This window comes from Rahnella sp. ChDrAdgB13 (assembly GCF_017655185.1).
GTDB lineage: Bacteria > Pseudomonadota > Gammaproteobacteria > Enterobacterales > Enterobacteriaceae > Rahnella > Rahnella contaminans.
Genome location: NZ_JAEMGT010000001.1, coordinates 1 through 57,671 on the forward strand (window position 1 = coordinate 1; position 57,671 = coordinate 57,671).

55 protein-coding genes and 1 other RNA gene are annotated in these 57,671 nt (G+C 52.6%); 36 read left to right on the forward strand and 20 right to left on the reverse strand.

Features of this window, described 5'->3' with window-relative positions; all coding sequences use genetic code 11:
- Positions 1-56: 56 nt before the first annotated feature.
- From J8X26_RS00005 to smpB, 3 genes are all read right to left on the reverse strand, one after another.
- Positions 57-1,199, reverse strand: a complete 1,143-nt coding sequence (locus tag J8X26_RS00005; RefSeq protein WP_208949864.1) for an integrase domain-containing protein — start codon at positions 1,197-1,199, stop codon at positions 57-59.
- A 192-nt stretch (positions 1,200-1,391) separates the two neighbouring features.
- Positions 1,392-1,755, reverse strand: a transfer-messenger RNA (tmRNA) gene (ssrA, locus tag J8X26_RS00010).
- A 49-nt stretch (positions 1,756-1,804) separates the two neighbouring features.
- On the reverse strand, positions 1,805-2,287 hold the full coding sequence (gene smpB / locus J8X26_RS00015) for an SsrA-binding protein SmpB (RefSeq protein WP_101075405.1): 483 nt from the start codon (positions 2,285-2,287) through the stop codon (positions 1,805-1,807).
- A 156-nt stretch (positions 2,288-2,443) separates the two neighbouring features.
- On the opposite strand from smpB, the gene J8X26_RS00020 reads away from it, so the two are divergent.
- Positions 2,444-2,878 (forward strand): type II toxin-antitoxin system RatA family toxin, encoded by a 435-nt coding sequence (locus J8X26_RS00020; protein ID WP_152327803.1) that lies wholly within the window; start codon positions 2,444-2,446, stop codon positions 2,876-2,878.
- Entirely contained in the window at positions 2,871-3,155 is a 285-nt protein-coding gene (locus J8X26_RS00025; protein WP_165059232.1) for an RnfH family protein, read from the forward strand. The genes J8X26_RS00020 and J8X26_RS00025 overlap by 8 nt, the downstream gene beginning before the upstream one ends.
- Positions 3,156-3,232: 77 nt before the next feature.
- On the opposite strand, the gene bamE is transcribed toward J8X26_RS00025, so the two are convergent.
- The 3 genes from bamE to nadK form a co-directional block, all read right to left on the reverse strand.
- Positions 3,233-3,577: an outer membrane protein assembly factor BamE gene (bamE, locus tag J8X26_RS00030; RefSeq protein WP_152327805.1), complete on the reverse strand. Its 345-nt coding sequence runs from the start codon at positions 3,575-3,577 to the stop codon at positions 3,233-3,235.
- Positions 3,578-3,689: 112 nt separating this feature from the next.
- Positions 3,690-5,351, reverse strand: coding sequence for a DNA repair protein RecN (gene recN, locus J8X26_RS00035; protein WP_193333205.1), 1,662 nt, complete (start codon positions 5,349-5,351; stop codon positions 3,690-3,692).
- 97 nt (positions 5,352-5,448) lie between these two features.
- Positions 5,449-6,327: an NAD(+) kinase gene (gene nadK / locus J8X26_RS00040; RefSeq protein ID WP_104923140.1), complete on the reverse strand. Its 879-nt coding sequence runs from the start codon at positions 6,325-6,327 to the stop codon at positions 5,449-5,451.
- Between the two features lie 137 nt (positions 6,328-6,464).
- Here nadK and grpE point away from each other — a divergent pair, with 137 nt between their 5' ends.
- Complete coding sequence (grpE, locus tag J8X26_RS00045) at positions 6,465-7,052, forward strand: nucleotide exchange factor GrpE (protein ID WP_152327807.1); 588 nt, start codon at positions 6,465-6,467, stop codon at positions 7,050-7,052.
- Positions 7,053-7,108: 56 nt separating this feature from the next.
- On the opposite strand, the gene ung is transcribed toward grpE, so the two are convergent.
- Positions 7,109-7,795, reverse strand: coding sequence for a uracil-DNA glycosylase (ung, locus tag J8X26_RS00050; RefSeq protein ID WP_152327808.1), 687 nt, complete (start codon positions 7,793-7,795; stop codon positions 7,109-7,111).
- A 337-nt stretch (positions 7,796-8,132) separates the two neighbouring features.
- On the opposite strand from ung, the gene grcA reads away from it, so the two are divergent.
- The gene (gene grcA / locus J8X26_RS00055; protein ID WP_112288177.1) at positions 8,133-8,516 is read left to right on the forward strand and encodes an autonomous glycyl radical cofactor GrcA; all 384 of its coding nucleotides are present in this window, start codon (positions 8,133-8,135) and stop codon (positions 8,514-8,516) included.
- 87 nt (positions 8,517-8,603) lie between these two features.
- Here the strand turns inward: grcA and srmB are convergent, their stop codons facing one another.
- Positions 8,604-9,932, reverse strand: coding sequence for an ATP-dependent RNA helicase SrmB (gene srmB, locus J8X26_RS00060; protein WP_208949865.1), 1,329 nt, complete (start codon positions 9,930-9,932; stop codon positions 8,604-8,606).
- A 156-nt stretch (positions 9,933-10,088) separates the two neighbouring features.
- Between srmB and J8X26_RS00065 the strand changes: the two genes are divergently transcribed.
- Entirely contained in the window at positions 10,089-10,835 is a 747-nt protein-coding gene (locus J8X26_RS00065; RefSeq protein ID WP_374101261.1) for a tRNA1(Val) (adenine(37)-N6)-methyltransferase, read from the forward strand.
- A gap of 46 nt (positions 10,836-10,881) precedes the next feature.
- Here J8X26_RS00065 and nadB read toward each other — a convergent pair whose 3' ends face one another.
- On the reverse strand, positions 10,882-12,483 hold the full coding sequence (gene nadB / locus J8X26_RS00070) for an L-aspartate oxidase (RefSeq protein WP_206738866.1): 1,602 nt from the start codon (positions 12,481-12,483) through the stop codon (positions 10,882-10,884).
- Between the two features lie 214 nt (positions 12,484-12,697).
- Between nadB and rpoE the strand changes: the two genes are divergently transcribed.
- Genes rpoE through rseC form a run of 4 tightly spaced genes read left to right on the forward strand, consistent with a single transcriptional unit; the run spans position 12,698 to position 15,393 of the window.
- Positions 12,698-13,273: an RNA polymerase sigma factor RpoE gene (gene rpoE / locus J8X26_RS00075; RefSeq protein ID WP_101075416.1), complete on the forward strand. Its 576-nt coding sequence runs from the start codon at positions 12,698-12,700 to the stop codon at positions 13,271-13,273.
- 30 nt (positions 13,274-13,303) lie between these two features.
- Positions 13,304-13,951 carry an anti-sigma-E factor RseA gene (gene rseA / locus J8X26_RS00080; RefSeq protein WP_152327811.1) on the forward strand — a complete coding sequence of 216 codons (648 nt, stop codon included), beginning with the start codon at positions 13,304-13,306 and terminating at the stop codon, positions 13,949-13,951.
- Positions 13,951-14,901: a sigma-E factor regulatory protein RseB gene (gene rseB, locus J8X26_RS00085; RefSeq protein WP_152327812.1), complete on the forward strand. Its 951-nt coding sequence runs from the start codon at positions 13,951-13,953 to the stop codon at positions 14,899-14,901. The genes rseA and rseB overlap by 1 nt, the downstream gene beginning before the upstream one ends.
- Before the next feature lie 27 nt (positions 14,902-14,928).
- The gene (rseC, locus tag J8X26_RS00090; RefSeq protein ID WP_152327813.1) at positions 14,929-15,393 is read left to right on the forward strand and encodes a SoxR-reducing system protein RseC; all 465 of its coding nucleotides are present in this window, start codon (positions 14,929-14,931) and stop codon (positions 15,391-15,393) included.
- Positions 15,394-15,451: 58 nt separating this feature from the next.
- Here the strand turns inward: rseC and J8X26_RS00095 are convergent, their stop codons facing one another.
- Positions 15,452-16,270 (reverse strand): hypothetical protein, encoded by an 819-nt coding sequence (locus tag J8X26_RS00095; RefSeq protein ID WP_208949866.1) that lies wholly within the window; start codon positions 16,268-16,270, stop codon positions 15,452-15,454.
- Positions 16,271-16,692: 422 nt separating this feature from the next.
- Between J8X26_RS00095 and lepA the strand changes: the two genes are divergently transcribed.
- The 7 genes from lepA to acpS all read left to right on the forward strand — a co-directional run bounded on the left by lepA (position 16,693) and on the right by acpS (position 23,328).
- A complete protein-coding gene (gene lepA, locus J8X26_RS00100; RefSeq protein WP_152327815.1) occupies positions 16,693-18,492 on the forward strand; it encodes a translation elongation factor 4 in 1,800 nt (599 codons plus the stop codon).
- A gap of 28 nt (positions 18,493-18,520) precedes the next feature.
- Positions 18,521-19,498, forward strand: coding sequence for a signal peptidase I (gene lepB, locus J8X26_RS00105; protein WP_208949867.1), 978 nt, complete (start codon positions 18,521-18,523; stop codon positions 19,496-19,498).
- Positions 19,499-19,786: 288 nt separating this feature from the next.
- A complete protein-coding gene (gene rnc, locus J8X26_RS00110; protein ID WP_013576719.1) occupies positions 19,787-20,467 on the forward strand; it encodes a ribonuclease III in 681 nt (226 codons plus the stop codon).
- Positions 20,464-21,369: a GTPase Era gene (era, locus tag J8X26_RS00115; protein ID WP_152327817.1), complete on the forward strand. Its 906-nt coding sequence runs from the start codon at positions 20,464-20,466 to the stop codon at positions 21,367-21,369. Before rnc ends, era begins: the two co-directional genes overlap by 4 nt.
- Positions 21,370-21,380: 11 nt before the next feature.
- Entirely contained in the window at positions 21,381-22,115 is a 735-nt protein-coding gene (gene recO / locus J8X26_RS00120) for a DNA repair protein RecO (protein WP_152327818.1), read from the forward strand.
- A 101-nt stretch (positions 22,116-22,216) separates the two neighbouring features.
- Positions 22,217-22,948 (forward strand): pyridoxine 5'-phosphate synthase, encoded by a 732-nt coding sequence (gene pdxJ / locus J8X26_RS00125; protein ID WP_165059255.1) that lies wholly within the window; start codon positions 22,217-22,219, stop codon positions 22,946-22,948.
- Complete coding sequence (acpS, locus tag J8X26_RS00130; RefSeq protein ID WP_152327820.1) at positions 22,948-23,328, forward strand: holo-ACP synthase; 381 nt, start codon at positions 22,948-22,950, stop codon at positions 23,326-23,328. The genes pdxJ and acpS overlap by 1 nt, the downstream gene beginning before the upstream one ends.
- Before the next feature lie 21 nt (positions 23,329-23,349).
- On the opposite strand, the gene J8X26_RS00135 is transcribed toward acpS, so the two are convergent.
- On the reverse strand, positions 23,350-23,604 hold the full coding sequence (locus tag J8X26_RS00135) for a YfhL family 4Fe-4S dicluster ferredoxin (protein ID WP_101075791.1): 255 nt from the start codon (positions 23,602-23,604) through the stop codon (positions 23,350-23,352).
- A gap of 100 nt (positions 23,605-23,704) precedes the next feature.
- A complete protein-coding gene (locus tag J8X26_RS00140) occupies positions 23,705-24,553 on the reverse strand; it encodes a MurR/RpiR family transcriptional regulator (protein ID WP_208949868.1) in 849 nt (282 codons plus the stop codon).
- 142 nt (positions 24,554-24,695) lie between these two features.
- Here J8X26_RS00140 and murQ point away from each other — a divergent pair, with 142 nt between their 5' ends.
- The 4 genes from murQ to tadA all read left to right on the forward strand — a co-directional run bounded on the left by murQ (position 24,696) and on the right by tadA (position 28,291).
- Entirely contained in the window at positions 24,696-25,601 is a 906-nt protein-coding gene (gene murQ / locus J8X26_RS00145) for an N-acetylmuramic acid 6-phosphate etherase (RefSeq protein WP_208949869.1), read from the forward strand.
- Between the two features lie 21 nt (positions 25,602-25,622).
- Positions 25,623-26,984 carry a PTS transporter subunit EIIC gene (locus J8X26_RS00150; protein ID WP_152328027.1) on the forward strand — a complete coding sequence of 454 codons (1,362 nt, stop codon included), beginning with the start codon at positions 25,623-25,625 and terminating at the stop codon, positions 26,982-26,984.
- Positions 26,985-26,988: 4 nt separating this feature from the next.
- Positions 26,989-27,627: a phosphatidylglycerophosphatase C gene (gene yfhb / locus J8X26_RS00155; RefSeq protein ID WP_152327824.1), complete on the forward strand. Its 639-nt coding sequence runs from the start codon at positions 26,989-26,991 to the stop codon at positions 27,625-27,627.
- A 151-nt stretch (positions 27,628-27,778) separates the two neighbouring features.
- The gene (gene tadA, locus J8X26_RS00160; RefSeq protein WP_152327825.1) at positions 27,779-28,291 is read left to right on the forward strand and encodes a tRNA adenosine(34) deaminase TadA; all 513 of its coding nucleotides are present in this window, start codon (positions 27,779-27,781) and stop codon (positions 28,289-28,291) included.
- Positions 28,292-28,312: 21 nt separating this feature from the next.
- Here tadA and mltF read toward each other — a convergent pair whose 3' ends face one another.
- A complete protein-coding gene (gene mltF, locus J8X26_RS00165; protein ID WP_195813936.1) occupies positions 28,313-29,773 on the reverse strand; it encodes a membrane-bound lytic murein transglycosylase MltF in 1,461 nt (486 codons plus the stop codon).
- A 275-nt stretch (positions 29,774-30,048) separates the two neighbouring features.
- Between mltF and purL the strand changes: the two genes are divergently transcribed.
- The 6 genes from purL to J8X26_RS00195 all read left to right on the forward strand — a co-directional run bounded on the left by purL (position 30,049) and on the right by J8X26_RS00195 (position 39,051).
- Positions 30,049-33,942: a phosphoribosylformylglycinamidine synthase gene (gene purL, locus J8X26_RS00170; RefSeq protein ID WP_193333221.1), complete on the forward strand. Its 3,894-nt coding sequence runs from the start codon at positions 30,049-30,051 to the stop codon at positions 33,940-33,942.
- 345 nt (positions 33,943-34,287) lie between these two features.
- Positions 34,288-34,842 (forward strand): lipid IV(A) palmitoyltransferase PagP, encoded by a 555-nt coding sequence (pagP, locus tag J8X26_RS00175; protein ID WP_374101263.1) that lies wholly within the window; start codon positions 34,288-34,290, stop codon positions 34,840-34,842.
- A 236-nt stretch (positions 34,843-35,078) separates the two neighbouring features.
- On the forward strand, positions 35,079-35,651 hold the full coding sequence (gene pagP, locus J8X26_RS00180) for a lipid IV(A) palmitoyltransferase PagP (protein ID WP_165059262.1): 573 nt from the start codon (positions 35,079-35,081) through the stop codon (positions 35,649-35,651).
- A 174-nt stretch (positions 35,652-35,825) separates the two neighbouring features.
- The gene (gene agp / locus J8X26_RS00185; protein ID WP_165059263.1) at positions 35,826-37,127 is read left to right on the forward strand and encodes a bifunctional glucose-1-phosphatase/inositol phosphatase; all 1,302 of its coding nucleotides are present in this window, start codon (positions 35,826-35,828) and stop codon (positions 37,125-37,127) included.
- A 103-nt stretch (positions 37,128-37,230) separates the two neighbouring features.
- Positions 37,231-38,238, forward strand: coding sequence for a fatty acid desaturase (locus tag J8X26_RS00190; protein ID WP_208949871.1), 1,008 nt, complete (start codon positions 37,231-37,233; stop codon positions 38,236-38,238).
- 15 nt (positions 38,239-38,253) lie between these two features.
- Positions 38,254-39,051: a phosphate/phosphite/phosphonate ABC transporter substrate-binding protein gene (locus tag J8X26_RS00195; RefSeq protein WP_193333207.1), complete on the forward strand. Its 798-nt coding sequence runs from the start codon at positions 38,254-38,256 to the stop codon at positions 39,049-39,051.
- A 49-nt stretch (positions 39,052-39,100) separates the two neighbouring features.
- Here J8X26_RS00195 and sseA read toward each other — a convergent pair whose 3' ends face one another.
- From sseA to J8X26_RS00210, 3 genes are all read right to left on the reverse strand, one after another.
- On the reverse strand, positions 39,101-39,946 hold the full coding sequence (gene sseA / locus J8X26_RS00200) for a 3-mercaptopyruvate sulfurtransferase (protein WP_152327833.1): 846 nt from the start codon (positions 39,944-39,946) through the stop codon (positions 39,101-39,103).
- Positions 39,947-39,980: 34 nt separating this feature from the next.
- Entirely contained in the window at positions 39,981-40,529 is a 549-nt protein-coding gene (locus J8X26_RS00205; RefSeq protein ID WP_152327834.1) for a GNAT family N-acetyltransferase, read from the reverse strand.
- A 132-nt stretch (positions 40,530-40,661) separates the two neighbouring features.
- Complete coding sequence (locus J8X26_RS00210) at positions 40,662-41,453, reverse strand: helix-turn-helix transcriptional regulator (protein WP_152327835.1); 792 nt, start codon at positions 41,451-41,453, stop codon at positions 40,662-40,664.
- A 140-nt stretch (positions 41,454-41,593) separates the two neighbouring features.
- Here J8X26_RS00210 and J8X26_RS00215 point away from each other — a divergent pair, with 140 nt between their 5' ends.
- Positions 41,594-42,361: a class I SAM-dependent methyltransferase gene (locus J8X26_RS00215; protein ID WP_208949872.1), complete on the forward strand. Its 768-nt coding sequence runs from the start codon at positions 41,594-41,596 to the stop codon at positions 42,359-42,361.
- A 55-nt stretch (positions 42,362-42,416) separates the two neighbouring features.
- Here the strand turns inward: J8X26_RS00215 and J8X26_RS00220 are convergent, their stop codons facing one another.
- Positions 42,417-43,331, reverse strand: a complete 915-nt coding sequence (locus tag J8X26_RS00220) for a DUF808 domain-containing protein (protein ID WP_165059269.1) — start codon at positions 43,329-43,331, stop codon at positions 42,417-42,419.
- A gap of 427 nt (positions 43,332-43,758) precedes the next feature.
- Between J8X26_RS00220 and J8X26_RS00225 the strand changes: the two genes are divergently transcribed.
- The 8 genes from J8X26_RS00225 (at position 43,759) to ppnP (ending at position 50,862) form a co-directional block, all read left to right on the forward strand.
- The gene (locus J8X26_RS00225) at positions 43,759-44,034 is read left to right on the forward strand and encodes a DUF1471 domain-containing protein (protein ID WP_152327838.1); all 276 of its coding nucleotides are present in this window, start codon (positions 43,759-43,761) and stop codon (positions 44,032-44,034) included.
- A gap of 251 nt (positions 44,035-44,285) precedes the next feature.
- Positions 44,286-44,864, forward strand: a complete 579-nt coding sequence (locus J8X26_RS00230) for a class I SAM-dependent methyltransferase (protein WP_208949873.1) — start codon at positions 44,286-44,288, stop codon at positions 44,862-44,864.
- A gap of 276 nt (positions 44,865-45,140) precedes the next feature.
- Entirely contained in the window at positions 45,141-45,665 is a 525-nt protein-coding gene (aroL, locus tag J8X26_RS00235; RefSeq protein ID WP_208949874.1) for a shikimate kinase AroL, read from the forward strand.
- A gap of 555 nt (positions 45,666-46,220) precedes the next feature.
- Complete coding sequence (locus tag J8X26_RS00240; RefSeq protein ID WP_152327841.1) at positions 46,221-46,985, forward strand: IclR family transcriptional regulator; 765 nt, start codon at positions 46,221-46,223, stop codon at positions 46,983-46,985.
- Between the two features lie 68 nt (positions 46,986-47,053).
- Entirely contained in the window at positions 47,054-48,631 is a 1,578-nt protein-coding gene (locus J8X26_RS00245) for an OPT/YSL family transporter (protein ID WP_208949875.1), read from the forward strand.
- Between the two features lie 133 nt (positions 48,632-48,764).
- Positions 48,765-49,694: a DUF1177 domain-containing protein gene (locus J8X26_RS00250; RefSeq protein ID WP_208949876.1), complete on the forward strand. Its 930-nt coding sequence runs from the start codon at positions 48,765-48,767 to the stop codon at positions 49,692-49,694.
- 5 nt (positions 49,695-49,699) lie between these two features.
- Positions 49,700-50,377 carry an AroM family protein gene (locus tag J8X26_RS00255; RefSeq protein ID WP_208949877.1) on the forward strand — a complete coding sequence of 226 codons (678 nt, stop codon included), beginning with the start codon at positions 49,700-49,702 and terminating at the stop codon, positions 50,375-50,377.
- A gap of 194 nt (positions 50,378-50,571) precedes the next feature.
- Positions 50,572-50,862: a pyrimidine/purine nucleoside phosphorylase gene (ppnP, locus tag J8X26_RS00260; RefSeq protein WP_101075794.1), complete on the forward strand. Its 291-nt coding sequence runs from the start codon at positions 50,572-50,574 to the stop codon at positions 50,860-50,862.
- A gap of 69 nt (positions 50,863-50,931) precedes the next feature.
- Here the strand turns inward: ppnP and rdgC are convergent, their stop codons facing one another.
- Complete coding sequence (rdgC, locus tag J8X26_RS00265) at positions 50,932-51,846, reverse strand: recombination-associated protein RdgC (RefSeq protein WP_208949878.1); 915 nt, start codon at positions 51,844-51,846, stop codon at positions 50,932-50,934.
- Between the two features lie 210 nt (positions 51,847-52,056).
- On the opposite strand from rdgC, the gene mak reads away from it, so the two are divergent.
- Positions 52,057-52,977: a fructokinase gene (gene mak / locus J8X26_RS00270; RefSeq protein ID WP_208949879.1), complete on the forward strand. Its 921-nt coding sequence runs from the start codon at positions 52,057-52,059 to the stop codon at positions 52,975-52,977.
- 53 nt (positions 52,978-53,030) lie between these two features.
- Here mak and sbcC read toward each other — a convergent pair whose 3' ends face one another.
- Both sbcC and sbcD read right to left on the reverse strand, forming a co-directional pair.
- The gene (gene sbcC / locus J8X26_RS00275; RefSeq protein ID WP_208949880.1) at positions 53,031-56,288 is read right to left on the reverse strand and encodes an exonuclease subunit SbcC; all 3,258 of its coding nucleotides are present in this window, start codon (positions 56,286-56,288) and stop codon (positions 53,031-53,033) included.
- On the reverse strand, positions 56,285-57,523 hold the full coding sequence (gene sbcD, locus J8X26_RS00280; RefSeq protein WP_208949881.1) for an exonuclease subunit SbcD: 1,239 nt from the start codon (positions 57,521-57,523) through the stop codon (positions 56,285-56,287). Before sbcD ends, sbcC begins: the two co-directional genes overlap by 4 nt.
- Between the last annotated feature and the right edge of the window lie 148 nt (positions 57,524-57,671).

A 57,671-nucleotide genomic window follows, 5' to 3' on the forward strand; every position in this document is an offset into this window, starting at 1 on the left:
AGAAAACGACTGGCTCAGGTTGACTGAAAGTGAACGCTCGGTGTAATAAAAAGAAGTTAGGGCGCGTTAGGAGATAACGCGTTCACGTTCCTCCGGAACGACCGTTCACCTTCGCCAGAATACGCATCAATAACGTCTGCATTGAAATTAGCCTCATTCATAGCAGTGCTTGCTATGGAACGCAAGCCATGTGCTACCAGTTTTCCAGCGTAACCAATCCGCTTTAAAGCCGCATTGGCAGTTTGGCTGTTCATTGGCCTACGTGGGTCATTTCTGCTAGGGAAAACGTACTGACGATTCCCGCTAATTGGACGCATTATGTCCAAAAGCTCTAAAGCTTGTTCTGAGAGAGGTACTATGTGGTCACGCTTCGCCTTCATTCGTTCTGCCGGAATACACCATTGTTTATTCTCTATATCGATCTCTGACCAGGCTGTTGCCGATGCTTCAGCAGGGCGTATGAGCGTCAGTAGCTGCCATTCAAGCAGGCAGCGGGTTGGTATCGATAAGTTACTCATCGAAATAGTGCGCATTAGCTTGGGCAGTTCTTCGGGGCGAATTGTAGGCATGTGCTGCTTCTTCGGGCGCTCGAAAGCATTGCCTATGCCTGAAGCTGGATTTGCCTCAATCAGTCCAACGTTCACTGCATAAATCATAATTTCATTGATGCGCTGTACTAACCTTCTCACAGTCTCTAATGCTCCACGTGCTCTGATAGGCTCTAACACCTGGATCAAAGTGCGTGCTTTCAGCTCCTGAACAGGAACATTTTCAATACTGGGCAGGATGTCTTTCTCAATAGAACGCCAGATATCTTTAGCATGGTCAGCGCTGACGTGACTTTGTTTCAGCTCGAACCATTTACGTGCAACATTAACGAAAATACTTTCCTGAGCGATTTGGAGCTTCTCAGCTTCTTCGCCAGCTCTTGCTTGTGGATCAATCCCTCGGACTAACATCGCAAGCTTCTCTGCACGCACTTCTCTGGCATCTGCCAGTGAAAGTGCAGGGTAAGCGCCAAGGCTGATCATGGTGCGTTTTGATGTGTTAGGAACCTGATAGCGGAAACGCCAAATTTTCTTGCCGGTGGTTTTGACCAGGAGAAAGAGCCCGTCGCCGTCATGCAAGGTGAGATCTTTATCGGTGGCTTTGGCTTTTTGTACTTCGGTGTGGGTGAGGGGGCGTGTAGTCCGCGCCATGCAAGGATCTTCCCTAATTGGTATACGTTTATTGGTATATATCTTAGCGTATACCAATTCGTATACCAATAGACGCCGGTTTCAGGCGGATCTTCTCGGACTTCTACAGACACAAAAAAGCCCGCAAACCTAGAAGGGATGCGGGCTTTCAGGACTTCTCCGGACTTATCTGGTAATAACCGGATCATTATTTGGTGGAGCTGGGGGGATTTGAACCCCCGTCCGAAATTACTATACCGTCGGCACTACATGCTTAGTCCAATCTTTACATTCGCCGGTTAGCTGCGGATGGACACGCCACTAACAAACTATCCTGATTGGGTTTAACGCTTTCACCCCAGGCAAGGTGTCCACGCGATCTCTTTTGGGTTTGACCTCTCTTGATCCCCGTCCTAAGAGCGGAGGCTAGGGAGAGAGGGCTCTAAGCAGGGTATTAAGCTGCTAGGGCGTAGTTTTCGTCGTTTGCGACTATTTTTTTGCGGCTTTTTACGAGGCCAACCGCCCCTCGGCATGCTCCTTGGGCTTCGCAAATCCCGTCGAATCCAGAATCAGCCCCAAGTACTATTTAGCAGTATATCAGAAAAACTGTATGTTAAGCCAGAGACTTAGCGGTTTGAGTTCTTCATGATACGTGCTTTGTCTACTTTCCATTCACGATCTTTAATGTCATCGCGCTTGTCGTGCTCTTTCTTACCTTTTGCCAGGCCGATTTTCACTTTCGACCAGGCATTTTTCCAGTACATAGAAAGCGCGACGACGGTGTAACCATCGCGTGTCACTTTACCGAACAGCGTTTCTAACTCACGTTTGTTCAGCAGTAATTTTCTTGTGCGGGTCGGATCACAAACCACATGACTTGACGCCACGTTGAGAGGTTGAATGGTTGCGCCGAATAAAAAGGCTTCACCGTCGCGGAATGTGACATAGCTGTCAGTGATGTTTGCTTTTCCAGCGCGCATCGATTTGACTTCCCATCCCTGCAAAGCAAGCCCCGCCTCGATCTCATCTTCGATGAAGTATTCATGGCGAGCGCGTTTGTTCATCGCGATAGTCGCGGAACCGGGTTTATGTGCTTTTTTCTTTGTCATAGTGACACTTATTATACTGTAAGCGATGCCGAATGAAATCCCCACGCGGTCAGAGTCAGATGTTTTTCCTGTTTGTGGCGCGCTATGCTTCGTAGTTTTTATTACCGCGCAGATAAATGGTATTATCTGTACGTTTTATGACTCCTGGAAAATGATATGCCACAGATAAGTCGTTCTGCGCTTGTGCCGTTCAGCGTGGAACAGATGTACACCCTGGTTAATGATGTCGATGCTTACCCGCAATTTCTGCCCGGTTGTACCGGCAGTCGGATTTTAGAAAACAGTGACACGTCGATGACAGCCGCTGTCGATGTTTCTAAAGCAGGCATCAGTAAAACGTTTACCACGAAAAATACGCTGATAAGCAATAAACGTATTGATATGCAGCTGGTTGATGGCCCTTTCCGGAAGCTAACCGGCGGATGGGATTTCATCGAACTGAGCCCTGAAGCGTGCAAAGTTCAGCTCAGTCTGGATTTCGAATTTACGAATAAGCTGATTGAGCTCGCGTTCGGTAAAATCTTCAAAGAGCTGGCAGGAAGCATGGTTCAGGCGTTCACTTTACGTGCAAAAGAGGTCTACAGTGCCTGAAATCCGCGTTGAAGTGGTCTATGCGTTGCCAGAACGTCAGTACCTGAGAACCGTCAAACTGGAAGAAGGCAGCAATGTTGAACAGGCGGTTATTGCTTCTGGCTTGCTTGAACTGCGTCAGGACATTGATTTAAAGAAGAACAAGCTGGGGATTTACAGCCGGCCCGTAAAATTGGTGGACACGGTGAGCGACGGTGATCGGATTGAAATTTACCGGCCGCTGATTGCGGATCCGAAAGAGCTGCGGCGTATTCGTGCCGAACGTTCAAAAAAATAAGGCGCCTGAGGCGCCTTATTTTTTTACCCTGAAAGATGATTTTTGGTAGCTACCAACGACCATCACACCCGGGCGATTTATTGCTGATCGTTCAACTTCGGTTTGTTATCGATGTTGGTCAGCTCGCCACCCTGGTTGAAGGTCAGCGTTAATGTTTGCTGAGTTATACCTTCATGACCTGGCTCCTGACGGAACACGTAATACCAAACATCACTGCCAAACGGGTCGTGCAACATCGGCGTGCCAAGAACATAAGCAACTTGTTGCTTAGTCATGCCGGTATGAATTTTTTGTACATCAGCAGGAGACAAGTAGTTCCCCTGATTGATGTCAGGCCGATAAACCACCTTTTCCAGAGTGGAACAGCCCGCAGTAAGCATTAGAAGAGCTACAGCGGCGGCAGTTAGCGTTTTACAGCGCATAGTCATTACATTCCTTTAGGGCATAAGATGCCGATGATAATAGACCTTTCATCAGTTTGAAACCTTTGCGGGGCACCTGTATGACCGCTTAAATGTAAAAAAGTTGAGCTTTTTACGCTGCGAGCAACTCTTTTGCATTGGCTAACGTGTTTCGGGTGACTTCACTTCCGCCCAGCAAGCGTGCCAGTTCCTGCAAACGCGCCTTCTTATCAAGACGATTCATTTGGGTTTCTGTCACTTCGCCGTCGGTTTCCTTGCTGACAAAATAATGCTGATGACCACATCCTGCAACCTGAGGTAGGTGAGTTACGCACATTACTTGTGTCGATTCACCCAATTGGCGTAACAGGCGGCCGACAATTGCGGCAGTTGGTCCGCTGATACCGACGTCCACTTCATCAAAGATCAGTGCCGGAGTTTCCATTTTTTGTGCAGTAATGACCTGAATCGCCAACGCGATACGCGACAGCTCACCGCCGGATGCCACTTTAGCCAGTGCCTGAAGAGGTTGGCCCGGGTTAGTCGTAACCTGGAATTCCAGGCGATCCGCACCTTCGATGCTTAGATGTTCAGGCTCGAACTGAACCTGAATTTTAAATTTACCGTGCGGCATGGACAGTGCCTGCATACTTTGCGTGATCAGTTGCGTTAATTCATCAGCAAAATACTGGCGTTTTTCGTGAAGTTGTTCGGCAATGGTCACGGCCTTCTGATAATGACGTTGTACCGCTTCGCTAAGCTCGGCCTGATTCGTTTCCTGCTCATCCAGTGCCTTTTGTTCTTCCAGTAACTGACGATGCAATTCTGGCAGCTCTTCAGCGCTGACATGATGCTTACGTGCGAGGTTCATCTGGCGGGACAGGCGCTGTTCCAGTTCGTACAAGCGGTTTGGATCCATATCCAGACGTTCGCTGTAATGACGCAGTTCGTCGCTGGCTTCGCTAACCTGAATCGAGGCCTCATCCAGCATAATGATCAGCTCGTTCATTTTGCTGTCGAGTTCAGCCAGTTCAGTTAACTGATTACGGGCGGTGTAGAGCATGCTGACAATATTCTGTTCTTCACCATCGGCCAGCAAATACAGAGCACTCTGGCTGAGAGACAACAGCTGTCCGCTGTTCGCCAGACGCTTATATTCTTCATCAATTTGCTCGTATTCACCCGGCTGAGGGGAAAACTCATTGAGCTCTTTTAACTGGTATTGCAGGAGCTGGCGGCGTGATTCACGCTCATTCATCTGCTGCTGATATTGTGCCAGATGGCGGCAGCTTTGGTGCCAGTTCTGGTAAGCGGTGCGCATTTCTGCCAGTAACAAAGGCTGGTCTGAATATGCATCGAGCAGGTCTTTCTGATGCTCAGGTTTGAGCAGAAGCTGATGGGCGTGCTGGCCGTGAATCTGAATAAGATGCTGGCCCAGTTCGCGCAGTTGGGACAACGGCACAGGCGTTCCGTTGATAAAGCCACGTGAGCGACCATCGCTGCTGATCGTGCGGCGCAGCAGGCAATCATGCCCTTCATCCAGCTGATTATCGGCCAGCCAGTGTTTTGCGGAAGGTGTATCGGCAAGGGTGAAACGAGCGCAAATATCTGCACGGCTTGCGCCAAGGCGAACCATGCTGCCATCGGCGCGGTTGCCCAGGCAAAGGCCCAGTGCGTCAATAGCAATGGATTTACCTGCACCGGTTTCGCCGGTGATTGCCGTCATACCGGCATGAAAATCGATTTCTAATTCACGGACAATGGCAAAGTTACTGATAGTTAATTGCGCCAGCATGATCACCTTCCTGTACATAACAACAGACCTGTAATTACATACAGTATAAACTGGTTTTATATACAGTAAAGGGGCTGGCGAACTATTTTTTATCAAATCAGAAGAGTTTTTTTGACCATCCGAGTTTGGTGCTTAATGTATTGAAATAACTGTAATCCTTTGGATGGATTAAGTTGAGATGGAATTCACTTCGGCGGATCACCACTTCTTCACCCGGCTGGATGGGAAGGGCGATCTGGCTGTCACAGCTGATTTCCAGATCATTGCTCATATGTGAAAAACGCAGACAAATGGTGCTGCTGCTATTGATGACCAGCGGGCGCGCGGAAAGCGTGTGCGGGAACATTGGCACCAGCGCGATAGCTTCAAGCGTCGGTGTAAGGATAGGGCCGCCACCTGAAAGAGAATAGGCGGTAGAACCGGTCGGGGTTGAAATAATCAAACCGTCGGAGCGTTGAGAGAAGGCGAATTTGTCGTCAATATAGACTTCAAATTCAATCATGTGCGCGACTTTCCCCGGATGGAGAACGACTTCATTAATGGCCGTGCTCACGCGACATTGCTGGTCTTTGCAGCGTACCATGGCCTCCAGCAGGAAACGCTGTTCGCTGATGTATTCGCCCTGCAGAACATCATCGAGTTGCTGAAGGGCGTTATCCGGATCAAGATCGGTCAGAAAACCGAGATTTCCGCGGTTAATGCCGATGACTTTGATGTCATAGCGTGCCAGAACGCGCGCGGCGCCCAGCATATTACCGTCACCGCCAACTACAACGGCAAGATCGGCCAGTTTGCCAATCTCCGCCAGGCTGCCGGTTTGTGCGCCTTCCAGGGCTAAATCCTGTGCCACCTGCCGTTCAACGACGACCTGATAACCTTTTGAGATTAACCAATGGTAAAGCATTTCATGGGTGGCAAGTGCCGAAGGATGGCGTGGGTGCCCGACGATCCCAATGCACTCAAATTTTTTATTCATCGCTGTGGTTATCCTCAGCAGGGTGTGATGACACCTGCATTATGACCGGTTTCATTCAAAACCAAACCTTGAAACCCCGGTTTTGATCCCCATAATAAGCCAACTAGCAAGATTAATGCTAAAACGCGGAGAGATTCATGAGTAGTAAAGAACATAAGACACCTGACGAGCAAGTCTCTGAAGAACTGAATCAGGAACAAGAGCTGCATGCGGAAGCGGAAACTCAGGCGGCAGATGTCGTTGACCCGCGCGATGAACGTATTGCTGAACTGGAAGCACAACTGAAAGAACTCCAGCAGCGTGAGCGTGACAGCCTGCTGCGTGCCAAAGCGGAAGTGGAAAACATCCGTCGCCGTACTGAGCAAGATATCGAGAAAGCGCATAAATTCGCTCTGGAGAAATTCTCCGGTGAGCTGCTGCCAGTTATCGATAATCTGGAACGTGCTCTGGATCTGGCTGATAAATCCAATTCAGAGCTGGCAGGTTTGATTGAAGGTGTCGAGCTGACCCTGAAATCTCTGCTGGATGCTGTGCGCAAATTCGGTATGGAAGTGGTGAGCGATATCCACGTGCCTTTCAATCCGGAACTGCATCAGGCGATGACGATGATGGAATCAGAAGAGCTGGAACCTAATCACGTGATGATGGTGATGCAGAAGGGTTACACTCTGAACGGCCGTCTGTTACGCCCTGCAATGGTTGCGGTTTCAAAAGCCAAAGCCTGATTCTGTTTTTCACAGACTGATATGACGAAAGAGGCACCTTCGCGGGTGCCTCTTTTTTATGCCTGTTCGGGTAATACTGGTACCCAGTCAATCGGTGCCAGACCTTGTTGTTCCAGTAAAGCATTCGCCTGCGAGAAGTGCTTACATCCCAGAAAACCGCGATGTGCCGAAAGCGGAGAAGGGTGCGGCGCTTTCAAAACATGGTGGCGGTTGCGGTCAATAATGTTGCCTTTCTTTTGTGCATGAGAGCCCCAAAGCAAGAATACAATCCCTTCACGGTTTTCGTTCAGCGCGGCTATGACTTTGTCGGTGAAGGTTTCCCAGCCCAGTTTGGCATGGGAATGCGCCTGACCGCCTTCAACGGTCAACACCGTGTTCAGCAGCAGCACGCCCTGATCGGCCCAGCTTTGCAGATAGCCGTGAGACGGTCGTTCGAAGCCGGGAATATCAGTGGCCAGTTCTTTGTACATGTTCACTAAAGAAGGCGGAGCAGGGATCCCAGGGCGTACGGAAAAAGATAAACCATGAGCCTGATTGGGACCGTGGTAAGGATCCTGACCCAGGATCACCACCTTGACGTCTGCCAGCTCAGTGGAGCGGAAGGCGTTAAACACATCCTGCTGTGGCGGATATATAGTTTTGCCCGCTGCGCGTTCAGCTGCGACAAACTTCAAGGTATCAACGAAATAGGGCTGTTCTTTTTCCTGACCAATCACGTCATGCCAGGTGAGAGTAGTGGACATTGACGCTCTCCTTTTGAGGGTAATTTTAAACTGGCAGTAGCTTACCTGCTCATCCTGCTGAGTGAAACCCGCGTGAGCTTTTACCGATGTTTATCTGCAACTTAACGTTCTATGCAAAATTTGTTGATAATTTACAAAAATAATTTAACCGGCCACCTTGGAAAAATTGATATAAAACATAAATATGCTGAGGGTTGGAAATACCCACACGGAAAAGATTGATATTTATCAAAGAATGCGGGGTGCTCTGCTGTTATATCTGACAACAGGAAAACAGGTTGTGGTCCGGCCTGACATCAATCATTTAACAGTATCGTAGCCAACTTGGAGGCAACATATGATCACCGGGATCCAAATTACTAAAACTGACAACGAAGCGCTGAAAAACTCTTTCTGGCTGCTCGACGATGAAAAAGCTGAAGCGCGTTGTGTATGTGCTAAAGCGGGTTTTGCGGAAGACCAGATCGTAGCTGTCAGCGATCTTGGCAAATTCGAATACCGTGAAGTGCCAATGGAAGTTCAGCCAACCGTGCGCGTGGAAGGCGGTCAGCACCTGAATGTTAACGTACTGCGCCGTGAAACTCTGGAAGATGCAGTGAAACATCCTGAAAAATACCCACAGCTGACTATTCGTGTGTCTGGCTATGCGGTACGTTTCAACTCACTGACTGCTGAACAGCAGCGTGACGTCATTACCCGTACCTTCACTGAAAGCCTGTAATCGCTGCTGAGCCTTTCAGGTTCCTGTGATTGACGGATATAAAAAAACCGCCTTTCGGGGCGGTTTTTCTTTGCATCAAATCAGGCTTTATTTGGATGCGTCTTTCGCAGCGTCAGGTTTAACGCGGCGCTTACCAACGTTTTTGCTGTCACGATGGCGAACTTTCACTTTCACCTTTGATTTTTCCTGATCCGCTTTCTGCTTCTCTTTGCGTTTCGCCAGCACTTTCTTCGAGGGTTTACCGGTGACTTTTTCGTTAGGTGCTTTGGTCTTAGGACGGAAGCCTTCGAGCACGCGTGCTTTCAGCGGTTCGTTCAGGTAACGACCGATTTTACCGAGCAGCAGATGGTCATGCGCTTCCACAAAGGAGATCGCGGTGCCTTTGCGGCCAGCACGACCGGTACGGCCGATACGGTGCAAATAGATATCAGCGGTCAGCGGCAGGTCAAAGTTGAAGACGTGGCTGATGTCGTTAATATCCAGACCTCGGGCAGCAATATCGGTGGCAACCAGCACGTTAACGCGATCTTCGACCATACGTTTCACGGCTTCGGTACGTTTAACCTGTACCATTTCGCCTTCCAGGTAGCAGGAGTTAATCCCTGCCTCACGCAGCCAGGCAACCAGCTCATGCACACGCTCGCGCTTACGCACGAAGATCACTGATTTAGTAACGTCTTCCTGTTTCAGCAAATGGATGAGCATCTGGGTTTTATGCGCCAGATCATCAGCACGGTAATACCATTGCAGGATTTTTTTGCGCTCGCGGCGTGACGGATCGGCTTCAATTTCTACCGGTTCAGCCAGAATGCGTTCTGCGAATTCACGGATGGCTTCCCCTTCCAGCGTTGCGGAGAACAGCAACGTCTGTTTACGCCAGCGTGCTTCGGCAGAAATCGTTTCGATATCCTGAGCAAAACCCATGTCCAGCATGCGGTCGGCTTCGTCTAGGATCAGCGTTTCAATTGCACGGCAGTCAAAGTTTTCTTCTTTGATGTATTGCAGCAAACGGCCGGTCGTCGCAACGACGATATCCTGGTTTTCGCTGAACACTTCGGCGTGGTTCATATATGCGACACCGCCGGTGATCGTCGCGATATCCAGATCGGTATGTTTTGCCAGCTCACGCGCCTGTTCAGCAACCTGCATGGCAAGTTCACGGGTTGGCGTGAGGATCAGAATACGGGGAGGACCAGATTTCTTACGCGGGAAATCCAGCAAATGCTGCAAGGCTGGCAACAGGAATGCCGCGGTTTTGCCGGTGCCGGTAGGAGCCGAACCCAACACATCGCGTCCGTCCATTGCTGGCGGAATTGCCTCTGCCTGTATGACAGTCGGGCGGCTATAGCCTTTGTCGCCTAAGGCGTCAATCAGGCGTTCATCGAGTTCGAGTTCGGAAAAAGTGGTTACAGTCATGGTCTACCTCTACTTGGGGCGCCGATTATAGACGTGTTAGACGCGATCTTCACCTATTTAAGCGGTTTACGTGCCTTTTCCTCCACATCTCTTTACCCTATGCTACGACAGTTTTCGTTCAGAGGCCTGATGGCCGGCGTAATTACGGTGAAATGAGTGGCAAAAGAAGTCAGTTCGGCCCGGCCTTTGCGGCGCAACGGGTTTACCTTTAAACAGTTTTTCGTCGCGCATGACCGCTGCGCGATGAAAGTTGGTACCGATGGTGTTCTGCTGGGCGCGACGGCTCCCGTCAGCGGGGCTAAACGCATTCTGGATATCGGCTGCGGCAGCGGCCTTATTGCCATAATGCTGGCTCAGCGTAGTGACCCTCAAACCGCTATTGATGCCGTTGAACTCGAACCTGCCGCTGCTGAACAAGCTGCGGAAAATTTTGGCGAATCTATCTGGACACAACGACTGTCTGTATTCGCGCAGGATATTAATGATTATGCACGGCAGCATCCGGCTGAGTATGATCTGATTGTCAGCAATCCGCCTTATTTTGAATCGGCGGTAGCCTGCCGGGATGAAGCGCGAAATGCGGCCCGTTATACCGAAACCCTCACACACGCATCGCTGCTTGAATGCGCCGGAAAGCTGATTACGCCGCAAGGATTATTCAGTGTTGTGCTGCCTTATGACATTGGCCTGGCATTTGAAACGCTGGCGCATCCGCAGGGCTGGTTCAGCGCATGGCGGATGGCCGTGCGCGATCGTCCGGGAAAACCCCTTAACCGCCTGTTACTGACGTTATCGAAGCAGCCCGTTGAGAGAGAGGAAGTGGAACTGGATTTACGGAAATCTGAAGGTATTTACAGCGAAGCGTTCTGCGCGCTGATTGCGGATTTTTATCTGAATTACTGACGGATTTTGTATCTTTTAAAGTGCGTTCCTTCGCACTTTTTAGCGACTAAGGCTGCAAGATTGTCGGCTGAGGGTTTTCCTCTAAATCGGGATAATCTAGCGTGAAGTGCAGCCCGCGGCTTTCTTTACGTTCCAGTGCGCTGCGGACGATGAGTTCAGCCACCAGTACCAGATTTCTCAATTCCAGCAGATTATTAGAAATACGGAAGTTGGCGTAATACTCGTCAATTTCCTGTTGCAGCGTCATGATGCGACGCAGGGCACGCTCAAGGCGTTTGGTCGTGCGCACAATTCCCACGTAGTCCCACATAAACAGGCGCAGTTCATGCCAGTTATGCTGGATAACCACCTGCTCATCGGAATTGTCCACCCGGCTTTCATCCCATTGCGGAATGTTTTTCGCCAGTTTTGCGTGAGGCAGGCGCTTAATGATGTCCTCCGCCGCAGACCAGCCATACACCACACATTCCAGCAGTGAGTTAGACGCCAGGCGGTTTGCGCCATGCAGACCGGTGTAGCTGACTTCGCCAATCGCATACAAACCGTCGAGATCGGTACGCCCGTGCTGATCCACCATGACACCGCCGCAGGTGTAATGCGCAGCAGGTACAATCGGAATTGGTTGTTTGGTCAGGTCGATGCCCAGTGTTTGCAGCTTTTCATCAATCATCGGGAAATGATGCTTGATGAATTCCGGCGGACGATGGCTGATATCAAGATACATGCAGTCCGCGCCAAGACGCTTCATTTCATGGTCGATTGCCCGCGCCACTACATCACGCGGTGCCAGTTCGCCACGTGCATCGAAATCAGGCATAAATCGTGAGCCGTCAGGGCGTTTGAGCAGAGCACCTTCGCCACGCAAAGCTTCAGTCAGCAGGAAGTTACGCGCCTGCGGGTGATACAGGCAGGTCGGATGAAACTGATTAAATTCCAGATTGGCCACACGACAGCCTGCACGCCACGCCATCGCCACGCCATCACCGGAAGAGATATCCGGATTCGTGGTGTACTGATAGACCTTCGCTGCACCGCCAGTGGCCAGCACAACCGCTTTGGCCCGCAGTGTTTCCACGTGCTCTTTATCACGGTTCCAGACATAAGCACCGACGACGCGTTGTGTGCCCGGTAATCCGAGTTTGCTTGAAGTAATTAAATCAACCGCATTATAGCGTTCTTTAACGCAAATATTGGCGTGCGCCCTTGCTTTCCCAACCAGCGTAGTCTCTACTTCTTTACCTGTAGCATCAGCAGCATGCAGGATCCTACGGTGGCTGTGACCGCCCTCGCGCGTCAGATGATAACGCTCTTCTGAACTCGCGTTAGTTTCGGTATCAAACAGCACGCCCTGGTCGATCAACCACTGGACACAATGACGTGCGTTGCTGGCGATAAATTCCACCGCTTCTTTATCGCACAAACCTGCGCCGGCAACTAATGTGTCATCAACGTGTGAGGCAATGCTGTCTGTTTCGTCGAAAACGGCGGCGATCCCGCCCTGTGCGTAAAACGTTGAGCCTTCGTTGAGCGGGCCCTTACTGAGAACAGTGACGTGACAGTGGTCTGCAAGTCGCAAAGCCAGAGAAAGGCCCGCAGCGCCACTTCCGATTATCAATACATCGCTAACAAATTCAGATGAAGGTTGCATAACGTATGATGTTTGCAGAAGAAGAGGGAAATTCATGTTAGCCTAAACCTCCGTGAAAAAGCCACGGGCATGAGACTTCAATAGAAAAAACAATGGCGATGTGGAACTTTATGTTTCATGTGAACTCCAAGCAGTACTTGCTCAGGAATATAATGATGAAAGCTGGCAGTACGACTTTAAGCGCGGAGATGGTTTTGGGGAGATTTTACCTCGGATGAGCGAGCAGTTAGCCGATCAAGTTCTGGTTGAGCGGGTCCAGAAGGGTGATCAAAAATCGTTCAATTTACTGGTTGTTCGTTACCAGCATAAGGTAGCGAGCCTTGTATCCCGCTATGTGCCACAGGGCGATGTGCCTGACGTGGTTCAGGAATCTTTTATTAAAGCGTATCGCGCGCTGGAATCTTTCCGCGGCGACAGTGCTTTTTATACCTGGTTGTACCGTATTGCAGTCAACACAGCGAAAAATTATCTGGTTGCTCAGGGACGACGTCCGCCTTCAAGTGACGTCGACGCAAATGAAGCCGAAAACTTCGAAAGTGGTGGTGCCCTGAAAGAAATTTCGAACCCAGAGAACTTGATGTTGTCTGAAGAGTTACGACAGATAGTTTTCCGTACTATTGAAGCGCTTCCTGAAGATCTTCGCATGGCGATTACCTTGAGGGAGTTGGATGGGCTGAGCTATGAAGAAATAGCTGCCATCATGGATTGTCCGGTGGGTACGGTTAGATCCCGTATATTCCGTGCCCGGGAAGCAATTGATAACAAAGTTCAACCGCTCATCCAGCGTTAGAGATGACGGACACAGGAAGGGTACTTAGGCATGCAGAAAGAAAAGCTTTCCGCTCTGATGGATGGTGAAGCGATTGATTCAGAACTGTTAAGTTCTTTATCAACGGATAATAAGCTTCAGCAAAGCTGGCAGAGTTATCATTTGATCCGCGATACCTTACGCGGTGATATTGGGAATGTGGTGCATCTGGATATCGCAGACCGTGTGGCCGCAGCGCTGGCAAACGAGCCGGTTAAACTGGTGCCGGGTTCTGCTACAGAATCGCAGCCTCAGCCTCATACCTGGCAGAAAATGCCTTTCTGGCACAAAGTTCGTCCTTGGGCGAGCCAGCTGACCCAGATTGGTGTGGCCGCGTGTGTGTCTCTGGCCGTGATTGTGGGTGTGCAGCACTACAATCAGCCTGACGCAACGGGTGCTTCTCCGGAAACTCCTGCGTTCAATACGTTGCCTATGATGGGTAAAGCTTCTCCGGTGAGCTTCGGCGTGCCAAATGAAGGCAATACCACCAGCGGGCAACAAAATGTGCAGGAGCAACGTAAACGCATCAATGCTATGTTGCAGGATTACGAACTGCAGCGCCGCTTGCACTCTGAGCAGCTTCAGCTCGAACCGATCACGCCGCAGCAAGCTGCTGTTCAGGTCCCCGGAACTCAGTCTTTAGGAACGCAAACGCAGTAATGAAGCAATTTTGGTTTGCCGTTTGTTTAGCGACGGGCAGCCTGCTTTCTTCAAGTATCGCCTCGGCAGAACCGACTTCCGAGGCGTTATTACAAGAAATGGGTAAAGCCAGCCAGTCGCTGAATTATGAAATGGGTTTTATCAACATCACGAAGCAGGGGATTGACTCCTTTCGCTATCGTCATGCTGTCTCGAAGGAAGTCTTACTCGCTCAGCTGGTTCTGATGGATGGGCCGCGCCGTGAAATTGTCCAGCGTGGAAAAGACATCAGCTACTTTGAGACCGGGTTACAGCCTTTCACTCTGGATGGCGATCATATCGTTGATTCCCTTCCTTCCATCGTTTTCAGTGATTTCTCCCTGCTTTCAAAATACTACGACTTTATTGCCGTAGGTCGCGCCCGTGCTGCCGATCGCCTGAGTCAGGTTATCCGCGTTGTTTCGCGGGATGGTACGCGTTTCAGCTATGTCATCTGGGTGGACGAGCAGACGAAATTGCCTATGCGTGTTGATCTGTTAGACAGAGACGGTGAAACACTGGAGCAGTTCCGTGTCATCAGTTTTGATGATGGAAAGCAAGCCATTGGCATGCTGGCTGATTTGGAAAAAGCAAGTTTACCGCCTGTGCTTTCTTTACCTGCTTCCGAGCAGGCGAAATTTAGCTGGCAGGTGAAATGGCTTCCGGCGGGTGTCACGGAAGTGGCAAGCAGTCGCAGAAACTTGCCAAATATGCCCGTCACGATAGAATCACGTCTGTATACTGATGGATTATTCAGTTTCTCCGTCAATATCAGCTCTACGACCAGCGGGCCCTCTGAGCAGTTAATCAGGCAGGGGCGCAGAACGGTGCAGACAGAAATTCGCAACGGCAATGAAATTACCGTTGTCGGAGAATTGCCACCTTCAACAGCCAAACGTATTGCTGACAGTATCGTCTTCTCCGCAAAATGACTTTTGACTAAAAAAACGGGTGATCACATGATGAAAGAATGGGCCACAGTTATCTCGTGGCAAAATGGTATTGCAACGCTGCGTTGTGAAACGCAGGCGGGTTGCAGTAGCTGCCATTCACGCTCAGGTTGTGGTGCCCGCGTATTGAATGAGTTAGGGCCACAAACCGAGCATAATCTTCAGGTCAGCATCAATGAACGTCTGGAACCGGGTCAGAAAGTCGAACTTGGGATCCCCGAGGGAAGCCTTCTTCGTTCGGCATTTTTGGTTTATATGACGCCATTGTTTGGTGTCATTGCTGGCGGCGGGTTGCTACAGGCCCTGCTGAAAGAAGATATGTATGCAGTGATTGGTGCTGTGCTCGGCGGTGGATTGGGCTTCCTGATTGCAAAAGCGCTGGCGGCAAAAGTCGACGGCAAAGCTGGTTATCAGCCGGTGGTCTTGCAGGTCGGGTTACCACCGAATGCATTCCGCTACTCTGCTGACAGCTAAAATCTCTCCATTCGTGATGCGTATAAATGCCACTGTTTCTTTTGATTCAGTGGCATTTTTAGTTTCTGACAGGTATCCGGTTCTGAATCATATGCTCAATCAGCGCGATGAAAAGATCTGCGCTTGAGAGCGAGGTATAGTGCACGGAAAACAGGATCCTGCCGTGTTTATCCAGCAATCGAATCAGCGGGCTGTTGCTGCCACCGCTGATAAATTGAATGTCTTCAACCGGCACCGTTTTCCCTTCATCCGTGGTCAGCATCAGCGCGCTCAACCTGATTCGTTTTTCGTGCGTTGCCAGAAGGTTAGAGCTGATAAACCGTTTAAATCCGCAGCGGGAATTGAGCAGACGGGTAAAAAGAATATCGCCACCCTGAGCCAATGTATTTAATGCCCACGGACCACGAAACATCAGTTGTTCGTTTTTAATAACTTCAATTAACCGCTCGGAATGAGCAATGTTTGGCGTGATTCGATGCCAGGTTTTGCTATTTTCTTCACGAAATATCATCGTGTTTAAAATGCGACGTGTATATTTACCGGTTCTGAAACGATATATATCTATAATCCTTTCGAACGGAATAAAACGATTCTTTTTATCCGTCTGGCTTATAACTAAAATACCGTTTTCATGCAGCTGATAGATTTGATGTGGACGGATGAAGCGTCTTAGCATGATGAGGACAATCCCCAGCGCAATGCTGAGCAAAGCAGACAGCACAACGCTGTGCAGCCCGGCTGCGGTATGCCCGAAAGCCAGCAGGAATGCAATTTGCACCGCGCCGCCGATCAGTAACAGAACTGACAGGACCAGAGTGATCCACGAGTTGGCTTTGGCAAAGCCATGCTGACTGAGCAGCCGCCCTTCATTGATCATATCGCTAACCTTGTGACCGGATTGAATTAAAATAAAAAAGTTGTTTAAAGAAGACAGTAATTAAAACCTAAGTAGGTTGGGGGAGAGTTATTTCTTTTTATAACAATATATTAAGTCGCGGTGTCTGTTTTTGTATATGGGCATTTTCCTAAAATAAACAGAAGGCGTTTGTATTTTCCCGACTCGGATTAATGGACGTTGCTGGCAGGCGCAAAGAGGTGACAAATGAAAATAAATGAAAAGTTGACCTCTTCCTGATGGGAAAGCTCGCATAATCTGGAGTTAGGGTGTGCCGAGACTAGGTTTTCCCAGTGCTGGCATGTAGAATGCTGCGACTTAGGCGAAAGACAGCCAACCTACAAACCGTCGCTGTATGTTCATGGCGAATGATTCAGAAATACCAAGGCAGAAAAACTTTTATAATGAAGCATATACGAAATTTCTCCATTATTGCCCACATTGACCACGGTAAGTCGACGCTGTCAGACCGTATTATTCAAATTTGCGGTGGCTTGTCCGATCGTGAAATGGAAGCGCAGGTTCTCGATTCAATGGATCTGGAACGTGAACGCGGCATCACCATTAAAGCGCAAAGCGTTACCCTCGATTACAAAGCGAAAGACGGTCAGGTTTATCATCTGAACTTTATCGACACCCCGGGGCACGTTGACTTCTCTTATGAAGTTTCCCGTTCTCTGGCCGCCTGTGAAGGTGCGTTGTTGGTGGTCGATGCCGGTCAGGGCGTAGAAGCGCAGACCCTGGCAAACTGTTACACCGCGATGGAAATGGATCTGGAAGTGGTTCCGGTTCTTAACAAAATCGATTTGCCAGCCGCTGATCCCGATCGCGCTGCACAGGAAATCGAAGACATCGTGGGTATCGATGCGACCGATGCGGTACGTTGCTCGGCGAAAACCGGTGTTGGCGTGCCAGAAGTGCTGGAACGTCTGGTTCGTGATGTTCCGCCGCCGGAAGGTGATCCGGAAGCGCCGCTGCAGGCACTGATCATCGACTCCTGGTTTGATAACTACCTTGGCGTGGTTTCTCTGGTGCGTATCAAAAACGGCACCATGAGAAAAGGCGACAAAATTAAAGTCATGAGTACCGGACAGGTGTATAACGCCGATCGTCTGGGTATTTTCACGCCTAAACGTGTTGATAAAGACATCCTGAACTGCGGCGAAGTTGGCTGGTTGGTTTGCGCGATCAAAGACATCCTGGGCGCGCCGGTAGGCGATACCCTGACGTTAGCGCGTCAGCCTGCAGACAAAGCGTTGCCTGGTTTCAAGAAAGTGAAGCCTCAGGTTTATGCCGGCCTGTTCCCGGTCAGCTCTGACGATTATGAAAACTTCCGTGACGCGCTGGGTAAACTCAGCCTGAACGACGCCTCCCTGTTCTATGAACCAGAAAGTTCTACCGCGCTGGGCTTCGGCTTCCGCTGTGGTTTCCTGGGCTTACTGCACATGGAAATCATTCAGGAACGTCTGGAACGTGAATACGATTTGGATCTGATCACCACCGCACCGACGGTAGTGTATGAAGTCCTGACCACCGGTAACGAAACCGTTTATGTCGACAGCCCCTCTAAATTGCCTGCGCTGAACAACATTCTCGAATTACGCGAGCCTATCGCCGAATGTCACATGCTGATGCCGCAGGAATATCTGGGCAGCGTGATCACGTTATGTATTGAGAAACGTGGCGTGCAGACCAATATGGTTTATCACGGCAATCAGGTTGCGCTGACTTACGAAATTCCAATGGCGGAAGTCGTGCTCGATTTCTTTGACCGTCTGAAGTCCACTTCGCGCGGTTATGCGTCTCTTGATTACAATTTCAAACGTTTCCAGACTTCTGACATGGTGCGTGTTGATGTTCTAATCAATGGCGACCGTGTGGATGCGCTGGCGCTGATCACTCACCGTGGCAACTCACAGTTCCGTGGACGCCAGCTGGTTGAGAAGATGCAGGAATTAATCCCGCGTCAGCAGTTCGACATTGCAATCCAGGCGGCGATTGGTGCTCACATCATTGCCCGTTCGACGGTTAAGCAATTACGTAAAAACGTTCTCGCCAAGTGTTATGGCGGTGACGTAAGCCGTAAGAAAAAACTGTTGCAGAAACAGAAAGATGGTAAGAAACGCATGAAGCAAGTGGGTAACGTTGAGTTACCACAGGAAGCGTTCCTGGCCATTCTTCACGTAGGCAAAGACAGCAAATAAATCCTTAATTGAGTTGTAGGGAGTATGCATGGCTAACATGTTTGCCCTGATTCTGGCGATTGCAACGCTGGTATCAGGGATTATCTGGTGCCTTGATCGTTTCAAGCTGGCACCCGCACGTCGGGCGAAAATTGCTAAAATTAAGGCCGAAACTGGCGGTGCAGTTGACGACGTCACGCTGAGCAAGGTCGCGAAGCAGCCAGGCTGGGTGGAAACCTGTGCTTCTGTATTCCCGGTACTGTTAGTCGTGTTCGTGGTGCGTTCATTTATTTATGAACCCTTCCAGATCCCGTCCGGTTCAATGATGCCAACGCTGTTGATTGGCGATTTCATTGTGGTGGAAAAATACGCCTATGGTCTGAAAGATCCGATCACTCAGACCAAGCTTATTCCGACTGGCGAACCAAAACGTGGCGACGTGGTGGTATTTAAATACCCGCGTGATCCGAGCGTTGACTATATTAAACGTTTAGTGGGGCTGCCGGGCGATCGCGTAACCTATGATCCCTTCAGCAAGCAGGTGACCGTTCAGCCTGCCTGTGAAAATGGACAGAGTTGCAATACGGCGCTTGCGGTGACTTACGACACGGGCACAGCCAGTGATTTTGTACAGACTTTCGGCCAGTCTTCTGGAGGCGAAGCAAGCAGCGGTTTCTTTGAGACTTCGCCGACCGGCAACGTTCCGCAGGACGGCGTTCGTCTGGTGCAACGCAATGAAACGCTGGGCAATGTGACTCACCGTATTCTGACCGTGCCTGGCGCGCGTGACCAACTGGGTGCGTATTATCAGCAACCGGGTCAGCCTCTGGGAACCTGGGTTGTTCCGGCCGGCCATTATTTCATGATGGGCGACAACCGTGATAACAGTGCCGATAGCCGTTATTGGGGCTTCGTGCCAGAGCAGAATTTAGTGGGCAGAGCCTCTGCAATCTGGATGAGCTTTAAAAAGCAGGAAGGTGAATGGCCGACCGGTGTTCGTTTAAGCCGTATTGGTGGGATTCATTAATCTGCTGGCGTCAGCAGCCCGATAATTCAAGTTGCAGGAAGCTATGGCTCCTGCAACTTCTGTTTTGGCGGCTATATTAGCGCAGCATTATATTTTCACCCGTTGTAGAATATCCTTTCGGGCGATAAAAGTTGGCCCCCTGATTTTTAGTTTTTCTTTGAAAAGAACAAAAACACAAAAGAACAGAGGGAGCCACTGCAAACGAAACAGCTTTGGATTGGCTTAGGGCGAAGCAGGCCTGTTCCGTATGCTGAAGTTTTTGACGCATTCTTGATCTATTGGTAACTCATGAATCCCATTGTAATAAACAGGCTTCAGCGGAAGCTGGGCTACACTTTTCAACAGCAGGAGCTTTTATTGCAGGCACTGACTCACCGCAGCGCCAGCAGTAAGCACAATGAGCGTTTAGAGTTCCTGGGTGACTCAATTCTTAGTTATGTAATTGCTAACGCTTTGTACCATCGCTTTCCTCGCGTAGACGAGGGCGATATGAGTCGTATGCGTGCCACGCTGGTACGCGGAAATACGTTAGCTGAAATGGCACGTGAATTCGATCTCGGCGAATGCCTGCGTTTAGGGCCGGGCGAATTGAAAAGTGGTGGTTTCCGCCGTGAGTCAATTCTCGCGGATACGGTGGAGGCACTCATTGGCGGCGTGTTCCTGGACAGTGATATCCAGACCGTCGAAAAGCTGATTCTCGATTGGTACCGTAGTCGTTTAGACGAAATCAGTCCCGGTGATAAGCAGAAAGACCCAAAAACCCGTTTACAGGAGTTTTTGCAAGGTCGCCATCTGCCGTTGCCTTCTTATCTGGTTGTGCAGGTTCGCGGTGAAGCGCACGATCAGGAGTTTACCATCCACTGCCAGGTCAGTGGCTTGAACCAGCCGGTTGTAGGAACCGGTTCAAGTCGCCGAAAAGCCGAGCAGGCGGCAGCGGAACAAGCGCTGATACAGCTGGAGCTTGAATGAGCGAAGAAAAAAGTTACTGTGGTTTTGTTGCAATCGTAGGCCGTCCTAACGTCGGCAAATCTACATTGCTTAATGAATTATTGGGGCAAAAAATCTCCATTACTTCACGCAAACCACAAACCACGCGTCACCGCATCATGGGCATCCATACCGAAGGGCCATATCAGGCTATTTACGTGGATACCCCGGGGCTGCACATCGAAGAAAAACGTGCAATCAACCGCCTGATGAACCGTGCTGCAAGCAGCTCAATTGGTGATGTTGAACTGGTGATCTTCGTGGTTGAAGGCACAAACTGGACTGCTGATGACGAAATGGTCGTCAACAAACTGCGTGATTTGAAATCGCCGGTTCTGCTGGCTATCAACAAGATTGATAACGTCACCGATAAATCTAAATTACTGCCGCATTTGCAGTTCCTTAGCGAGCAAATGAACTTCGTCGATATCGTGCCTATCTCTGCTGAGAAAGGGACCAACGTAGACACCATCGCTGCTCTGGTTCGCAAACGTCTGCCGGAAGCGATTCATCACTTCCCGGAAGACTACATTACCGACCGTTCACAGCGCTTTATGGCCTCTGAAATCATCCGTGAAAAACTGATGCGTTTCCTGGGCGAAGAGCTGCCGTATTCAGTCACCGTTGAAATCGAACGTTTCGTCACTAACGAGCGTGGTGGTTACGATATCAATGGCCTGATTTTGGTAGAACGTGAAGGCCAGAAGAAAATGGTTATCGGTAACAAAGGCTCTAAAATCAAGACGATTGGCATCGAAGCCCGCCAGGACATGGAAAACATGTTCGAAGCGAAAGTCCATCTTGAGTTGTGGGTTAAGGTCAAATCCGGCTGGGCAGATGACGAACGTGCATTGCGCAGCCTGGGTTATGTAGACGACTTATAAGGTCCGCGCCTATGGAAGGCTGGCAACGCGCATTTGTTTTGCATGGGCGACCTTACAGTGAAACCAGCCTGATGCTGGATCTCTTCACTGAGGGACAAGGGCGGGTACGCATACTGGCTAAAGGTGCGCGTGGCCGCCGGTCCAATCTGAAAGGCTGCCTGCAGCCTTTTACGCCTTTACTGGTTCGCTGGAGCGGTCGCGGAGAAGTCAAAACCCTGCGCAACGCCGAGCCGGTTTCTCTGGCACTTCCCCTTTCTGGTTTGATGCTTTATAGCGGCCTGTACGTTAATGAACTGGTTTCCCGCGTACTCGAGCAGGAAGCGAACTATTCCGCCTTATTCTTCGATTATCTGAATTGCCTGCAAAATCTGGCCGGTGCCACAGGCTCGCCGGAATATGCCCTGCGCCAGTTCGAATTATCCCTATTGTACCATCTGGGCTACGGCGTGGATTTTCTGCATTGCGCTGGCAGCGGCGAAGAAGTCAGTGACACCATGACTTACCGTTACCGCGAAGAGAAAGGGTTTATCGCCAGCCTGGTTATCGACAATTCCAGTTTCACCGGCAGGGATTTAAAAGCCCTCGCCAGCCGTGAATTTGACGTCGTTACCTTGCGCGCTGCCAAACGTTTCACGCGCATGGCGCTGAAGCCGTATCTCGGCGGGAAACCGCTGAAAAGCCGTGAGCTGTTCCGCCAGTTTCAGGTTAAAAAGCCCGTCTCATCTTCTGACAATTCTGTCGGTTAATTCAGACTCTGCTCTACACCCCGACATCCGCTAAGGTGTAAACTGCGTAAAACGTTTTTGTTCCATTCTTAAATCAATCCATTCAAAAATCTGGAGCTGTTATGGCTGAGTTGCTGTTGGGCGTTAACATTGATCACATCGCGACACTGCGTAATGCGCGTGGTACGGCTTATCCTGATCCGGTCCAGGCTGCGTTTATCGCCGAGCAGGCGGGGGCGGACGGCATTACTGTTCACCTGCGAGAAGATCGCCGCCATATCACCGACCGTGATGTGCGTCTTTTGCGCCAGACTATCCAGACCCGTATGAATCTGGAAATGGCCGTGACCGATGAAATGGTCGGGATCGCCTGTGAAATTCTGCCGCATTTCTGCTGCCTGGTGCCGGAAAAACGCGAAGAAGTGACCACCGAAGGCGGGCTGGACGTGGCTGGTCAGCTCGACAAAATGACAGTCGCCGTTTCCCGTCTCAGCGAAGCGGGCATTCTGGTTTCCCTGTTTATCGACCCGGATTTGCGTCAGATTGACGCCGCAGTTGCCGTCGGTGCGCCTTATATTGAAATTCACACCGGTGCTTACGCTGAAGCCCAAACCGATCTTGAGCGTCTGGCTGAACTGGAACGCATCAAACAAGGTGCAGCGTACGCCGCGGGCAAAGGCCTGAAGGTTAATGCGGGCCACGGTCTGACTTACCATAACGTGCAGCCGATTGCGGCTCTGCCGGAAATGCATGAGCTGAATATCGGCCACGCGATTATCGGTCAGGCGGTGATTGACGGGTTGTCTGGTGCCGTGCGCGAAATGAAAAACCTGATGCGGGAAGCACGCCGTTAATGAGCATTTTAGGTTTAGGTACGGATATCGTTGAAATAACCCGTATCGAAGCTGTGATTGAACGCAGTGGTGACCGGCTGGCGCGCCGTATTCTGTGCGCGAATGAATGGGCTGTTTACCAGCAACATCAGCAGCCGGTTCGCTTTCTGGCCAAGCGTTTTGCCGTCAAAGAAGCCGCAGCAAAAGCGCTGGGAACCGGGATCCGCAACGGTCTGGCGTTTGAGCAGTTTGAAGTGGTCAATGACAGTCTCGGGAAACCGGGGCTGGTGTTCCATGCGCGCGCAGCGGAAATGGCGGCAGAAATGGGCGTGAAATCGGTGCATGTCACGCTGGCTGATGAACGCCGTTATGCCTGTGCAACCGTAATTATCGAAAATTAATTCAGTGCATCACGCCGTGAATTATACGGTGTGATGCAGTACCACGAATTTATCCCACAGCTCTTCGTTGGTTTCTTTATGTGCTGGATTGATGATGATCGTATTGTCGATCGGGCAGACACTCTGACAGGTCGGTTTATCGTAATGACCGATACATTCCGTACAGCGATCGCTGTCGATTTCATAGATCTCATTGCCCATCGAGATCGCCTGATTCGGGCACTCCGGTTCGCACATATCGCAATTTATGCATTTGTGTGTGATCAGCAGGGCCATAGTCTTTCTCGTATCGTCAATAATCAGGGCGCGCAGTATAGCAGAATTGCGCTGGCGTAGGATCCGCACCCGCGCCTTTCCACATCTCAAATGATCCTGATCAAACCAGCTTTTTTACCAGCTCTTCGCTGTGGCGGATCCGTTCCGGCGCATGCTCTGTATCCTGCTGAACCAGTGCAACAAACAGTAAATCCGTCAGGGAAGATTGCGCGGTGGTAGCCGAAAGAGCCGCGCCGCGCGTTGCCGGTAATTCGGCGACCGTATACAGGCAATGGTCAGCCTGCTGCTGCAATGAATTTGGCGAGAAGCCGGTCAGTGCCAGCACTTTTGCGCCGCTCTCTTTCGCCACCCGTGCCGCCAGATTGATTTCACTGCGCTCACCGCTGGAAGAAATCGCCAGCAATAAATCGTCTTTTGACAGTGCCTGAACGGTGGCAATCAGCACGTGCGTATCGGATTCCGCGATGGCTGTGACGCCGATTTTCAGCAATTTATACGCCAGATCTCTCGCGACCAGCCCTGACGCGCCGATGCCCGTCAGCACAATTTTTCTGGCATCTGTCAGCATTGAAAGGGCTATTTGCAGACGCGGCTCGCTGTTGATATCCAGCGTAGCACGCAGCGCAGACTGCTTTTCGGCCAGCAGCTTTTCCCCCACAACGTGCAGGCTGTCCGTACTCAGAATCTGATTATGGATGGTAACCGGCTCACTGTTATTGGGGGATGCCAGCGATTCACTCATGGCCAGTTTCAGCGCGGGGAAGCCTTTGTAGCCCAGCTTCTGAGCGAATTTCACCACGCCGGACTGGCTGACACCGGCCATTTCAGCCAGTTTTTGTGAACTTAGATGGCGCGCCTGTTCCGGCTGCGCCAGTAAAAAGTCAGCCAGTTTTCGGTCATTTTGTGCCAGTGTCGGGTAAAGCTGGCGGATGCGGATCATGCAGCTCATGGTGGTTTTTCCCAGCCTCTCTGAATACTGACATCACGTTTTACGGATTATGTAATCTAAAATAGCAAATATTCCTCGCAATGATGAATAAAATATTCAAATATCACGTAACTAATTTGAATTAAATATTCAGGAGAACATCATGAGTCATAACGCTAACCTGGGAACCCTTGTTTCAGAAACACGTAACCCGGAAACCATGAATCTGGATGAGATGTCCACGCTTGAGCTGGTGACCTGCTTCAACCAGCAGGATCGTAAAGTGCCGGAAGCGATTCAGAAAGTTTTACCGGAAATTGCGAAAGCGGTAGACAGCGCGGCGGCCTCTTTTAAAGCCGGTGGCCGGTTGATTTATCTCGGTGCCGGAACCAGTGGCCGCCTCGGCGTTCTCGATGCATCTGAATGTCCGCCGACTTTTGGCGTGCCGCACGGGATGGTCGTCGGGCTGATTGCCGGCGGCCCTGGCGCGATGCTGAAAGCCGTGGAAGGTGCGGAAGACAGCGAAACGCTGGGCGTTGAAGATTTAAAAAACCTCAACCTTACGGACAAAGATACCGTCGTCGGGCTTGCTGCCAGCGGCCGCACGCCTTACGTGATTGGCGCACTGCGCTACGCAACGGACCTGGGATGCGCGACGGTCGCCATTTCCTGTAACCCGGATTCCCCGATTGCCCGCGAGGCAAACATCGAAATTTCACCGGTGGTTGGCCCGGAAGCCCTGACCGGTTCGACCCGTCTGAAATCCGGCACGGCGCAAAAACTGGTGCTGAATATGATTTCGACCGGTGCGATGGTCAAAACCGGCAAGGTTTACCAGAACCTGATGGTCGATGTAAAAGCCACCAACGTGAAGCTCGTCGACCGCGCCTGCCGCATTGTGGTGGAAGCCACCGGAGCCTCGCGCGCAGACGCTGAACAGGCATTATCGCAAACCGATTTCGACGTTAAACCGGCTATCCTGATGCTGCTGGCAGGTATTGATGCGTCCGAAGCGAAGGCACGCCTGAGTCACCATAATGGATTCCTGCGCGCTGCTCTGGCGGAATAATACGGAGAGAAAAGCATGGCGATGGATAAAACGAATCTCTTGGCTTCACAGATTTTGCAGGGTGTCGGCGGCGAAGGAAATATCAGTAAACTGGAAAACTGCATGACCCGCGTACGTGTGGAAGTACATGACGACGCGCGTCTGGATCTGACCCGCCTGAAAACACTGGAAGGCATTAAAGGCTACCTTAAGCAGGGCGATCAGCATCAGTTTATCGTCGGGCCGGGTGCGGCGGCGAAAGTCGTGGATGCCATGCGCACATTGCTCAGAACCACCGATGCGCCGGTTCAGAATGATATCGCGCGTAACAAAGCCAGCGCGAAAGCCAAATACTCCGCGCCGATGAGCGGGGCGCTGCGCAAACTGGCTGATGTCTTTATTCCGCTGATACCGGCCTTTATCGCGTCGGGGCTGATCATGGGCATTATCAACCTGCTCAAGCGGCCAGATATTGCCGGTTCCATTGCCACGGATTTCCCGAATATTCTCGGGCTGTTAGCGATTTTTGGCGGCGCGGTTTTCGCCATCATGAATATTCTCGTGGGCGTGAATGCGGCCCGCGTGTTCGGCGGTTCACAGGCGATGGGCGGCGTAATGGCTGGCATTCTCTCCAGCCCGGCGCTGGCGCAAATTACGCTGTTTGGCGAAACGTTGCAGCCGGGGCGTGGCGGGGTAATCGCCGTGCTTTTAGTGGTAGCTCTGATGTGCTGGCTTGAAAAACGGCTGCGTAATTTACTGCCGGAATCGGTGGAGCTGATCCTGAATCCGCTGATTACCACGTTGATTACTGCCACGCTCGCTATTGTCATCCTGCAACCGATCGGCGGTTTCATTTCTGACGGCATCGCGCACGGCGTTAATATCGCGATAGATAAAGGCGGTTTGCTGGTTGGCGCAGTGCTGGCGGGCGCTTTCCTGCCGCTGGTATTGTCGGGGTTACATCAGGGGCTTGTGCCGATCCACGTTGAACTGATTCAGGCGCACGGTTCTAACCCGTTACTGCCTATTCTGGCGATGGCAGGCGTCGGGCAGGTTGGGGCAGCGATGGCGGTATACATGAAAACCCGCAATGCGCGGCTGAAAAAAGTGATTAAAGGCGCGCTGCCGGTCGGTATTTTAGGTATCGGCGAACCGCTGATTTTCGGGGTGACATTACCGCTGGGGCGGCCTTTTATCGGTGCCTGTTTAGGCGGCGCGGTCGGCGGTGCGCTAATCTGTTACTGGAAAGTCGCGACGGTGATCACTTTTGGTATTTCCGGATTGCCGCTGGCGCTGACCATTATTTCCGGCAAAGTCATGTTGTATCTCGCCGGTTTAGTCATTACGGTATTGGCTGGTTTTATTTTTACCTGGCTGATGGGGTTCAACGATCCCGAGGAGTAACGGATTGAGTACGAAGCCTGATCGACGGGTCGTGTTTTTTGATCTTGATGGAACACTGCACCAGCAGGACATGTTCGGGAGTTTTTTGCGGTTTTTGCTCCGGCGGATGCCGCAGAACCTGATTCTGGTGATCCCGGTCTTGCCGCTGGTGGCGATTGGATTACTGATGCACGGGCGGGCCGCGCGCTGGCCGATGAGTTTGCTGCTTTGGTCGATCACTTTTGGTCACAGCGAAGCCCGGCTTAAAGCGCTGGAATTGCAGTTTGTCACCGCGTTTCGCCACAAAGTGGTGGAGTTCCCGGTTGTACAGCGGCGGCTGCGTGAATACCTCGACAGTGATGATACCGAAGTGTGGCTGATCACCGGATCGCCGGAAAATCTGGTTCAGCAGGTGTATAACGCGTCGCTGTTTCTGCCAAAAGTGCGTCTGGTGGGCAGCCGCATTGCGCGCGGTAAAGGCGGCTGGGTGCTGCCTCTGCGCTGCCTGGGTGAGGAGAAAGTGGTTCAGCTTGAACGCCGCATCGGTTCTCCGCTGAAACTTTACAGTGGCTACAGCGACAGCAAACAGGACAACCCGCTGCTGTTTTTCTGCGAGCACCGCTTTCGCGTCAGCAAGCAGGGCGAACTCCAGCAACTGGAATAATTCCGCCGCCGGACCTTCGTCTTAACTATCATTCTAAAACAGGCCGGTTTCCGGCCTGTTTGCATTGGGATGACGCAGGTATACTGCTGGCCGCTAAAAAGAGATTGAGGTTGAAGTGTCGGACGCAGAGTTATGTAACGGGTTTGCAGAAATGAAAGAACACGAACACTGGATGCGATATGCCATGAATCTGGCGCTGAAAGCGCAGGATGAAGGCGAAGTGCCGGTGGGCGCTGTGCTGGTTTTGGACAATCAGGTGATTGGCGAAGGCTGGAACCGGTCTATCGGGCATCATGATCCGACTGCGCATGCGGAAATTATGGCGCTGCGCCTCGGCGGAAGTGCTGTACAAAATTACCGTCTGCTGGACGCCACGCTGTACGTCACGCTTGAGCCTTGCGTTATGTGCGCAGGGGCGATGATCCACAGCCGTATCCGTCGCGTGGTGTATGGCGCAGCGGATGCCAAAACCGGTGCCGCCGGTTCCCTGCTGGACGTTTTGCGCCATCCGGGCATGAATCATCGAGTAGAAATTCTGCCGGGCGTCTTAGCGGAAGAATGTTCCGAACAGCTGAGCGCTTTCTTTCGTTTACGCCGCAGCCAGAAAAAGGCGCTGCGGCTGGCAGAGCGCGCTGCGCAAGCCGGTAATACCTCTGAAGAATAAGCCCGCTCGTTGCTATAAATGCTACGGCGCCAGGGCTTCTTTTGCGTCCACGACCGGATAACCCTGGCCCAGCTGAGCCTGCAACGCCGCTTTCTGCGCCTGTTGCTTCTCTTTCTCCATCAGATACCCGACCAGACTGAGCTGATAGCGGCGGATGTTTTCCACATAATTGTACGCCTGCGTGCCGCGCGCGTAGCCATACGTTGTGCGGCTGAAATAGCGCTTCTGGTTGAGCATCGGCAGACGCTGCTTCACATCGGCCCAGCTGTCCGGATTGGCTTTTTGCTGCGCCGTCAGCTTACGGGCGTCGAGCATGTGGCTGTAACCCATGTTGTATGCTGCCAGCGCAAACCAGATCCGTTCATCTTCGGGAATCGATTCCGGCATCTTATCCATCAGGTGCGACAGATACAGAGCGCCTCCGCGAATACTTTGCTCGGCATCGGTCCGGTCATCGACATTCAGGCCATCCGCTGTGGTGCGAGTCAGCATCATCACGCCGCGCACGCCGGTCGGAGATTTTGCCTGCGGATCCCAATGGGATTCCTGATAGGCAATCGCCGCCAGCAGCCGCCAGTCAATTTTATCCGCGTATTTTTCAAACAGCGGTTGCAAAACCGGCAGCGTACTGTCGATGGCGTTCAGGAAAGTTCGCGTATCGACATAATCAAAATCGCCGACGTGCCCGAGGTATTTCTCCTCAAGTTTCTCCAGCGTACCGTCTTCGGAAATCTGGCTGAAAAAGTCCAGCATCGCCGCAGAAAGGCTGTCGTCATCCGGTTCCTTGCGGTAATACCAGGTCACCGGCTCATCTTCCGTGGCATCAAAAGCCACGGCCAGACGCGGATAAACGCGCTGCATCAGTGCGATGGTGACGGAATCTCCCAGCGTGTAATCCAGTTTGCCGTTCTCAACCTGTTGTAACAGATCGCGCGGCGAAAGTTTGTCCGTCGTGGTCCACGTCAGATTGGGGTATTTTTTGGCGGCAGCTTCCAGCGTCAGGATGTGCGCACTGCCGGCGGAAACCACCAGCGTACCTTTTACATCCGCAAAACTTTTCGGGCGCGCGGCTCCCTGCCGGTAAACCAGTTGCTGAGAAACGGAATAGTATTCCGGCCCGGCACGGTAGTTTTTCAGGCGCGCATTGTTATACACCAGCCCGGAAGCCAGCATGTCGGTTTTGTTGTTGTCCAGATCGTCGAACATGGACTCGATCGTGGTGTGCTGATTCACCACCAGCTTTACGCCCAGATAATCTGCGAAGCGTTTAGCCAGTTCGTAATCGAAGCCGAGATTTCCTTCCGGGGAGTCCATAAAAGTCAGTGGAGAATTGAGCGTGCTTACGCGCAATTCTCCACGGGATTTTATCTGATCCAACTGGTCGCCTTCGCCTCTGTGCCACGGAACGGCAGGCCATAAGGCCAGAGCCAGCAACAGGGCGGCAATCCCCATCAGAACATAGTTAATTTTTAGTCGCGTCAAATAGTTATCTCGCTGCGGCGCTCTTGTTTTTTTACGATGTGCTGTGCAGTTTCTATGGTTATATCCCCAGTGCTGACGCATTTTGCTCAACAAAACGGCAGTCTGCAACATTATTCATATTAACCGCAATATTTATAAGGTTATGAGTGAATATCAATATTCCCGACGCAAACGGTTTCGTATGCCGCAAGCTTTCTTTATAATAGCCCGCGTTTTCCCCCTGTTGCGCCCAATGAAGCACTGTGGTCAGTGTCTTCGAAGACGAGAGATCTGTGATTATGGAAATACTGCGTGGTTCGCCCGCTTTGTCGGCTTTTCGCATTAACAAATTATTATCCCGCTGTCAGGAAGCACGCCTTCCGGTCAATGATATCTACGCCGAATATGTACACTTTGCCGATGTCAGCGCGCCGCTGAATTCGGACGAACAAACCAAGCTGCAACGCCTCCTGAAATACGGTCCTTCTCTCGCTGAACATGCGCCAACAGGTCGTTTACTGCTGGTTACCCCGCGTCCTGGCACCATTTCTCCGTGGTCTTCCAAGGCGACTGATATTGCACACAACTGCGGTTTATCTCAGGTTCTTCGCCTTGAGCGCGGTCTGGCGTTTTATGTTCAGGCTCCTGAACTGACCGAAGCACAATGGTCGCAGCTGGGCGCATTGCTGCATGATCGCATGATGGAAACCGTCTTTGGCAAACTCGAAGACGCCAGCGCGCTGTTCGCGCAGCAACAGCCTGCACCGGTTCAGCATGTCGATATTCTCGGCGAAGGCCGTATCGCGCTGGAAACCGCCAATACCAAACTGGGTCTGGCGCTGGCGCAGGACGAAATTGATTACCTGATGGAGGCCTTTACGTCGTTGGGGCGCAACCCGACTGACATCGAACTGTATATGTTCGCACAGGCAAACTCAGAGCATTGTCGCCATAAAATCTTCAACGCTGACTGGATTATCGACGGCGAAACGCAGCCGAAATCCCTGTTCAAGATGATCAAAAACACCTTCGAACAGACGCCTGATCACGTGCTTTCTGCGTACAAAGATAACGCTGCCGTGATGGAAGGTTCGCAGGTCGGCCGTTTCTACGCCGATGCGAAAGACGGTCTGTACGATTTCCATCAGGAGCAGGCGCACATCCTGATGAAGGTTGAAACCCATAACCACCCGACGGCGATCTCTCCGTGGCCGGGTGCGGCGACAGGTTCCGGCGGCGAAATCCGTGACGAAGGCGCAACCGGTCGCGGTGCAAAACCGAAAGCCGGTCTGGTCGGTTTCTCGGTTTCTAACCTGCGTATTCCGGGCTTCGAACAGCCGTGGGAAGAAGATTTCGGTAAGCCGGATCGTATCGTTACCGCGCTGGATATTATGACTGATGGCCCGCTGGGCGGCGCAGCCTTCAACAACGAATTTGGTCGTCCGGCGCTGCTGGGATACTTCCGTACTTACGAAGAAAACGTCAACAGCCACAATGGCCCTGAGCTGCGCGGTTATCACAAACCGATCATGCTGGCGGGCGGTATCGGCAACATCCGTGCTGATCACGTGCAGAAAGGTGAAATCACCGTTGGCGCGAAACTGATTGTGCTCGGCGGCCCGGCGATGAATATCGGTCTGGGCGGCGGTGCGGCTTCTTCAATGGCCTCCGGCCAGTCTGACGCGGATCTGGATTTTGCTTCCGTACAGCGCGACAACCCGGAAATGGAACGCCGTTGCCAGGAAGTGATCGACCGCTGCTGGCAGCTCGGTGAAGCTAACCCGATTCTGTTTATCCATGACGTGGGCGCTGGCGGTTTATCCAACGCGATGCCGGAACTGGTCAGCGACGGCAACCGCGGCGGCCGCTTCCAGCTGCGTGACATCCTGAACGACGAACCGGGCATGAGCCCGCTGGAAGTCTGGTGTAACGAATCGCAGGAACGTTACGTCATGGCGGTTGCACCGGCTCAGCTGGCGCAGTTCGATGCGATCTGTAAACGCGAGCGCGCACCGTACGCGGTGATCGGTGAAGCCACAGAAGAAATGCATCTGTCTCTTGAAGACAGCCATTTCGATAACCAGCCGATTGATATGCCGCTGGACGTACTGCTGGGTAAAACCCCGAAAATGACCCGTGACGTCACCACGCTCAAAGCGAAGGGAGATGATCTCAACGGCGAAAATATTCAGATTGCCGAAGCGGTAAACCGCGTGCTGCATCTGCCTGCTGTGGCGGAGAAAACCTTCCTGATCACCATCGGCGACCGCACCGTGACCGGTATGGTTGCACGCGATCAGATGGTGGGACCGTGGCAGATCCCGGTGGCTGACTGCGCGGTCACTACCGCCAGCCTCGACAGCTATCACGGTGAAGCGATGTCTCTGGGCGAACGTGCGCCAATCGCCTTGCTGGACTTTGCCGCTTCCGGCCGCATGGCCGTCGGTGAAGCACTGACGAACCTGGCCGCGGTCGAAATCGGCAGCCTGAAACGCGTTAAGCTTTCTGCTAACTGGATGTCTGCGGCCGGCCACCCGGGCGAAGATGCCGGTTTGTATGCCGCGGTGAAAGCGGTGGGCGAAGAGCTTTGCCCGGCACTGGGTATCACCATTCCGGTGGGCAAAGACTCCATGTCGATGAAAACCCGCTGGCAGGAAGGCAACGAACAACGCGAGATGACGTCACCGTTGTCTCTGGTCATCACGGCATTTGCCCGCGTCGAAGACGTGCGTCATACCGTGACGCCGCAACTGCGCACCGATAAAGGCGACACCGCATTGCTGCTGGTGGATCTGGGTGCCGGTCACAACGCACTGGGCGCGACGGCGCTGGCGCAGGTTTATCGTCAGCTCGGCAACACGCCAGCGGATGTGCGCAGTGCTGAACTGCTAGGTGGCTTCTTCAACGCCATGCAGGCGCTGGTTTCTGAACAGAAACTGCTGGCCTACCATGACCGTTCCGACGGTGGTTTGCTGGTCACGCTGGCGGAAATGGCCTTTGCCGGTCACTGCGGCCTGACGGCGGATATCGCCGCTCTGGGCAACGATTCTCTGGCGGCGCTGTTTAACGAAGAACTGGGTGCAGTGATTCAGGTTCGCGCTTCTGACCGTGAAGCCGTCGAACATACGCTGGCACAGTTTGGGCTGGCTGACTGCACGCATTACCTCGGTACTGTTGAAACCGGTGACCGCTTCATCATCACGCAGGACGATAAGCCGGTGTACAGCGAAAGCCGCACCACGTTGCGTACCTGGTGGGCAGAAACCACCTGGCAGATGCAGCGCCTGCGCGATAACCCCGAATGTGCCGATCAGGAACATCAGGCCAAAACCAGCGATCTTGATCCTGGCCTGAACGTGAAACTGAATTTCGCGCCGGACGAAGATGTGGCTGCGCCTTATATTGTGAAAGGTGCGCGTCCGAAAGTGGCCGTGCTGCGTGAGCAGGGCGTTAACTCCCACGTTGAAATGGCGGCGGCTTTCCATCGCGCCGGTTTCGATGCGGTTGACGTGCATATGAGCGATTTGCTGGCCGGTCGTCGTGATTTGCAGGACTTCCATACGCTGGTTGCGTGCGGCGGTTTCTCTTACGGTGACGTGCTGGGCGCGGGCGAAGGCTGGGCGAAGTCTGTCCTGTTCAACGACCGCGTGCGTGAAGAGTTCGCTGAATTCTTCCACCGTCCGCAGACTCTGGCGCTGGGCGTGTGTAACGGTTGCCAGATGATGTCGAATCTGAAAGAACTGATCCCGGGCGCTGAACACTGGCCGCGCTTTGTGCGCAACCTGTCTGATCGCTTTGAAGCGCGTTTCAGCCTGGTAGAAGTGACCGCCAGCCCGTCAATGTTCATGCAGGGCATGGCCGGTTCACGTATGCCAATCGCCGTTTCCCATGGCGAAGGCCATGTGGAAGTGCGTGATGCTGCGCATCTGGCACAGATCGAACACAGCAATCTGGTGGCGCTGCGTTTTGTCGACAACAACGGTCAGGCGACTGAAAACTATCCGGCCAACCCTAACGGTTCTCCGAACGGTATCACCGCAGTCACTAACCTCTCAGGCCGCGTCACCGTCATGATGCCGCACCCTGAGCGTGTCTTCCGCACCGTCAGCAACTCATGGCACCCGGAAGAGTGGGGTGAAGACAGCCCGTGGATGCGCATGTTCCGCAACGCGCGTAAACAGCTGGGCTAATCATTAAAAAGCTTCAGTAATAAAAATCCGTAGTGCGAAAGCCTGCGGATTTTTTTATGTCTGAATATCAAAAAATAAACTAATCATGATATTAATTTCGTGAGTGTAAGAAGATATGTCAAAAACGGCCGCTGGGTAAATTTGTAACCGGCTGTTTTACAATGAAATAGCATATCTGGGTCTCAGTAGTTTATATTTACTGAATATATTATTAAATATTTATATATGTTAAGCGCCATATAATGCCCTGGTCAACTCAACAGGGCATTTACGCCAATGGAAAATATAATCTCCGCGAATTCTCGCGCAATACTCTCTTATTCACTTTTGACGTGTACATTATTAATGTCAATTAATGGACAGGCGCAGGAAAATGTTGCTAATTATCAGCAGCAGGAAATGTCTTCACAAGAAAATAATGACGGGCTGTGGTCTTCATTTAAAAATAATATCGCTGAAACCTGGAATAAACCTCAACAGCAAGATCTCTTTATTCCGGTATTAACCCGCCATAATCGTCACACGCACAGTAAAAAACAAATTGACGGATATAATGAACATCCGTGGGGAGGCGGTTACGGCGTTTCACGTTATGACGATAAAGGAAACTGGCACGCGCTTTATGCCATGGCGTTTAAAGATTCCTTTAATCATTGGGAACCCGTTGCCGGATATGGATATGAAAAGATATGGCAGCCTTTCAGCGATCAGGAATTTCGCCTGGGAGCCGGATACATTGCTGCCATCTCTGCACGTGACAACTATGATTACGTGCCTTTCCCTATGGTGTTACCGCTGGTGTCTGCCGGATATTCGCGGGTGACATTCCAGGCGACCTACGTGCCGGGGACGAATACAAAAGGAAATGTTCTGTTTGGCTGGTTCCGCTTTCAGTTTTAACTGAATTTCTTTACTTAATAAATACCTTTATTAAATTTAAAACAGTCAGAAGCATTACAGACTATTCTGATAATTTAAGTCTCCACCCCTTAATTTTCAGGGAATTAAGTGTCTAAACGTTTTTTGTTACAACCCTGTTTAACCTGTTTTCTTATGCTTTGTTTATGATATTGCTTCGATAAGGAGTGACGTTGAATATGGTAAATAAGAAAAATCTCAGGGATGTCGGTTTATTAATGTCTGTAATTTTTAGCCCAAACCTGTGGGCCAACAACAGTGGAATACATCCGGTCAGCGATCCGGATACCGTGCAATACAAATCGCTGGCAGCCAATGTCTGGTCCGATTTTAAAGACAAAGTCTCCACCACCTGGAATGACTCTGATTCTCAGGATTTGTATCTGCCGGTTATTACCTGGCATAACCGGCTGACCTACGATAAAGAGAAAACTGACAAATATAACGAGCGACCATGGGGCGGCGGTTACGGTATTTCCCGTTATGATGATAAAGGAAACTGGAACGGCATTTATTTTATGGCGTTTAAAGACTCGCACAATAAATGGGAGCCGATCGGCGGTTATGGCTGGGAGAAAATATGGACACCTGCGCAGGATAAAGATTTCCGTTTAGGTCTGGGTTATACGGCCGCCGTGACGGCGCGTGATGACTATAAATATATTCCTATTCCTATCGTTTTACCGCTGGCCTCCATCGGTTATAACAAGCTGACTTTCCAGGCCACGTATATTCCGGGAACCTACAACAACGGCAACGTGTTCTTCGCCTGGCTGAGGTATCAGTTCTGATGCTCTGCATTGTTACACTTTTGTGACAGTGCAGGCCGGGGTTGTGAGCACGATCTCCCTCTTTTTCTCAATATTCACCTATGCTGAAAATTCACCGCACTTATCAATCTGTTGAACGCAGAATGAGTGCGGTACTTTTTTTATTTCAGGGAATATTCATAAAGAGGAACACTCGTGAAAACAACGTCGCGTTATCTCGCTTTAACCGCACTTGCCTGCTTGTTACCACTCTCACTGCCCGCCGCTCAGGCCGCACAATCCGATAACCTGGAACTGCAACAGGTGCTGGTTCTCAGCCGTCACGGCATCCGTGCACCGCTGGTGAATTATGGTGATGTCCTGGCGGAATCTACCACGCACACCTGGCCGGTCTGGAAAACAGAAGGGGGTTTACTGACCCCGAAAGGCGGCCAAATCTCCGAGCATATGGGGCATTACCTTCGCGCATGGCTGGCGAAAGATAAGCTTCTGCCTGCTGCGGGTTGCCCGGAAACTCAGCAGGTTTTCGCCTATGCCAACAGCCTGCCGCGTACAATTGATACCGCGAAACATATCACTACCGGCGCATTTCCTGGCTGTGATGTGCCGGTCATCAACCGTGTAGAAATTGGCAAAATGGATCCGGTATTCAACCCGATCATTACCGCCGAAGTGAATGACAGTTTTAAAACCAGTGCGCTGAATTCCATCAGCCAGCACGCGGGCGAGGGCGGTTTGCCGGGCCTGAATCAGCGTCTGAAGCCGAACTATGCGTTGCTCGAAAATATTCTCGATTATAAAAACAGCAAAATCTGCAAAGAGAAACAGCAATGCGATCTGGCGTCTCAGCCTTCGGATGTAGTGCTGACGCAGGGTAAAGAACCGGGAATTACCGGGCCGTTGCGTATGGCAACCGGTGCGGCAGATGCATTCATGCTCCAGTATTACGAAGGTTTCCCGCTGAAGGATGTAGCGTGGGGGAAAATCAGCACAGACGATCAGTGGACGAAACTGGAAACCATCAAAAATCTGTATCACGAAACGCTGTTTGGCTCTCCGGCGATTGCTGCCAATGCCGCGAAGCCTTTACTGACGTTCATCTCCGGCGCGCTTGATCCGAAACAGGCCTCGACCGCGGATGAGAAAGCTGCACAGCAGGCAAAACTGGCTCTGCTGGTCGGGCATGATTCGAACATCGCTTCATTGCTTGCGGCACTGAAAACGCAGGATTACACCCTGCCGGGACAATTTGAACGTACGCCAATCAGCGGTACGGTGGTTTTCCAGCGCTGGCATGACAAGAAAGCGGATAAAGATCTGATGAAGATCGAATACGTTTATCCGACAGCACGTCAGATCCGTAACAACGTAGCCCTGAGCCTGAAAAATCCTCCTGAGCGCGTCACGTTGCAAATCGAAGGCTGCAAAGTGGATAAGCAGGGCTTCTGCCCGATGGAACAGTTCACTCAGGCCGTACGGAAAGATTTGCAGGGCTGAGCCGGCTTTAACCGCTAACTGGCAATAGATAGTGTTTTAAGTTAGTTAGCGGCAGCAAACTGTCATCCGATAATGTGCCGACGTTTTCTTACTCCGGCACATTATGGCGTCCTCTTCTTTCTATCTTAGCCCGCACCAACGGGGCGAAATTAAAGCGCGTTCCCGCAGCCTTTGGTGGCGGCTGGAAATACCGACGTGGTGCCTGATTTTCGCCATTTACGGTGGCTGGTTTTCCGTGGTGTTCTTCTGGAACAGCCTCGGTCCGTGGCTCGGCACGCCTTTGCTCATCGGGTTTACCGCCTGGTATATGTCGCTGCAACACGAACTTATTCACGGCCATCCCACACGTAAAGCCTGGCTGAACCAGCTGCTCGGCACCTTGCCGCTGGCGGTCTGGTATCCCTACGGGCTTTACCGCGACACGCATTTGCAGCATCACAAAAATGAACATCTGACGATCCCCGGTGACGATCCCGAAGCCTATTATTTCAGCCGCAGAAGCTGGGAAAGCCTGACGCCTGCGATGACAGCCGTTGTCCGTCTGCGCAATACCTTGCCTGGCCGGATGATACTCGGCCCGCTGATGGATATTTTCAGCACGCTGACCGGCGCACTGCTGGCCGTCTTTCGCGGTGAATGGCGTACCGTCTCGATGTGGCTGGTTCATGGGATTTTGCTGGCGCTGTTGCTGGTCTGGATGGCGCGCCAGGGGGTATCTCCGGGCTGGTTTGTGCTGGCAATCAGCTATCCGGCCCTGAGCCTGACAAAAGTGCGCTCGTTCTATGAGCATCGCGCTGAATACTCACCCGAAACACGTTCCACGCTCAACGAAGCCGGTTTTGTCTGGCGCCTGTTATTTCTGAATCTCAACTATCATCTGGTACATCATGATTTGCCGGGCGTGCCGTGGTTTGCGCTGAGGCAGATATATTTTGCTGACCGCGATGCGTATATCCGGCGCAGCGAAGGGTTTGTCGTAAAAGGCTACCGCGAGTGGTTCCGGCAGCATACGCGCGCGCCGGTCGCGGTGGAAATGCATCCGTTTGCTGCGGGGGATCCGGCAGCAGAAAACGGTCACAGCGACTATGATTATCAGCAGGACACCCCCTGACGGAGCTGCCAGATCATGCTGATGTCTTTACCGATGTACGCCATTTCTCCGCTGGACGTGGAAATTTTCACCGTCGCTTTACTGGGTAAACTCAAGCGGCTGGGCATGAAACCGCTGCCGGTTTCACTGAGCTGGCCGACGAATTTGCTGGCGCACTGGCAGAATAAAGATTTGTTGCTGAGCCAGACCTGCGGTTTCCCGCTGGTGGAAAGCCTGCCGCAGGTGCAGCTGGTTGGCACATTCAGTTACCGTGCGCCCGGTTGTGATGGTTTTCGCTACCGCAGCTTTCTGCTGGCGCGTGAAGAACACAGCGGCTTACATCTGACCAGCTTTCGCCATCGCAGGCTGGCTTTCAACAGCACAGATTCGCAGTCAGGCTACAACAGCCTGCGCGCACTGGTTGCGCCGCTGGCCGAAAACGGAAAATACTTCTCTGAGGCGCTGGCAACCGGCAGCCATCTCGAATCACTTCTGTACGTGCAGCAGCATAAAGCCGACATTGCGGCGATTGACTGCGTGACTCTCGAACTGCTGCGTCGCACCGATCCTGAACGGGTCAGCGGGCTGGTTGTCGTCGGGCAAACGGCTGCCGTGCCGGGGCTTCCGCTGATCACCTCCGCGCAGACGTCCCCTGAACATCTGGCGATGCTGAGACAGGCATTGCATGAAGTTTCCCGCGAACCGGTGAGTAAACCGTTGCTGATTGAAGCGTTTACCGAGGTGCCGCGACCGGCGTATGAAGTGATCAGGCAGATGAAAAGAATTGCTGAGGAGTTTGGCGTGCGTGAGCTGATGCCGGAATCTGTCAGCTAAAAAAACCGGGCTTCAGCGTCCGGTTTTGTCTGTCAGATCCCGCGGATAATCAGTGCGTTTCTATCGGGAAATCTTCGTTCACATCGCCCCATTCGGCCCATGAACCGTCATACAACAGCACATCTTTCACGCCCAGCGCGTCAAGCCCGAAAGCCAGCGCCGCGGCGGTAACGCCGGAACCGCAGCTGGTGATCACCGGTTTATTCAGATCCACCCCCAACCGTTCAAATGTTGCTTTCAGCTCCTGCGGCGATTTCATGCGACCTTCCTGCGTCAGTTCGGTAAACGGTACGCTGAGGCTCTGTGGAATATGCCCGCCGTGCAGTCCCGGACGCGGTTCCGGTGCTTCGGCTTTGAAACGCGCCTGCGAGCGTGCATCGATAATCTGCACTTTACCGATGGAATCTTTCACCTGCTGCGCGCTGGCGACGACCGGGCGCACCAGTCTGGCATTGAACGTCGACGGCACGCGGGTGTGTTCGCCGCTCTGAGTTGGTTTACCTTCGGCAATCCAGGCATTCAGCCCGCCATCGAGCACGCGCACGCTTTTCGCGCCGAAACTGGTCAGCATCCACCAGACACGCGGGGCGGAGAACAAATCCCCTTCATCGTAAAGCACGATGGTTTGCGTATCGGCCACGCCAAGGCGGCTCATCGACGCGGAGAATTCTTCTGCTGTTGGCATCATGTGCGGCAGGCCGGTGGTGCAGTCGGAAATACTGTCGACCTCGACATAAATGGCGCCGGGAATGTGCGCCTCGAGATATTTGCCATGAAAATCAATCGGCGGAGTAATACCCGGTTTCGATTTACGGCAATCGATAATGACCACGTCCGGTGAATTCAGATTCTTCGCCAGCCAGTCGGTAGAAACGGTATGGGTAGAGAAAGTCATGTTCTGTTGCCTTATCTTTTTTGTGGAGCCAGCCTCAGAGATCGCCGGGGATCAGGGAATACATCCAGGCGTCGCGCGGCTGACCATGATAATAAAGCCGGTTGCGGTGTAAACCTTCGGACGTCGCGCCCGCTTTTTCCGCGACGCGGCGGCTGCCGTCATTGCCGTCCATCGCGACGATTTCCAGTCGCGTCAGTTCGAGCTCTTTAAACGCGAACTGCGCCGTGGCCCTGACCGCCAGCGTGGCCAGACCCTGACCGGTATAACCGGTGCGGATCCAGTAGCCGAGATTAGAAAACTTATAATCCTGACTGATGCGGTTGATGCCCACGCTGCCAATCAGATTGCCGGTGGCGCGTTCAAACAGACAGAAATTGAATTCTGTGCCGCGATGACGTTTGTGCTCGCTGTCGGTGAGATATTTCCGGCTGTCTTCCAGCGAATATTTATCTGTGCACCAGGATTCCCACTCGCCAATCTCGGCGACGGAAGCCTGAACGGCAGCAAAATGCGTGATCGCTTCCAGTTCGGTTGCGGCGCGGATCTCGATTTTTTCGTCCTGATAAATCTGGCGTGTCATCATCTGCGGTGTCCTGGAAGCCGGAAATCATCTATGAAACCAATCAAATCAGCCTCACATATCCGGCCGCTGGATGTCAATTAGCGTAGAGATCAAATAAGTGAGAAAAAACAGCAGGCTATCCGTCAGCGCAATTCAGCTTTCCGGCACCAGCATCACCAGTTTGCAATCGGCATAACCCGCCGGGAAAAACGTTTGCTGCCGGTACCGCGTTTCGCCGCTGAGCGGGTGGTTAAAACGCCGCGCGCCGCCTTCGCGCGCCAGCACTTCCTGTTGCGTCCACCACTGATTGAATTCGCTGCTTTGCCCGCGCAGGCTGATCACTTTCTGACGCACGGCGTCGGAATGAGCGTAATGGCTGGTCTCCGCACGAAATTCTGCCACCACGCGTTTAGCGCGTTCTGCCCAGTCGGGTACCAGCTGCCGGGAAAGCGGATGCAGAAACATAAAATCCAGCAGATTAGGCCGTTCAACTTTTCCCAGCCAGCCGCTGAATAGCGCACCTGCGGGGGGATTCCACGCCAGCACATTCCAGCAGCTGTCGAGCAGATAACCGGGTCCTGTGATCTGATTGACGCAATTTTTCAGGCTGTCATCCGGTGCGCCAGAGAGGGGCACGGCAAGCGGATCTTTCACCGACGCAAGACTGAACAAATATTCGCGGGCGGCCGGTTCCATTTGCAGTGATTTCGCCAGCCTGTCAAGCGTGGCGGCAGAAATAGACACATCGCGCCCCTGCTCAATCCAGGTATACCACGTGGCGCTGATGCCGCTGATTTGTGCCAGCTCCTCGCGCCGCAGCCCGCTGGTTCTGCGTCGTGCAGAACCGGGAAGGCCCACCATTTCCGGCGTGACGCGTTCGCGATGCGTGCGTAAAAAGGCGCCTAAAGCTCCCGGGCCGCTGAGCGACTCTACGTTATCAATCATATTTTTTCTCAGGCTGGAAGTAACTCATACCAGTATAAATGCTCATATTGTACCCGTATAGAACAATGCCTATAGTGATTTTGAGGTCATCTGAAACCGGCGTTTCGACGAAAATAATAAGGCAAACAGGAGCAATGAAAATGACAACAAATACCCACAGTCAGGCGGTCGATAAGCAATTTGGTTCGCAGGCGCAAAATTACCTGACGAGCGCCGTTCACTCGCAGGGCGCAGATTTACAACGTCTGGCCGTTTTACTGGCGCCATTCCCGGATGCGCAGGTCATTGATCTGGGCTGTGGCGCAGGGCACGCCAGTTTTGTTGCAGCGCGCGCCGTAAAAAATGTGATTGCCTATGATTTGTCGGCGCAAATGCTGGAAGTGGTGGCGCAGGCGGCGAAAGATAAGCAACTGGAAAATATCACCACTCAGCAGGGGGTGGCAGAATCACTGCCGTTCGCCAGCGCCAGTGCAGATATCATTATCAGCCGGTATTCCGCGCACCACTGGCACGATGTCGGGCTGGCGCTGCGTGAAGTGGCGCGTGTGCTGAAACCGGGCGGCAAATTTATCATGATGGACGTGGTGTCGCCGGGGCATCCGCTGCTGGATATCTATCTGCAAACGGTCGAGGTTTTGCGCGACACCTCGCACGTCCGCAACTATTCTCCGGGCGAATGGCTGGAAATGGCGTCCGGAGCCGGTCTGATTGCCGGCGAAGTCACCACCGACCGTCTGGTGCTGGAATTCACCAGCTGGATTGCCCGCATGCGCACGCCGGAGCATTTCTCCGTCGCCATCCGCGAGTTGCAAAAAAAGATGTCAGACGACGTTGCCCGCCACTTTGAGATCCAGCCCGACGGTTCGTTTACCAGCGACATTATGATGCTGGTGGCTTCTAAGGGGTAAAGTGCCTGAAAGGGGTTTCGCCCTCCGGTGAGAGGAGGGCGGAAGCTATGCTGCGCTATTTCTTCCCGAACATCTTCTTCCCGAGCATTACCAGTGCCAGAACGGCGGCACCGACGATAAGGCCGACCACTAAATCCGTTGCGCCGGTTATCAGCGTGTTGATCCAGCTTTCGTGGCCGTGGGTCAGCGGTTCAATCAGGCTGTGCATAAACGGCAAACCGTGGCTGATAATACTGCCGCCCACCAGGAACATCGCGATTGTGCCAACGACAGAAAGGGTTTTCATCAGCCACGGGGCGGCGTTCACGATGACGCGGCCGAACGCGCGTACGCCATTCATCACACTGCTCTCGCCCGACAGCTTACTGAGATACAAACCCGCGTCGTCAATTTTGACTATCGCGCCGACCAGCCCGTAAACGCCGATGGTCATGGCGACGGCAATCAGCACCATAACGGTGACCTGATTGATAAACGGCGCGGATGAGACGATACCCAGCGAAATCACGATAATTTCAGCAGAAAGAATGAAATCGGTACGTACGGCACCTTTTACCTTTTCTTTCTCCCGTTTTTTGGCATCGGCCTCATCTTTTACCTGCGGTGTCGCCGGTTTCTCTTCATGATGATCGCCGGGCATCAGTTTGTGCGCGATTTTCTCGAAGCCTTCGTAACATAAGTACGCACCGCCAATCATCAGCAGCGGCGTAATTGCCCACGGAATGAACGCGCTGATCAGCAGCGCCAGCGGTACCAGAATGGCCTTATTGACCATCGAACCTTTTGCCACCGCCCAGACAATCGGCAATTCCCGGTCGGCTTTAACACCGGAAACTTGTTGCGCGTTCAGTGCCAGATCGTCTCCCAACACACTGGCTGTTTTTTTTGCCGCGACCTTACTCATTGCGGCTACATCATCAAGTATGGATGCAATATCGTCGATCAAGGCCAGAAGGCTGCCACCCGCCATAAACACTCCCTTATGTCCCGGTCATCATTCCGCAGAGAAGATGCAGGGAATTTTGTTGTTAAAATCAGTTTTCGCACACGCGAAAACCGTTCTTCTGTCGCCACGGCTGTGCAGGTGATCACGGCGACAGGTAAAACCCTAAAAAATAATCATAACAGCGATTGCACTCTCTCGTCGATTTGTGCGAATGTTGTGCGGGTTATAAATAACTTTGAAAACTCTCCATACTTTCTCCATTAAATATCTTTGAATTTCGGCCAGTTATCTGGCAGGAAATGTTTACTTTCATTCTCTCCTTATTTTTACCACAATGGTTAAACTTCTTTACGTTGCATTACGTCCCCTTTCATTGATTCGCCGATAATTAATTCAACGGATTACTTCCGCTCCATTAATTAACGAAACTAACAAAAGAAAGGTGCGTATTATGAAACTCTTACCTATGTTTACTGCAGCTGTAATTACCGTCGCTTCATTCTCAGCACTTGCCGCAACGCCTATCTCTGAAATGCAGGCGCAAAGTGGTAACTACCAGTCACTGGGTATGGTTTCAGTGAGTGCACCAAGCACAGTCCCTGGCAGCCTGCATGACCAGCTGGAACAGATTGCCAGCGATAAAGGCGCGACACATTACCGCGTAGTCGGTGCCGGTACTCCCGGTGATTCCAGCCTGACCCGTGCGAACGTTGAGCTGTATAAATAACATTAAAATTATCTGCTGATAACGAAAAATTTTTTATTAAGACGTTATTTAGCTAATAAGTGTGAGAAGGCCAATGTCACCTGACATTGGCCTTTTAATTATTTGTGCCACCTCTGTTATTTTTGACCTTTTTGAGAATCATCCCATGTGATTTTTCTGAGTTAAAACTTTCTGATGTTTATTCCCCTTATTAATCATTTCTTAAGAATTTTTTGGCTTAATGGGGGTCTGATTCCTCAGGAGGAGTTAATATGTTGAATACCGCAAGAATGACAATTAAGAACACCGGTCTTTCGCTTCAGAACCAGTTTTTTTATCTGCAGAATTTTATTACCTCACCACGGACGATGGGGACGCTGATGCCGTCCTCGCCATGGTTGTGCCATGCGATGCTGAGCCAGATTGACTGGACGACGTCGCTGGATATCGCAGAGCTGGGCGCCGCAGATGGCGTACTGACCCGGCGGATCCTCAGCCGGATGCGCGCTGATGCGAAGCTGGAAGCGTTTGAAATTCAGCCCGCGTTTGTCCGAAAGCTTAATCAGATGGAAGACCGGCGTTTGCAGGTGATGGCGCATTCTGCCGAGCACATGAGCACGGATTATGACGCAGTGTTTTCGTGCCTGCCGCTGTTGTCGATGCCGGTGCGAACCAGCATAAAGATTTTGCAAAAAACGCAGCAGCAGCTGAAAAGCAAAGACGGCGTGCTGGTTCTGTTTCAGTACAGCCAGATGTCTGAGAAACTGCTGTCGCGCTATTTCACCTGGAAAAAAATCCGCGTGGTGAAGAATTTTCCACCGGCCATTGTGTATATCTGTAAACCCCGCTGATACAGCCACTTAGACATTCTTGCTGTCTGAGAGGTTTGCAGGGCATTGCGCTACAAGGATTTTTCAGTATGATGCCCTGAATGGCGTAAATAAAACGCTACAGAAGCTTCACCGGCAGGTGACAAAAATCTGCCAGTGAGGCTTTTTTGTTGTACTATCTCGCGAGTACAGCGCAAACCAGTACACCAGACCACTTTTTGCGACAAAGACTTCATATTGATGATGGATTTTCATCAGGTGAGATACGGGACTTTCGGGGAATAAAGGATAGCGGTAATGACACAACCCATTTTCATGGTAGGCGCGCGTGGCGCGGGTAAAACGACAGTTGGCAGTGAGCTTGCAAAAGCGCTGGGCTACAAATTTGTCGATACCGATCTGTACCTGTTACGCACCTCAGGCCTCAGCGTGGCGGATATTGTCGACCGTGAAGGCTGGGAGGGGTTCCGTCGCCGTGAAACCGAAGCCCTGAAAGCTGTCTGCTCACCGCTGACTGTGATCGCGACCGGGGGCGGCGCGGTGCTGGCGCAGGAAAACCGTGATTTTATGCGGGAAGCCGGAACGGTTATTTATCTGCGTTCACCAGCAACGACGCTGGCAAATCGTCTGGAAGATGCTCCGCAGGAAGATCAGCGTCCGACACTGACCGGCAGGCCTATCACCGAAGAAATGTTGCAGGTGCTGAACGAACGCGAAACGCTGTATCAGGAAGCCGCTCACCACGTGGTGGATGGTACTCAGGATCCTGCGCGGGTAGTGAATTCTGTCATGAATGCACTGGCGTTGCCGATGGCGCGCTAACGTCATCGGCGGTAAAACGTCATCACGACGGGTCCTCTGAGGCCCGTTTTTTTTGCCTGAAATCCGGTGTTAAGCTGTAAACAAAACGGGCCATATCTCGTGACAGGGATCACAGTCGCCTAAGTATTGTACTGGTGTATGAGCGGGCGTAAACTAATAACTCAGGTGATTACTTAGACGCAGCGCCGTGACGCTGAAAACCCACAACGGACCCGATGATGAAACCCCTGATGTCTTTCTTTAACCAGCACAGTAAAGCCATGCCCGCAATCTGGTCGATCACGATCATTCTGGTCGAAGCTTCGATCGCGTTGTATATTTTGCGTAATATTTAATCAAAATAATCTGCTGAGTTTTACATCGTTCACTTCATAAATACTCGGCATTCATTTCCCTCTCCTCGCCATTCGATTGCTTTAGGAATTTCTTTAAGCATATTCATTTATCTGTCTTCTTCTGGCGGTTAAATAAACGTCTTGACGCTGACACGTATCAGCTTTAGTTTTTATTTAACTTAACAGGAACCCTGTTCCATATACCGGAACTTACTCCTTTATGACCACTTTAGAAAATGCGGCTGCGGTGCTGAAGTTATTTTCAACCCAGGGGATCCGGCAGGGACATCCCGGCTTGTCATTCAGTGACGTGGTCGAAAATTTAAAATTACCGAAAAGTACCGTTTCACGTTTACTGATGACGATGGAAACGCAAGGGCTTTTGGAACGCGATCAGGACAGCCGCTTATACCGGATCGGTAAATTATTGCTGGCAGTCTCCAGCCATTATTTATCCGTGCCGCTGGTGGATTCTGTTTCACCGTATATGACGCAACTGAGTCAGTTGACGCAATGCACGGGCTATGTGTCGATGCTGGAAGGGCGCGACATTATGGTCATGCGTATGTTCCCCGGCAGAACCTATTTACAAGTAGTGACGCCAGCCGGAAGCCTGCTGCCAGCGCATGAGACCGCCATTGGCCGTGCGATCCTGGCACGTTTTAGCGACGAAGACGTGGTTCAGCGTTTTAACGGGGAATATCAGGTTAACTCCGTCAATTCCCCTGCAAATATGGATCTTCTTTTGACCAGGCTGGCGGAAGTCCGGCAGACAGGATTATCGTTTGCCAATAATGAAACGCTTCAGGGCATCAGTTCTTTAGCGACCAGCATTTTTAATAAACACAGAAATGAAACGGTAGGGCTTTGTTTGTCATTCCCTTCTCCCGAACAGGGTAAAAATATTCCGAAAGGCATAAAAGAAGGATTAATTGCTGTGACCCGGCAAGTCGCCGAAAAATTGGGTGATGAGTACTGGCAATGATTTTTCATCGCAAGGACCAGTAACGGACCCGGATTATTTATTCATTTTTAGCCAACACCAGGGGCCTTATGTCAGACCAACGTGCAAAAGATAATAAGGAAAATCCGCTAAAGGATATTGGCACGCTCATCGTGATGATTATTCTGTCTATTTTAGGCGCTATCATCGGGGTCCAGTTAATAACGACGTTAGGTGTTACGCCTAATACCTCTATTATCGGCGCGCTGTTTGCCATGCTGCTGGCCCGCATTCCGATGCAGGCTTTTCAGCGCTACCGTTCAATCCACACCCAGAATCTGGCGCAAACCGTCATTTCTTCCGCAACTTTTGGCGCAGCAAATAGCCTGCTGATGCCGATTGCCGTGCCTTATGTTCTCGGACAGCCGCAGCTGATTATGCCGATGTTTATCGGTGTTGCCGCCGCGATGCTGCTGGACGCCTATCTGCTTTACCGCCTCTTCGATACCAAAGTTTTCCCGGCCAGTAACGCCTGGCCTCCGGGCGTGGCGGCGGCGGAAGCGATCAAAGCCGGCGATAACGGCGGGCGTCAGGCGTGGTTGCTGGTGGCGGGCGTGGTGATCGGGCTCGGTGGCGCGGTACTGAAAATTCCGATGGCGGCGTTTGGGACGGCATTCATCGGTAATATCTGGGCGCTCAGTATGTTCGGCATCGGATTGCTGATCCGCGCTTACGCACAACCGGTGGCCGGGCTGGATCTTAATGCCCTGTACATTCCGCACGGCATGATGGTCGGCGCGGGGCTGGTTTCGCTGATTCAGGTGATTCAGGTGGTTCGCGCTAAAAATGCCGATGCACGCACGACGTTTACCCAGCCGGCGAAAGAAGTGCGTACGGCGCTGGGGTTGGGCGCATTCGGCTATATCGCGATTGCTGCGTTGCTGGCACTGGCCGGGGGGTTATACAGCGAAATGTCCGTCGGCATGCTGATTGCGTTCGTGGCTTACGCCGCCTTTGCCGCTTTCTTCCACGAGCTGATCGTCGGCATTGCGGCCATGCATTCCGGCTGGTTCCCGGCGTTTGCCGTGGCGCTGATCACGTTGATTATCGGCATTCTGATTGGTTTCCCGCCGCTGGCACTTTGCGTGCTGACCGGCTTTACCGCCGCGACCGGCCCGGCGTTTGCCGATATGGGCTTCGACCTGAAAGCCGGATTCATTCTGCGCGGTTATGGTAAAGACTTACGGGCCGAACTGACGGGGCGTCGCATTCAGTTATTCGCCGCGTTGCTGGCTTTTATCATTGCGATCCCTGTGGTGTGGTACGCCCATTACGGCTACTTCGCACAGGATCTGGTGCCGCCGGTGGCGCGCGTTTACGCCAAAACCATTCAGGCCGGTGCTCAGCCGGGTATTGCCCACAGCCTGCTTATCTGGGCGATTCCGGGCGCGCTGATTCAGCTGATTGGCGGCCCAAAACGCCAGCTCGGCGTACTGCTGGCGACCGGGCTTCTGATCAACAGCGTGATGGCGGGCTGGGCGGTAGTCTGCGGTATCGTGCTGCGCATCATCATTATTCGTATCTGGGGTGAAAAAGGGCGTACGCCAATGGAAGTGCTGGCGGCAGGTTTTATTGCCGGTGACGCACTTTACAGCTTCTTCACCTCGGTTTTCAGTGCCAAAAAGTAAAGCGTTATTGCCAACACCAGGGCCGTTATCTGGCCAGCATTAAACACTGACTGTTCCGATGATGAACAGCGTTCGTGACCGTTTTGGCTTTTGCGCCTGTGCGCCGGTCACGAAGTTTTAAGAGGATTTTGTGATGAGTTTGCAACAGACATTAACGGTATTTGAACTGATGGATAGCGCACACGTCAGCGGTCAGGATGTTGTGGATTTATTTGCCCGTTATCCGGGCGTCATCGCCAGAACAAACCGTGCGGATGGCCCGAAAGGCGGCACGGATTTCGTCCGTATCACCGTGCCTGGCAGCAAAGGAAAAAGCAGCGGCGGCACTGCACCGACGCTGGGGATTATCGGCCGTCTGGGCGGGATTGGTGCACGCCCGACGCGTATTGGTCTGGTGTCCGACGCGGACGGCGCGATTGCTGCAGTAACCTGTGCGCTGAAACTGGCGGACATGCAGCGTAAAGGCGATACGCTGGAAGGCGATGTCATTATCACTACCCACATCTGCCCGAACGCGCCAACCCGCCCGCACGATCCGGTAGATTTCATGGATTCGCCGATCGACGACGTGACCATGAATGACAACGAAGTCGTCGACGGCGTGGATGCGATCCTTTCCATCGATACCACCAAGGGCAACCGCATTATCAATCACAAGGGTTACGCCATTTCGCCGACGGTGAAAGAGGGCTACATCCTGCGTGTTTCCCAAGACCTTGTGCGCATTATGGAGATGACCAGCGGCAAGCCGGCGGTCACTTTCCCTGTCACCACACAGGACATTACGCCCTACGGCAACGGCGTTCATCACCTCAACAGCATTTTGCAGCCGTCAACGGCGACCAGCGTTCCGGTGGTTGGCGTTGCGATCACGGCAGAATCGGTGGTGCCGGGCTGCGGTACCGGCGCGAGCCATGAAGTGGATATCGCCCTGGCGGCGAAGTTTGCCGTGGAAGTCGCAAAAGAATTCGGGCGCGGTACGTGCCAGTTCTTTGATGCCGACGAATATCAACTCCTGTTGTCGCTGTACGGAAGCTTGCGCCACCTGCAAAACCGGAAGTAAGCCTTATGATCACGACCTTTGCGACGTTAACCATTGGACAGGCGCCGCGCAGCGATATTATGCCGCTGCTGATGGCGCATCTGCCGGCCAAATCAGTGACCCACGTGGGCCTGCTGGACGGAATGAGCACGGAGCAAATTGAGCAGCGATATGCGCCTGCGGAAGGCGATGCGGTGCTGGTTTCGCGTTTGCTGGACGGTTCGCAGGTCACCATGGCGGCGCATCGGGTTGAACGCGGATTACAGGAAAAAATCAACGTTCTGGAAGCGCTCGGCTGCATGACTATTTTGCTGCTGTGTACCGGCGAATTTAAAAAGCTGCACGCCCGCAATGCGCTTCTGCTCGAGCCTGACCGGATTATCCCGCCACTGATTGGTGCGATTGTCGGCGGGCATCGCGCAGGAATTGTCGTGCCGATCGAAGAGCAGATCGTCGAGCAGTCTGGCAAATGGCGGAAGCTGTCCAAACCGCCGTGCTTTGCGGTGGCCAGCCCGTATATTTCCGATGACCAGACCATTATCGAAGCGGCGATGCGTCTGGCGCAGCAGGGTGCGGAAGTGGTGGTACTCGATTGTATTGGTTACACGCGGCATCACGCCGAATTGCTGAAAAAACATCTCAGCATTCCGGTTCTGTTGTCGAACGTGCTGATGGCAAAACTGGCGGCGGAACTGATCGTCTGACGCCGGGGAGTAAAGCGGTTATGTGCGGAGCGGATAGCCACCCACAATGGCACTGTGCGACGCTAAAATCAAATCAGCGACGCCGCTTTGCGGGCGGTGTCGTCTGGTGCAGATAAAGCGGTAATAATCAGTGACAGAATGAGGTTTCTGCCCCTAATATGGAGGCTCTGAAAATTATCGCAAAGGGCCAATCTATGTTGAAAAATAATGAGTATTTTGACGGGAAAGTTAAGTCGATTGGTTTTGACAGCGACAGTACGGGTTCAGCCAGCGTTGGCGTGATGGCCGTCGGCGAATACACTTTCGGCACCGCTAAGCCGGAAGAAATGACCGTCATCAGCGGCTCGCTGAAAGTGCTGATCCCGGGTTCTCCGGACTGGCAGGTCTTCAAACCGGGCGAAACCTTCTACATTCCGGGTAAAAGTGAATTCAATTTGCAGGTCGGCGAAACCACGTCGTATCTCTGCAAGTATCTGACCAAATAAATCATTCAGACACAGCAAAAAAAGAAAAGGCGCCAATGAGCGCCTTTTCTTATTCTTGCAGACCTGAAATTAACGTTGGGCTTCGCCGCCCAGCGCCTCAATCAGATTCTGGATTAATGCAGCCAGTTCACCGGTCATCAGCACGAAATCAGCATCGAAACGTCCGGCGAAATCTTCGCGATCGATGTCTTCGTTCTGGTCACGGATCACGTCGCTGAATTTCAGACGTTTGATGCTGCCGTCGTCGGCCAGAACAACGGCAATGCGTTCCTGCCAGTCGACGGCCAGCTTGGTGACCAGTTTGCCATTCTCGATGTGCTTGGCGATTTCGTCGCTGACCAGCGCCTGTTTCTTACAGCGGATCACGCCGCCTTCTTCCAGAATCGCTTTCAGCTCGGCTTCGTCCTGCAGGGCAAAACCGGCAGGCGTCTGGCCTGAACGTACCCATTCGGTCAGCGTCAGTTCGATCGGGCTTTCCATGGTTAATGGCACAACCGGCAGTGAACCGAGGCTTTTACGCAGCAGCGCCAGCATGTCTTCCGCTTTTTTCGCGCTGGCGGCATCGACCATGATCAGGCCGTTAACGGTGTCGATCCACATGAATGTCTGGCTGAAACGGCTGAATGCGCGCGGCATCAGGCTGTGCAGCACTTCGTCTTTCAGGGAATCTTTTTCGGTTTTCTTCAGCTTACGGTGTTGCTCACCTTCAAGCTGATCAATCTTCGCCTGTAACTCCTGTTTGATGACCGGAGAAGGCAGGATTTTTTCTTCTTTACGGGCGCAGATCAGGATCTGACCGCCGTTAACGTGAGTCAGCGCGTCGCCACCGTGGGAACCCATCGGTGAAACCCAGCCGGTTTTCGCCATATCCTGGCTGCCGCACGGGGTAAAGGTGAAAGCGCTGAGCTGTTTTTCCATTTCGTCAGCAGATAACGAAACTTCACGGCTCAAACGGTATACCAACAAATTCTTAAACCATAACATGGCGTTATCCCTGTCCCGGCGCACTCGTGGTACGCTGATTAAATGAATGCAGGGCGGCATGATAACCAATTGAGCGCCGGTCGTCGTTAAGAAATCACCGCAGCATGAAACATTGCATAACAGCTTATTCTGGTGACGACAGCAGCGAGCTTCTACACTGATTTAACCTCAAAAATAACTGACCCTACCGGCAGAAACAGGAGAGAAAACGTGCGAATTGGCATTGATTTAGGCGGCACAAAAATAGAAGTCATCGCGTTATCCGGCGAAGGGAAAGAACTTTTCCGCAAGCGGGTGGATACGCCAAGAAATGATTACGAACGCACGCTGAAAGCGATTGAAGGTCTGGTGCTGGACGCCGAAAAAGCCACCGGCCAGCACGGCAGCGTCGGCCTTGGGATCCCCGGTACGCTTTCGCCGTTTACCGGTAAAGTGAAAAATGCCAACTCGGTCTGGCTAAATGGCCAGCAGCTGGATGAAGATCTGGCGCTGTTGTTAAAACGCGAAGTCCACATTGCCAACGACGCCAACTGTCTGGCGGTTTCCGAAGCCACTGATGGCGCAGGCGCAGGCCGTCACACCGTGTTTGCGGTCATTATCGGCACCGGCTGTGGTTCCGGCGTCGCGCTCAACGGCGTGGCGCACGCGGGCGGAAACGGCAACGCCGGAGAGTGGGGGCATAACCCGCTGCCGTGGCAGGATGAAGACGAAATTCAGTTTGCCCGCGACGTGCCGTGCTATTGCGGCAAATCCGGCTGCGTGGAGACGTTTGTGTCGGGCACCGGTTTTGCAGAAGATTATTTCCGACTGTCAGGCCAGCGGCTGAAAGGTGCGGAAATTATTGAGCTTGTTGAGCAGGGCGACGAAACGGCGGAGCTGGCGCTGGGCCGCTACGAGCGTCGTCTGGCGAAAGCGCTGGCCAACGTGGTGAATATTCTGGATCCGGATGTCATCGTTTTTGGCGGCGGCATGAGCAACGTCGATCGTCTGTACCAGACCGTTCCCGTGCTGATCAAACAGTGGGTCTTTGGCGGCGAATGTGAAACGCCGATCCTTAAAGCGGTTCACGGCGATTCCAGCGGTGTTCGCGGTGCAGCCTGGTTGTGGCCGCAGTCGCGCTTCGCGTTGTAATTTTCTGGCAGACAAAAGCCGCATGATGTCACGCCATCATGCGGCTTTATCGTTTACTGCGACGGGACTTTAAATTCACTGCTCAGGCGGCTGACGCCCAGCCCGTTCACCTTGGTCACTTTGATTTGCACCGGAATGCGGTCTTTCATCGCTTCAACGTGGCTGATCACGCCAATGGTTTTACCGGAGGCGTTCAGGCTGTCGAGGGCGTCCAGCGCGGTGTCCAGCGTGTCGGCGTCGAGCGTACCGAAACCTTCGTCGAGGAACAGCGAATCGATGCGGGTTTTATCGCTCACCAGATCTGACAACGCCAGCGCCAGCGCCAGACTGACCAGGAAGCTCTCGCCGCCGGATAACGTGCGGGTATCACGCACGGCGTCTGCCTGCCACGTATCGACAACCTGCAACTCCAGCGCGTCGCTGGTTTTACGCTGCAACAGATAACGGCCATGCAGTTTTTCCAGCTGGCGGTTCGCCAGATACACCAGATGATCCAGCGTCAGCCCCTGCGCGAACTTACGGAATTTCGCGCCATCGCTGGAGCCAATCATCTGATTGAGATATCCCCAGTCATCACAGGTCAGCTGCGCTTGCGCAATCTGCGCGATTAACTGCTGCTGGCTGCCGCTGCGTTCCTTGTCGAATTTAAGCTGATTACTCACTTCGCCGGTGCGCTGTTGCAGCGCTTTCAGGCTTTGTGACAGCGATTCCTGCTCGGCCATCAGCGCCGTGAGATCGCTTTCGTATTCACTCAGATGCGCAGGGCGTGCGAGCCGCTGTTTCTCCAGTGTCTCTTTCGCGTCGCTTAACAGCGCCTGAGCCTGTACCCGCTGTTTCTGCAACTGGTCTTTACGCTGAAGGAGTTGCTGGCGTAATGCGTCGTCGAGCATCGCGAGTTTCACTGCGTCTTCATCCGAAAACTCGCTGTGGGCCAGCGCCTGTTGCCAGTCTGTTTGTGCCTGATGCAGACGGGCCGCGGTCTGCTGATGTTGCAGTTGCGTGCTGGCGAGCTGACCGGCCAGTTTGTCGCGAAGTTCCTGCGCCCGGTGAAGGGCAGTCTCGGCTTCGCTGACCGCTTTCTCGGCGGCCTGTTGTTGCTGATGTAAGTGCTCGCGAACCTGCGTAACCTGACGGGCGCCGAAGAGTTCTGTGCGCTGCGCCGTCAGTTCCTTCAGCGTTTTCTCGCCATCCGCATACTGGGTTTGCAGGCGTTCAAGCTGTTCCAGAGACTTCGTCAGGTTTTGCTGCGTCAGCGTAAAACGCTCTGCCAGCAATGCACTTTGCTGCTGGACTTTTTGTTGTTCGCCGGCGGCTTCGCTGAGGGCGTCTTTCGCCTGTTGCAGCGCACGGGCCAGCTGTTCATGCTGGCGGAGGGTTTCCTGTGTTTGCTGTTCTTCCTGATCGCATGACGCCAGCCATTGCTGAATGTCCGCCGCATCATTCAGGGTGAACGTCAGACCATGCGGAGCGCTGATTTTCTTCCAGTTTTCGAGATGCGCGTTCAGTTGCTGCTGGTCGTGCTCAAGCTGCGTTTGCAGGCGCAATTGGTGTTCTTTCAGGCTTTTAATTTTCGCGGCCAGTTCGATTCCGCTGGCTTTCGCTGCATCAAATTCCAGCTGCATTTTCTCAACACGCTGCGCCGTTTCAGACGGTTTGATCTCCTGATAACTTTCAATCGCCGGATGCGAGGTGGAACCGCACAGCGGGCAGGGTAGGCCGCTTTGCAGATTCGCGCGTTCTGCCGTCAGGCTGACGATCAGTTCCTCGCTTTTCAGCCGCGCTTTGACATCATTCAGATGCTCGAGCTGTTTCTGGCATTGCAGACGGATTTTGCCAAGGCGTTCTTCTTCTTCCGCGATTGCCGTCTGATTCTGCGCAAAATCCTGATGCTGCTGACGGACACGTGAGTCGAGCTGAGGGAAAATCTGTGCGAGTGAGAACAGCTGCTGGCGTACCGGACGCAGTTGCGCCAGTTCAGATTGCCGCTTCTGCAACGCCGTCAGCGGCTGCTGTTTTTCCAGTTCAACCTGACGCTGTTGCTGAGTCTCAAGCGCGGCGGTCAGCGTGGTGTGTTTCGCCTGATGCTGCTGACTCTGTACCTCCAGTTTCTGCCGTTCTTCGGTGATTTTCGCCAGCGTCGCGTTATGCTCACTGGCCTGTTTCTGTACTTCACTGACGGCCTGCTGCGTGTCAGTCAGTGATTTGTGCCACCGGGCAATTTCGCTATCCAGCGGCAGAACTTTTTCGTCCATCAGCGTCTGTAGCTGGCGCTGCTCTCCGGCCTGTTTCTGGCGAGCGGTTTTCGCCTGTTCCAGCGCCAAAGCCAGCGGTGTCATCTGTGCGGCCTGTTGTTGCTGTTGCTGAACCAGTTGCGTGAGCGCCTGCTGTAACTCCTGTGTTTCTTTCTCACAGCGCAACCGGTCGCTGAGCAGCGGACGCAGCTTTTCAGCCGGTTCACTGCGCGCGAGTTGTTGCAACTGCGGCGCTGCGGCGAGGTTTTCCTGCTCTGCCGCCGTCAGCTGCTGCTGAGATTGCTGATATTTTTGCTGCACCTGTTGCCATTGTTGCAGCCAGTTCAGATCCTGCTGGCGCTGAAGCGCCTGCTGGCTGAGGATAATTTCCTGCGCGTTCAGCGCGGCAAGTTCCGTTTCAAACGCCTGACGCTGCTCTTCGCTGAGCAACTCGATACCTGCCATACGCTGATACAAACCGTCGAGCTGATTTTTGGCTTCTTTATGTTGTTCAAACACGCGCTCAGAAAGCCGCCCGTAGATTTCGGTGCCGGTGAGTTCTTCCAGCAATTCCGCGCGGTCGTTGGCATCGGCATTCAGGAACGCGGCGAACTGGCCTTGTGAAAGCATCATTGATTTGGTGAAACGGCCAAAATCCAGCCCGGTCAGCTCGGCGATGGCATCAAGTTTATCGCGCACTTTGTCGGCCAGAATTTTTCCATCGGCCAGCAGTGCCAGTTCCACTTTCGGCGCCTGTAAATTGCCGTCCGGCGAGTTTTTGGCCCGGCGCTGGCTCCAGAACGCGCGGTAGCCAATGCCTTTGACCTCAAACTCGACTTCCGCCAGCGATTCGGCGGTGTGGCGGGTCATCAGTTCATTCTGACTCGGCGTGACGTTCAGACGCGGTGTCTGGTGATAAAGCGCCAGACAAATGGCGTCGAGCAGGGTGGTTTTCCCCGCGCCGGTCGGGCCGGTGATGGCAAATAAACCGTTGCTGGCAAACGGCTCAGCGGTGAAATCAATTTTCCATTCGCCTTCCAGCGAATTCAGGTTTTTTAAACGCAGACTGAGAATTTTCATTGTGCGGCATCCTCTGCGGACTCGCCGCTGGTAACCTGACTGACAACCTGTTCGAACAGCGTGCGCATCCTTGCCTGACGCGGTTCGTCGGGGGCGGTTTCCTGCGCCAGCCGCCGCTCGAACACTTCGCTGACACTCAGTTCGCTGAGCGTTTCTTTTTCCTGTTGTTCGATGCTGCTGATGCGCTGTTCTTTACTGCGGCGCAGCAGAACGACTTCCACCGGCAAATCTGCGGTCAGCGTCTGAATACGCCGCTGGATATCACTGAGATAATCCTGCGTGGCGACTTCGATATCCAGCCAGACCGGCTTTTGCATATCGCCGCCTGCAAACTGCGCCAGCTGTTTTTCGATTTCAGCCAGCGAACCTTTGATGATCTGCATGGGCTGGAAAACCGGGATTTCCAGCGTGTCGATGGCGTTAAGCGTTGCGCCGTCGAAATCGAGTAAGTACACACTTTTGGCTTTGCTCAGTTCGTCAAAACTCAGGGCAATCGGCGAGCCGCTGTAACGGATATGTTCGGTTTTTGCGACGCACTGGGCGCGGTGAATATGCCCGAGCGCCACGTAATCTACCGGCGGAAATGCCTGGGCCGGGAAGGCGTCGAGCGTGCCTATATAGATGTCGCGCACGGAGTCAGACGTGCTGACGCCGACGGTGGTCAGATGGCCGGTAGCAATAACCGGCAGCGGCATACCCAGTTCGTCGCGTTTGGCCTGCGCGGCCTGCCACAGGGTGTCGTAATGTCCGGCGATGGCTTCCTGTAATGCCAGCTGTTTGTCGCTGCCGGATTGTCCGGCCTGACTGGCGAGCAAATCGCGCGGACGTAAAAACGGGATAGCACAAAGCACCGCGCCCGGTTTCCCGTCACGCTGGTTTAACACTAAAATCTGTTCAGAGAGGTCTTCACCGACGGTGGCAATCACCCGCGTATTCAGGCACGAAAGCAGTTCGCGGGATTCATTGAGGGTGGCGACGGAATCGTGATTCCCGGCCAGCACCACCAGCTGACAGCCGGTTTGTTGTAATTCCACCACGAAGCGGTTGTACAACTCGCGGGCGTAACTGGGCGGCGAACCGGTATCAAAGATGTCCCCGGCGACAATGACGGCGTCCACCTGATGCTGCTGCACCTGACCGGTCAGCCAGCGCAAAAATGCCTGATGTTCAGCGGCGCGGCTTTTGGTAAAAAAGTACTGGCCGAGGTGCCAGTCGGAGGTGTGGATCAGGCGCATGAGACTCCCGTGTGAACCCTGTATGACGACAATGGTGCAAAGTATAAACGTCGTCGGGGGAACCTGTCCCCGATAAATCAGACCAATTTCAGCAGGATGGCGGGAATTTATCTGTCATATTTGCCTTAAATGAACCATCATTTTCATT

Coding starts and splice junctions, on each gene's coding strand:
- J8X26_RS00150 (WP_152328027.1), top strand. CDS start 25,623: ATGGATAAAACGAATCTCTTGGCTTCACAGATTTTGCAGGGTGTCGGC.
- J8X26_RS00005 (WP_208949864.1), bottom strand. CDS start 1,199: ATGGCGCGGACTACACGCCCCCTCACCCACACCGAAGTACAAAAAGCC.
- rseA (WP_152327811.1), top strand. CDS start 13,304: ATGCAGAAAGAAAAGCTTTCCGCTCTGATGGATGGTGAAGCGATTGAT.
- J8X26_RS00135 (WP_101075791.1), bottom strand. CDS start 23,604: ATGGCCCTGCTGATCACACACAAATGCATAAATTGCGATATGTGCGAA.
- J8X26_RS00190 (WP_208949871.1), top strand. CDS start 37,231: ATGGCGTCCTCTTCTTTCTATCTTAGCCCGCACCAACGGGGCGAAATT.
- J8X26_RS00020 (WP_152327803.1), top strand. CDS start 2,444: ATGCCACAGATAAGTCGTTCTGCGCTTGTGCCGTTCAGCGTGGAACAG.
- lepB (WP_208949867.1), top strand. CDS start 18,521: ATGGCTAACATGTTTGCCCTGATTCTGGCGATTGCAACGCTGGTATCA.
- rseC (WP_152327813.1), top strand. CDS start 14,929: ATGATGAAAGAATGGGCCACAGTTATCTCGTGGCAAAATGGTATTGCA.
- J8X26_RS00195 (WP_193333207.1), top strand. CDS start 38,254: ATGCTGATGTCTTTACCGATGTACGCCATTTCTCCGCTGGACGTGGAA.
- rpoE (WP_101075416.1), top strand. CDS start 12,698: ATGAGCGAGCAGTTAGCCGATCAAGTTCTGGTTGAGCGGGTCCAGAAG.
- J8X26_RS00230 (WP_208949873.1), top strand. CDS start 44,286: ATGTTGAATACCGCAAGAATGACAATTAAGAACACCGGTCTTTCGCTT.
- J8X26_RS00095 (WP_208949866.1), bottom strand. CDS start 16,270: ATGATCAATGAAGGGCGGCTGCTCAGTCAGCATGGCTTTGCCAAAGCC.
- ung (WP_152327808.1), bottom strand. CDS start 7,795: ATGTCCACTACTCTCACCTGGCATGACGTGATTGGTCAGGAAAAAGAA.
- smpB (WP_101075405.1), bottom strand. CDS start 2,287: ATGACAAAGAAAAAAGCACATAAACCCGGTTCCGCGACTATCGCGATG.
- pdxJ (WP_165059255.1), top strand. CDS start 22,217: ATGGCTGAGTTGCTGTTGGGCGTTAACATTGATCACATCGCGACACTG.
- grpE (WP_152327807.1), top strand. CDS start 6,465: ATGAGTAGTAAAGAACATAAGACACCTGACGAGCAAGTCTCTGAAGAA.
- J8X26_RS00240 (WP_152327841.1), top strand. CDS start 46,221: ATGACCACTTTAGAAAATGCGGCTGCGGTGCTGAAGTTATTTTCAACC.
- J8X26_RS00140 (WP_208949868.1), bottom strand. CDS start 24,553: ATGAGCTGCATGATCCGCATCCGCCAGCTTTACCCGACACTGGCACAA.
- rnc (WP_013576719.1), top strand. CDS start 19,787: ATGAATCCCATTGTAATAAACAGGCTTCAGCGGAAGCTGGGCTACACT.
- nadB (WP_206738866.1), bottom strand. CDS start 12,483: ATGCAACCTTCATCTGAATTTGTTAGCGATGTATTGATAATCGGAAGT.
- bamE (WP_152327805.1), bottom strand. CDS start 3,577: ATGCGCTGTAAAACGCTAACTGCCGCCGCTGTAGCTCTTCTAATGCTT.
- pagP (WP_165059262.1), top strand. CDS start 35,079: ATGTCTGTAATTTTTAGCCCAAACCTGTGGGCCAACAACAGTGGAATA.
- J8X26_RS00245 (WP_208949875.1), top strand. CDS start 47,054: ATGTCAGACCAACGTGCAAAAGATAATAAGGAAAATCCGCTAAAGGAT.
- recN (WP_193333205.1), bottom strand. CDS start 5,351: ATGCTGGCGCAATTAACTATCAGTAACTTTGCCATTGTCCGTGAATTA.
- J8X26_RS00215 (WP_208949872.1), top strand. CDS start 41,594: ATGACAACAAATACCCACAGTCAGGCGGTCGATAAGCAATTTGGTTCG.
- J8X26_RS00225 (WP_152327838.1), top strand. CDS start 43,759: ATGAAACTCTTACCTATGTTTACTGCAGCTGTAATTACCGTCGCTTCA.
- srmB (WP_208949865.1), bottom strand. CDS start 9,932: ATGACTGTAACCACTTTTTCCGAACTCGAACTCGATGAACGCCTGATT.
- tadA (WP_152327825.1), top strand. CDS start 27,779: ATGAAAGAACACGAACACTGGATGCGATATGCCATGAATCTGGCGCTG.
- rdgC (WP_208949878.1), bottom strand. CDS start 51,846: ATGTTATGGTTTAAGAATTTGTTGGTATACCGTTTGAGCCGTGAAGTT.
- era (WP_152327817.1), top strand. CDS start 20,464: ATGAGCGAAGAAAAAAGTTACTGTGGTTTTGTTGCAATCGTAGGCCGT.
- murQ (WP_208949869.1), top strand. CDS start 24,696: ATGAGTCATAACGCTAACCTGGGAACCCTTGTTTCAGAAACACGTAAC.
- ppnP (WP_101075794.1), top strand. CDS start 50,572: ATGTTGAAAAATAATGAGTATTTTGACGGGAAAGTTAAGTCGATTGGT.
- J8X26_RS00220 (WP_165059269.1), bottom strand. CDS start 43,331: ATGGCGGGTGGCAGCCTTCTGGCCTTGATCGACGATATTGCATCCATA.
- sbcC (WP_208949880.1), bottom strand. CDS start 56,288: ATGAAAATTCTCAGTCTGCGTTTAAAAAACCTGAATTCGCTGGAAGGC.
- sbcD (WP_208949881.1), bottom strand. CDS start 57,523: ATGCGCCTGATCCACACCTCCGACTGGCACCTCGGCCAGTACTTTTTT.
- nadK (WP_104923140.1), bottom strand. CDS start 6,327: ATGAATAAAAAATTTGAGTGCATTGGGATCGTCGGGCACCCACGCCAT.
- J8X26_RS00205 (WP_152327834.1), bottom strand. CDS start 40,529: ATGATGACACGCCAGATTTATCAGGACGAAAAAATCGAGATCCGCGCC.
- rseB (WP_152327812.1), top strand. CDS start 13,951: ATGAAGCAATTTTGGTTTGCCGTTTGTTTAGCGACGGGCAGCCTGCTT.
- sseA (WP_152327833.1), bottom strand. CDS start 39,946: ATGACTTTCTCTACCCATACCGTTTCTACCGACTGGCTGGCGAAGAAT.
- aroL (WP_208949874.1), top strand. CDS start 45,141: ATGACACAACCCATTTTCATGGTAGGCGCGCGTGGCGCGGGTAAAACG.
- pagP (WP_374101263.1), top strand. CDS start 34,288: ATGTCAATTAATGGACAGGCGCAGGAAAATGTTGCTAATTATCAGCAG.
- J8X26_RS00255 (WP_208949877.1), top strand. CDS start 49,700: ATGATCACGACCTTTGCGACGTTAACCATTGGACAGGCGCCGCGCAGC.
- recO (WP_152327818.1), top strand. CDS start 21,381: ATGGAAGGCTGGCAACGCGCATTTGTTTTGCATGGGCGACCTTACAGT.
- acpS (WP_152327820.1), top strand. CDS start 22,948: ATGAGCATTTTAGGTTTAGGTACGGATATCGTTGAAATAACCCGTATC.
- J8X26_RS00250 (WP_208949876.1), top strand. CDS start 48,765: ATGAGTTTGCAACAGACATTAACGGTATTTGAACTGATGGATAGCGCA.
- grcA (WP_112288177.1), top strand. CDS start 8,133: ATGATCACCGGGATCCAAATTACTAAAACTGACAACGAAGCGCTGAAA.
- J8X26_RS00210 (WP_152327835.1), bottom strand. CDS start 41,453: ATGATTGATAACGTAGAGTCGCTCAGCGGCCCGGGAGCTTTAGGCGCC.
- lepA (WP_152327815.1), top strand. CDS start 16,693: ATGAAGCATATACGAAATTTCTCCATTATTGCCCACATTGACCACGGT.